The sequence below is a fragment of the Enterococcus mundtii genome (genome assembly GCF_002947535.1).
Lineage (GTDB): Bacteria > Bacillota > Bacilli > Lactobacillales > Enterococcaceae > Enterococcus_B > Enterococcus_B mundtii_B.
Genome location: NZ_PUAP01000028.1, coordinates 1 through 52,578 on the forward strand (window position 1 = coordinate 1; position 52,578 = coordinate 52,578).

The window sequence follows — 52,578 nt, forward strand, 5'->3', positions numbered from 1 at the left end:
TAATTCAATGGGTATTCTTCTATAAATAAAACATCAAGTGTTTAAAAATAGTTTGTATAGTTTGAGGTGGAAGTGGCTGAATTTAAATGGGTGATTCTATCCATTAGAAGCGTCCAGTCCTCTTGTGTAGGGATATTAGGTAAGCGGTGGATCGGACATGGGAAATCTTCTTTTAGATATAAATCATAGTTACAGATGATCAGGCTGGCTTGATGATCATTGATCTCTTTTTTTGTTACTGGTTGCTCGATCAAAAACTTGACTGAGATTTGTCGCAAGAAGAGTAATTCTGCTTCTTGAATGATATAATCGTCCATTGACGGACAACTTTGTAGCGCTACGATGACTCTAAGAGGTTGCTGTGACTTGATTCGCAAAATTGTTGCATGGAATGTGGTCAAACTAGCTGCTAAATGATCAAGATGTGTAAATTCAAACATTGGATTTATTTTTAATCGCTCTAGCTGTTGGAACCAAAGATGATAAAGCTCTGGATATTTTTCTTTCATTAGATCGATCAAAGTAACAGAAGTCATTTCATAAGACGGGCTCATCTTTGAAAGCAATCTAGTATTGATCAAAAAGGCTTCAATTTTATCTAAAGCCCCATTATCTAACATTTGCTTAGGAAAAACTTGTAATAAAATACGTTGGACTGCATCGACCACCACTGCACCTTCTTGACAACGAAAAGCATATGCTCGTTCTTCATCTAATCCTTGCCAATTTGAATAAGAGACACAATGTAAAAAAACAAGATATAGCCATAGCGATTCTGATTCAGGAATCGTTAGCTTGAAGAGTGAAGAGTAATAGGATGCAATCAAATGTTCAATCAGTTGATAGCCTCGATTATTTTTAATTAAAGCGACCGTACTTTCTTTTAAGTGACAAAAGTTTTTAGACTGCCCTCTAACTTTAGCGATCGATAACCAAAGTGAAAAACGAAAATGGCTAAAATGCAGGAAATTTATTCCGCTTTTTCGACCATGATCGATAATGGTTTGCGCATGATGGTCGCTATCGGAATCGATGATCTGACTATCACCAAAGCTTGAATAAAAAGAGAAGAGTAAAAAACGAATATCCTCTTCTTTCCCGATGAAAGTGAGGGGGCCGGTTGCGATGGAAATGCGATATTCTTTTAGCACTTCGTTCATATGACGAATGATATTAAAAATTGAACTACGAGAGATCATCAAGTGTTCAGATAATTGTTCCGTGCTATAGGTTTTATCATGAAGCAATAAGTCCATCATACGATAAATGGTTGTATCTTTAGCTAGTAGAGTGATCACTGAATCGACAGAGATTTCTTGAGGATCAATTTGTAAGAATCCTTGTTCATTGTAAGTGATCTGAAAATCGATCTCAGGTAAGTTATGATTGATAATGTCGATATCTTTTCGTAAAGTTGGTTTTGATGTTCCTAACTTTTGAGATAAATCGCTGAGCGTTAAATTTTTACCTTGGTGCGTACGTATAAACTGTAATAAGTTATACTGTCTTTTGAATTGATTATCTAATTGTAGTGTCATAGGTAAATTATTCATAAGTGAAACCTTTCTTTAATTCAATTATAGGTGTTGAAAAATAAGTACTCTCTAGAAAATAGAAATAAAGTTATTACTAATAGTGTATTAGTTATTTAAAATTTAATCAATCTTTTTATCATTATTTTCACATTTTTATTTAATTTTAGTGGACGATCAATAATTTACTAGGATTTTTTTAGATATTTTCTTTGTGAATTCTTGATTTATAGTGATAAATTCTATTTTCAAACTAAAGTAAATATTATTTTAAATAGAAAAAACGTTATGTTGAATCAGTTGGTATATAAAATAAATAATGAATATTATTAGAGTTATGTAATGTTTTGTCATTATAAAAAGTTATTTATTTGTTTAATCTAATCTTATTTTAAATAAAAACTTATTTTATGTGGTATAAGCGCATATAGATTTATTCAGATGGGAAAGACTGATTTCTAGCAGTAGTAGAAAGTTTCGATTTAATAGTGTTAAGAGAGAGAAATATTTTGTAGTGAAATAAATAAAATTAAATTACTAAATATTTAGTAAAATAAATCGTTTTCTTTTCTTGTGAGTCACGTTATAATAGATAAAAATACTCACTAGGAGGTAGCGAAATGACGAAGTTAACATTAGCGATTTATGATAAAGATGGCGTTCTAAGAAAGAATTTCCAAGGGGAAGAAGAAATTGAAAAAGATTTAATTGTGACAGCGGAAAAGTTTGTGCATTTGTCGATGAGAAAATTTGAGTACCAAGAAGGGGATCAGATCATTGTTGAAACAGATGAGCCTGGGAGCTACTTATGGGTCAAACTTGATGAAACTTTAGAAAGCTCTCTTGTCTATCTACCAGGAAATAAATGGACGTATGAAGTTTCTTTTCGTTCTAATCGTATCAAAGCTAGACCGGAGACTCGTTTTTCTGGTGGACGTCATTATGTTAGTGTTCGTTGTGCGTCGGAAGATGAGGTGAAGATGTATCGTAACTTAGCATTGAATCCTCATGATCAAAAAGAAGAAACGGGTGCTTATCCGCATGCGAGTGCAAATGTGGAAACAAGAAATGATGCCACTTTTTTTGCGTGTAATGCAATAGATGGCGTATACGCAAATCATTCTCATGGTTCATACCCGTTTCAATCTTGGGGCATCAATCAGCAAGCCGATGCAGCTTTGACAATTGATTTCGGACGAATGGTTCAATTGGATAAAGTGGTGTTCACGTGGCGCGCAGACTTTCCTCATGATAGTTACTGGACGAATGTTACGATTCAGTTTGACGATGGAACAAGCGAAACATTTGCGACCGAGAAAACTGCTCGTCCACAACATTTTTCATTTCCAGCAAGAAAGACCAAATCTATTCATTTTTGTGACCTTATCCAAGCAAATGATCCATCGCCGTTTCCTGCATTGACGCAAATTGAACTGTGGGGCATGAATGATCGACCAATGAAAGGATAAGCAATGAAAAAACGTTTTTTGATGCAACTGTTGGAAGCAAAAAAGGAGTATCTTACGAATAAAGTAGTTCCGGAGTTGCCAGTTTCTGGATATAGAGATTACTTGACGACTGGAGAACGATTGAGTTTTGAGAAGGCTTACTTTGCTAGGCGGAAACATGCTACTGTCTTGGCGTTATCCTTATTGCAAAAAAAAGAAGCCGAGGTAGTTGAGGGATTAGAACAAGTTTTGTGGGAGATCTGTAATGAGTATAGTTGGAGTTTACCAGCCCATTTACCAATTGAAGCGAACCACTTTCGTTTGGATGCCCCAACATGGATTGACTTATTTGCAGCTGAGACAGGTCAAATGTTAGCGGAGATAGTAAAGCTATTTAAGAAAGAATTATCTGAAACCTTGACGTTTCGAATCCAGTCGGAAATCGATCGACGACTCTTCGTTCCTTTTGTAACAAAAACATGGCCGTTTGAATCATTTGAAAATAATTGGAGTGCGGTTGTAGGTAGTTCGATCGGTATGGCTGCCTTGGATATACTAGAAAAAGGCGTGGGTTTACAGGTGAAGATATTGATGAAGGTAGATCACTGTATGGCGTCTTATTTACGTAGTTTTGGTGTGGATGGTGCATGTGAAGAGGGTGTCAGTTATTGGGCATACGGGTTTGGTTATTATATTTATTTTGCAGAAAAATACCAACAAGTTTATGATGATGACCGCTATCTGGTGGATGATAAAGTAAAAAAAATCGCGGTTTTCCCTAATTATGTGATGATCGCTGAAACAGAGGCTATACCGTTTTCCGACTACCACCCAGCGGACTTACCAAGTGGATTATTGAGTTTCTGTCAGAAAAGGTTCCATGTCGCAATTCCCGAAGTTAGGATGATCAATGACTTAGATTTTGATCCTTGCTATCGTTTTGCTCCATTATTACGTAATTTACTCTGGTCAAAAAGACATATTGTGAATGATCAAAAAGAAGTCCTTCATTATTTCGAGGATGTAGCATGGGGCGTTCTTCAATCTACAAAGGAAAATCTGGTGTTTGCAGCAAAAGGAGGACGAAATGATGAAAGTCATAATCACTTGGACATCGGTCATTTCGTATTTGGCACGAAAGAAGACTTATTTCTTACCGATCTTGGAGCGGGAGAATATACAAAGGATTATTTTGACGAAGAAAAACGCTATCGTCTATTAGTCAACAGCGCACTTGGACATAGCATTCCTATCATTGCGAACAATTACCAATTACCTGGAGCTGTTTCAGCGGAACATACGAGTTTTCAATCAACGAGAACTGGTGGAGTCTTCAAGACAGAATTGGCTTCCACGTATCCTTCGCAGATAGGACTACTCCAGATGGATCGGACATTAGAAGTGGATCGTTTGAAACGACAAATTTTGTTGAGGGATGCGTTTAAATTCGCAAAAGAAAATCAGTTAGTCATTGAAAATTTTATAACGACGAATCCAGTGGAAGTTAAGGGAAAAACGGTGTGTATAGTAGGGGCAAAAGAAAAGTGTGAGATGTATTTTTCAGAACCTGTCCAATTGATTAAAGAGACTTATTTCGATCACTATGGTCAAAAGAATGAAGCTACGTTGATCCAAGCGACCTACGAGTTGCAAAGAGAAGAAACGATCCAAATCGAGATCGCGATCAAAAGTAAATGAGAAAAAAGGAGAGCGTCTTCAGCAATAAACGTGTGACTTGTTCAAAGTAGAAGAGGTTGTGACTCGCGCATCTGCGAAACCGAATAAATGGTATTTCAGAAGCAAGTCCTTCGTAAATAAGCTAGAAAACCCAAAAGTTTGAAAAATTCGGGTTTTCTAGCTTATTTCTCGGAAGTACATATTTCTACTAAGATTTCTTATTATTTGGCTGGGTAGTTGAACCACGGACGACTAATTCTGTATCTAATAGGATTCGTTTTGCGATGCCAGGGGTGTGGATACGTTCATGTAAGAGATTGATACCCGTTTCGCCCATTTCCTCTGTATAAGCTCTGACCGTTGAAAGTGGTGGCGTGATGTAGCGAGAAATGGATAAATCATTGATGCCCATCACGCTGATTTGTTCAGGTACTTGAATGTGATGAGCGTTCAACGTATGGATAATACCGATAGCAAAGGCATCATTTGCGGCTAAAATGGCAGTTGGTAGATCTTCTTGCCACTGGGTCAATGCTTTTTCAGTTAATGCTTCACTGGTTTTAACGTCAAGAGAACTGTTTTCTTTTACGAAAAAGTAGTCTTCATCAAACAAATGATGATGCTTCATCATGTCAATATACGTATTTGTCGTGGGTGTTTTGTAAGGTCGATACCCATAGAGATTGTCACTTTCTTCGGCACCGATATAGGCAATCTTTTTATGTCCTAAATCTAAGAGATGATTAAGCGCAACTTCAGTGGCTTGACCAAAATCAGTATTGACACAGTCGTAATCATGAAAAGGGAAATTTGATCCAACTACACATAGATTCGGCGCAGTGGTATTTAATTCATCGATTTTTTCTTGCGTGAATTTACCGATCGCTAAGACGCCATCGACTGCTTGTATTTGATGTTGTTCATTTTGTGAAAAGTTAGTGACATGGTAGCCAAGTTCCACCGCACGTTTTTCCGCGGCTAAACGAATGGACATGTAATAAATATCTTCTAGTTCTTCGTCACTCGTGCGCCAGGTGATCAAACCAATGACACCATTTTTTTTCGAAAGTTCATTCGTTGAGTTGGAATTACCACTTTTTCTGGCTTTCTTTTTATATTTAGTATAGTTCAGCTTTTCTGCAATTTCGAAGACTTTACGTTTTGTTTCTTCAGTTGCTGAGAGTGTATCATCATAATTCAAAACGCGTGAAACAGTAGAAATCGATACGCCTGCTTCCTTTGCGATATCGGTGATCGTCGCCATAAGGTACCTCCGGATAATAGACTTTATTAATTATAGTATAGGTAATTTCAGTAAAAAGGCAAGTAAAAATGTTTATTTTTTTACCAAAAAAATGTTGACTTTTTACTAATTTTAGGTAAAATTTAGTAAAAGAAAACGATTTCAGTGGGAGGGTAGAACAATCAAACGATTTCTATTCAAGTTACAAATCATTCTTATCGTGAGTTTCTGTACTGGATGTCAAATAAATAGTCGACAGCAAGAGAAGGCTTTTGAGGATCAAATCAAAGAAGAAATCCAGCAAAAGGCGCATGTTTTTACTGAAAAAGAATATCAGTCAGCAGAGGTCCCTTTGCATCAGTGGGTAAAAATCGAAGGAAAAATTATTCAATCAGATGGACAAAAACAAATAGAAAAGGGCGATCGCTTTATTCTTAGGAGTGGTTCAAGTGATTACCAAGTGTTCAATGAACAAGCAACAACAATCAATGTGGGCGATGAAGTGATCGTTTACGGAGAATATTATGGGTTTATCAAAGGAATACTAATCGAAAGGAAGAACCTACATGCAACAATTTCGTACGAAAAAACAATGGCAAGAAAATTTTCAACAGTTGATGGCGCCTTTACGTCCTTACTACAAAAATGAGCCGGGTAAATTAAAATTAGGAACACATGGGACGGTCTATTCGGAGGCAATAAGGGAAGTCGAAGCATTTTTACGTCCACTATGGGGATTTGGTCCTTATCTAGTCGATGAAGATGACGATGAATTAGTATCGGATTATTTAAATGGGATCATCGCAGGAACTGATCCACAGAGTGATGAGTATTGGGGGACAGTAACAGACTACGACCAGTTGATTGTCGAGATGGCTTCAATAAGTACGACGTTGCTTTTGAATCCTAAAAAAATCTGGGGACGTTTATCTTCGATTGAGCAGACGAACCTTGCAGACTGGTTATTCACAGTGAATACACGTAAAATCCCTAAAAACAATTGGTATTTCTTCCGTATATTAGTGAATATCGCATTGAAAAAATGTGGCAAGCCCTACTCGCAGCAACAAATCGATCAAGATTTTGAAGTGATCGAGCATTTTTATAATGGCAATGGTTGGTATTTTGATGGGGCAGATACGCAATATGATTACTACGTCTCGTTTGCGATCCATTATTACAGCTTAGTATATGCCCATTTTATGGCAGAGGAAGATCCAGTCCGCACAAAACGGATCAAAGAACGCGCCGTTCTTTTTGCCCAAACATTTAAATATTGGTTTGATGCAAATGGCGAAGCATTACCTTTTGGTCGTAGCTTGACTTATCGCTTTGCCCAAGCGAGCTTTTTCAGTGCATTGGTGTTTGCGAATGTGGAAGCACTCCCTTGGGGTGAAATCAAAGGGTTGCTTAGTCGTCATTTAGAAAATTGGATGGATAAAGAGATTTTCTCGACAGATGGCATACTAACGGTTGGATATCATTATCAAAATCTAGTGTTTGGAGAAGGGTATAATGGACCAGGTTCTCCTTATTGGGCAATGAAGAGCTTTCTCTTATTGGCTGTACCTGATGAGCATCCTTACTGGCAAGCAGAAGTACGTCCGCTACAAATCGAAGAAAAGACGCTAGCGTTGCCGGAAAGTAAAAATTTTTATCAGTATAATCAGTCATTAACACATCTACAAGCTTTCCCAGCTGGGCAGTTTGTCAATCAGCAAAGCTTCCCACATGCCAAATATAGTAAATTCGTCTATTCAACACGTTTCGGTTTCAGTGTCCCAAAATCTGATTATTGGTATTACGAAGGTGCCTATGATAGCACGTTGGCTTTGGCAAAAGATGGTCACTATTTCCGTCCAAAAGGGTTAGACCTTGATTTCTCCATTCTACCTGATCGTATCATCCATGAATGGTCTCCTTGGGAAGACGTCAAAATCCGTTCGACGATCATTCCATTGGAAAACTGTCACGTCAGAGTCCATGAAATTGACACAACTGCTCCTATACAAGCACATGATGGAGGTTTTAGTGTCCCTCTCGAACAGACTTTACCAAAAGCAGATGCGTTAAGTATCGAAGCAAAAACAAGTATCGGAATATCGAAGATCGAAGGAATCATCGGATATGAAAAAGCAGATGTCGTGCGAACAGAACCGAATACGAATCTCTTTTACCCTCGTACGATGTTACCTTTTGTCTCAGCTGAGATTGCCTCAGGCAAACACTTGCTTGTGTCCCTTGTTTCAGGGACTTTACCGGATGAAACAGTAATCCAGCCAGTTATTGAGCAAAAAGGACAAAAATTACTGATCCAACAAAAGAATCAAACGATCGAACTGACGATTAGATAATGGAGGTAGGAATGACACAATTGGAATGGTTGACACATGAAATCGACTTTGTAACTGATAAAGTCAAAAAAAATCTGACACTTTTTCAAGATACCGTACCACCTGCTGCGAGCGTAGACCTTGTCTACGTTCCAGAGGAAAACACAGATTGGACAGCTAGTTTTTGGATAGGCATGCTCTTTTTAGTAAAAGAACTGACGAAAGATCCAGCGGTCGATGCAACGATTGAAAAACAACTGGCATCTTTTCGCCAACGCCTTGAAAAAGATATTGCGCTTGAAACACATGATATCGGCTTTTTATACACACTCTCAGCAGTCGCTGATTATCAAGTGAACCGGCGGGAATCTTCAAAGGAGTTAGCGATCCAAGCAGCAGATCGGTTGATGAAGCGTTATGACGTTAAGACACAGATCATCCAAGCTTGGGGAGATTTGAAGGATGAGCACCAACGGGGGCGTATGATCATTGATTGCTTGATGAACTTACCGCTTCTGTATTTTGCTTCTAATATGACGGGAGAGAGCAGTTACAAAGAAGCTGCCTATGCCCATGCCAAACAAACACAACGTTACATCGTTCGTGATAATTTTACGACATACCATACGTATTATTTTGATCCGAAAACTGGCGAAGCAATCGGTGGCAAGACACAACAAGGGTTTGCAGATGATTCTTGCTGGGCACGTGGTCAAGCTTGGGGGATTTATGGGTTTACATTGAGTTACAATCATACGGGCGATTACACGTTTTTAGAAACAGCTAAAAAGTTAGCTGACTATTTCATTGATTGCTTACCGGAAGACAATATCTGTTATTGGGATTTAGTGTTTCATGATGGCAGTGGTGAAGAAAGGGATACTTCGGCTGCTGCAATCGCTGTGTGTGGTTTATTGGAACTGGCGAAGCAACTACCATTAAGCGATCCGAAAAAGGAAGAGTATCAAACTGTTGCTATCGCAATTATGAAAACGTTATCAACTAATTATACAAGTGTGGATTCGCCACAATCGAACGGCTTGTTACTTGAAGGAGTCTATGACAAAAAATCAAACAAAGGAGTGAAGGAGTGCATGATCTGGGGGGATTACTACTATGTGGAAGCCCTGATAAGACTGAAAACAGTTTGGTACAGTTACTGGTAAAACTACGATTAAATGAAATGGAGGGAATTGGAACATGAAATTTTTGAAAAAAAGTTTAGTTGCTGCGTTACTTGTTGGTGGGGGGCTTTGGTTAGGTGCATGCGGGAATGAAAACCAAGCACAAGATCAAACGGACGGAACAGTATTGACAGTCAGTACGTGGAATTATGAAACCACACCAGAATTTGACAAACTTTTCCGAGCATTTGAAAAGGAAAACCCTGGGGTAACCGTGAAACCAGTCGATATTGCTTCAGATGATTATGATACGAAATTGACCACGATGTTAGCCAGTGGAGACACAACGGATGTGTTGACGATGAAAAATCTATTGTCTTATTCAAACTATGCATTAAGAGATCAATTGGTTGATCTGTCTTCCCACATCAAAGACTTAGACACAGCGCCAGCGATAGAAAGTTATGAGATGTATGACATTGATGGGAAAACATATGCGCAACCTTACCGTACGGATTTTTGGGTACTCTATTATAACAAAAAGTTATTCGATGAGGCAGGATTGCCTTACCCAGATAATTTGACTTGGGAAGAATACGAAGACTTGGCGAAAAAACTTTCAAAACCAGAAGAGCAAGTATACGGGGCTTACCAACATACTTGGCGCTCGACTGTTCAAGCGATTGCTGCTGCACAAAATAATAAAAATCTAGTCGAGCCAGATTATGGATTTTTAGATGAGTATTATGATCGTGTATTGCGGATGCAAGAAGAGCAAGCACAGATGGACTTTGGTACAGCTAAATCGACGAATGTGACCTATCAATCTCAATTTGAAAACTCCAAGGCAGCCATGATGTATATGGGTTCTTGGTACATGGGCGCATTATTGACAAATATTGATGCAGGAACAACAGATGTGGAATGGGGGATTTCTCAAATGCCACAAAACGAAAAAGGACAGGAAATCCAAACATTTGGTTCACCAACAGCCTTTGCGGTCAATAAAAACTCGAAACAACAAGAACTAGCACAAAAGTTCCTGGATTTTTGCTCGGGTGAAGCGGGAGCTAAAGTGTTAGCAGAAGTAGGTGTAGTACCGTCTTACCGAACAGATGCCATCAATGAATTGTACTTTAGCCGCAAAGGAATGCCAAATGACGAAGTCTCGCAAACAGCCTTCAAGCCGGAGAAGATCGCCATTGAGTTTCCAGTGGACGAAAATGGACCAGCTATTGATAAGATTTTACAAGAAGAACATGAGTTGATTTTAGTTGGAGACGAAACACCAAAAGAAGCAATTGGTAATATGGAAAAACGAGTAAAACAGGAAAGTGAATAAACAGGTCTGTGACGGTTTGTCGTACGTATGAATGAGCTTTTTCATATTGACACCAACTAATCGAAGGGGATAGATGATTTCCCCAATACCTTGTCAACTATATGCTGAAGGAGGAATCACTGTGCCTTCAGTGTATAGCTAACAGGAATACCTGTCATTGCTTTTAATGAAAGGGGGAGCGTTAAAAGAACCAGTTGGTTTTTTTGACATCAAGCTATGGAAGTAACGAAATCAGCTTCACATAAATTAAAACGTAAAAATACGTTGATTGCCTGGTCATTTATTGCACCGAACTTTATTGGATTTTTGATTTTTACTTTAGTACCAGTTGTTTTTTCATTGGTGTTGGCCTTTATGAAATGGGATTCCTTTAGTACACCCGAATTTGTTGGTATACAAAATTTTAGTCGTATGTTATCAGATGATACATTTTGGATCTCTCTTAAAAATACCTTTTTGTATACGATTGGTGTAGTACCGTTGACCTTGATTTGTTCATTAGGATTGGCGATTTTATTGAATCAGAAAATCAGAGGAGTCAAATTTTTCCGGACAGCTTTTTTCTTTCCATATGTCACATCATTAGTGGCAATCGCAGTGGTGTGGAGCATGTTGTTCCATCCTACCATGGGACCGATCAACCAATTTTTGCGTCTGGTCATCGAAAATCCTCCAGGCTGGTTGTCTAGTTCAGATTGGGCGTTGACAGCGATCATTATTGTTAGTGTCTGGCGAGGAATGGGGTACTACATGATTTTATACTTAGCTGGATTACAAGGTATCTCCAAAGAATTATACGAAGCAGCTGCGATGGATGGCGCAAATAAATGGAAACAATTCATACACATCACCGTACCTGCATTACGACCAACGACCTTTTTTGTAACGATCATGTTAGTCATCAACTGCTTCAAGATTTTTGACCTTGTTCAAGTGATGACCGATGGAGGACCGGGGCGTGCGACCAATGTGTTAGTTTATCAAGTTTATAATGAAGCATTCGTAAAATTCAATTTTGGCTATGCTTCAGCGATCGCTATGGTCTTATTTGTCATCGTCCTTGTGATTACAGTGATCCAATTTAAATGGAATCAGATCCAAGAGAAAGTCTAAGGGAGGAGAACGGATGAATAATCGATCAGAAAAAAAATCATTTCATAAAATTTTAGTATTTACGTTACTTCTAATTTTTTCACTGCTCACCTTGATCCCTTTTATCTGGATGATCTCGGCGTCATTCAAAGCGAACAATGATGTCTTTTCGGTTCCGATCCAGTGGATACCTAAAACCTGGCACCCAGAAAACTACTCGATCATTTGGACACGCATTCCATTATTGACCTTTTTCAAAAACACGGCTATTTTAAGTATCGTGATCACGTTGATCCAGTTATTTACATCAAGCTTTGCTGCTTATGGTTTCTCTAAAATGCACTTTAAAGGAAGGAACCTGCTTTTTCTTGCATATATTGGTACGATCGCTGTTCCATGGCAATCCTATATGATCCCACAATTTATCATGATGCGGCAATTAGGATTATCTGATACGTTACTTTCTTTGATTTTGTTACAAGCATTTAGTGCATTTGGTGTGTTTTTATTGAAACAATACTATAGTAGTATTCCTGATTCTCTTTGTGAAAGTGCAAGAATCGATGGGTTGACCGAATGGGGCATCTATCGCAAGATCATCTTACCATTGACTAAACCAGCTTTAGCGAGTTTGACAATCATCACTTTTGTCAATACATGGAATGACTACATGGGACCATTCATTTATCTGTCATCTACAGAAAACAAAACGATCCAATTAGGATTGAAAATGTTCGTTGGCTTGTACGATACGGAATATGCCTTGATCATGGCAGCGTCTGTGTTGTCTGTTTTACCAGTTGCGATTGTCTTTTTAGCCATGCAAAAATATTTTGTTGAAGGTATTGCTTCTTCTGGGGTCAAAGGATAGAAAGGAAAGACTATGTTTAAAAAGCAAACATTTGAAACGAACGTTTACATGAAGCTGTTTCGTTTAGCATATTGTTTTCTGGCGGGCAATCTATGCTTATTACTTGTGAATCTCCCATTTTTTTTAGTCGTAGTAACCACTGCGATCGATATCAGGAATAGCCTCTTTTTCTTAGGAAGTCTGTTTTTTTTCTTACCTGCCACCATGACAATTTTTGCCTGGTTCGTCGAGGGAATCCAAGAAAACGAAGTTCCAATCAAAACTTTTTTTCAACTGTATCGCTCGTTGTGGAAAAAAAGTATGTACTTAAGTGGTCCAGGCTATCTCGTGATCGTGATTGCTTTTGTCGATATCCTTTTTTTCATGCACCAACCAATCGGAAAATGGCTCAGTCCTTTCTTTTTCTTATTGATCATCTTAGCTATTAGTCTGATCGCGAATAACTTTTATCTCCAAGTAAGAAATCCAGAAATCTCCATACGAAAAATCTACCACGTCTCTTTCTATTATGTATTGAAAAAGTGGTACATTAGTTTATTGAATACTGTTTTGGTGTTTCTTTTGCTGATCGTGATGGTCGTTAAGCCCCAATTTGGTTTCTTACTCACTCCCTGTTTATTTCTAGGCTTGATTTATTTGAACTGTAAGCAGACCTATCGACATTTAAGTCAAAATCAGTAGACGCTAAAGAATAAAAAATTTGAAAAACAACCAGCCCCCAAAAGTGAGACCAAAAATCTAACTTTTGGGGGCTAATCATTTTGAATAATATTCATTGATCAGTGCCACGAAGATATAGGGGAAAGTTCAATAGATACTAGAATCGAAAGCTTTTTCCAACCAATAGCCATAGGACAAGTGGTATCAGGAACAGCCCGCTTGCAGTCATGATCCAATCAATTGAGATGACATCTGCTAATGGACCTAAAATCAACATCGTAGCCGGTGAAGCAATACTGATTGCCATTGTTACTAAACTCATGACACGCCCCATATGTGCATGATCGGTTTTTGCTTGGAAGAATGAAACCATAGCAGTTCGTGAGATGGGCACAACAAAACCAATTGCTACCATCATGGCGAAATACAGCCAGAAATTTGATGTCAGACCTAACAAAATAAAAGGGATGACCAACAATGAATAGCCTAAAGCAATTGTCTTGATTTTGTTCTTGAAGCCTCCCCATGTACTCATCACAGATCCTCCAACTAACATCCCAGAAGCAAAACCAATCTCAATGGCCGATAGCTGCCACAACCCGTCATGAAAATTACGAGTGATTTGTAAAGGCGCTAAATTTGCAGCAGGTGTAGAAAACACACTGCCCATAAAACCAGCAAGGATCAGTGCAATCAGGATTTTATGAATACGTAGGTATTTGATACCTGATTTTATTTCGGCTAACACGTTTATTTTATTTGTGTCTAGAGATTTCAATGGGGGAACTGTTACTCGGAAAAACAGCATAGTCACACCGATAACTGCTGTCACAAAGTCGATCATCAATATCATCTCTAAAGGTAAAACGGTCAGTAATGTCGCTGCTAATGCAGGACTTGCAAGCATCATCACAGCTTGGATCGTTTGATCAATGCCGTTGATTCTTACTAAGTGCTTTTCTTTGGCGATTTGTGGAATGATCGAAGAAACAGCAGGCGTTTGAAATCCTTGGCCTACAGAGCGAATGAATATCAGCACCAATAATAAGAAAAGGTTATGCTCCATTTCTTTGTTTATCATCAATAAAATCGCCATGAACAAAGAAGCAAGCGCAACGCAGCTATCAGATAAAATAGCGATTTTTTTTCGGTCGTAATGATCAGCAAGTGCTCCCGCAAAAGGCATGACTACGATCATTGGCAAGATGCCAAGAGCGCTCATCAAACCAACCATCGTTCCTGATTGTGTTGATAATGTGACATGCCAAATAATAGCATACTGTACTAACATCGTTCCGATCATTGAGATGGCTTGCGAAGTTAGTAAGTATGCTATGTTCGTTTTCCAATTCTTTTCATCATAAATAGTTTTTGACATTTGTATTCTCTCCCTTTTTATATAAATCATGTGCTTAACAATTTATATGCCCAAAAGGGTTTTTCGGAGAATGTGTCCTAATTGCTGACATGAATTTATCATATTTGAAAAAGTTTGTAAAGAATAAATAGGAGGGAAGTATTTATGCAAACGATTATGATACTAAAAAGATCTTTTATTAGGAATGTAATAAATAACAATGTAAAAATGATAGGATGAGTGACATAATCAATCGTTCTAAGATTTAGTGGTGAAATTGAAACTTCTAATATAAAGATGAATCAATCGAATTGAATTTGGATTTGCATAAAAATAAACAGGTATTAAATAACGGTGTTATCTGGTGGGGATAGCTGATAAATTGTTTGTAGGATGTTCTCAAGTTTTTCGTTTTTTGATTGTATTTGACGTATCTATTAAATAGAGAAGCGAAACTTTGTTTTTGAAAGGAAAAGAGGAATAGATGAGAAAACAAATAAACAAACGACTTGTAATAGGTATAGCAGTGCTGATCAGTTTGGTAATGATTGGAATCGGCGGGAAAGTATACATCGATAAGAGAGAAGAAAGAAAAGCACAAGAATTGTTAATCGCAGAAAAAGAATCGGTCCAAGCTTTGAAAAATACATTTGCGGATATTGCAGAAGTGAAAATTGAACAATTTGATAGAAATGAAATGACTGGATTTTATGGAGCAATGGTCACAATGACAAATATTAAAGGAGAGTCAGTCTATTTTGATTATGGCTTTATATCACAAACAAATAAATTAGGCGCTTATGGAATAGAAGATATAGATATGCAAAAAGAAGGAATAACCACAAGAAAAATAAAAGTAACTTATAGTAATGGTCAGGAAGAAGAGGGATGATTCTTGTGAAATAGTCAGTTTGGTATATTGGCGATAGTCTAAGAAGCGAGAGGGATTATGAAAAAACGAATGAATAAACAACTGTTAATAGGTATCACAGTCATGCTCAGTTTGGTAATAATCGTAATTGGAGGGACAGTATATATGGATAAGAGAGAAGAAAGAAAAGCACAAGAATTATTAATCGCAGAAAAAGAATCGGTCCAAGCTTTGAAAAATACATTTGCGGATATTGTAGAAGTGAAAATTGAGGATACAGCTTATAACAATATGACAGGTTCATATAGAATGCTTGTTACTATGAAGAATATCAAAGACCAATCTGTTTATTTTTCGTATGGATTTGGAAAGCATAGCCGAAAAATGGGGGATTACGGAATAGAAGATAGCAGTGTACAGATTGAAGGAGTTACAAAAAATAAAGTCAAAATAATTCATTCAAACGGTAAGGTGGACTATGTATGAAAATTACAGATAAAAATTATAACAAATTAAATGAAGTAGTGTATAGAATAGACCCTAACCACCTTTACTATGATCCTACTTTAAAAGAAGGAGAAATACGGAAATTTAGCGGGACTACATTCAAAATACTAAAACTCAAAGAAAACTCGAAAACAGATGGCATGCAAGCTGTGGCAGTTGCTCCGTTGGATGAAAAAGGGAACGTTGATACTTCCCAAGTAGTGATTTCTTATGCAGGAACAAATACATCAGATATTAAGGATATAGAAAATGAAAAAACGAATGAATAAACAACTGTTAATAGGTATCACAGTAATAATCAGTTTGGTAATAATCGTAATTGGAGGGAAGGCATATATGGATAAGAGAGAAGAAAGAAAGGTACAAGAATTGTTAGCAGTCGAGAAGCAATCCGTCCAAGTGTTAAAAAATACATTTGCGGATATTGCAGAGATAAAATTTGAAGGTTCTGCTAAAAATGACATGACAGGTTCGTATAGATTATTTGTAACAATGAAAAATCTAAAAGGACAATCAGTTTATTTTTCGTATGGATTTTGGAAAGAATCTAATAAGTTAGGAGATTTCGGGGTTGAGGATAGGGCGATACAGATAAAAGGTATTACTAAAAATAAAATAAGAGTAATTTACACTAATGGCAATGAAAAAGAGGTTTGACCTAGGTGAAATAGGAATTGTAGTGTATTGGCGATAGTCTAAGAAGCGAGAGAAATTATGAAAAAACGAATGAATAAACAAATCTTAATAGGTATCACGGTCATAATCAGTTTGGTAATAATCGTAATTGGAGGGAAAGTATATATGGATAAGAGAGAAGAAAGAAAAGCCCAAGAATTGTTAGCAGTAGAGAAACAATCGGTGCAAGCTTTGAAAAATACATTTGCGGATATTGCAGAGGTAGAAATTGAACAATTTGTTAAGAACGACAAAACAGGTACATATGGTGGTTTTATCAGAATGACAAATAAAAATGGAGAATCAGTTAGTTTTGATTATCTTTTTTCAAAAAATTCCATGAAGATTGGGGGATATGGTTTAGAAAACGAAAAAGTCCAAAAAAGTGGGAGAACTACTGAAAAAATAAAAGTAGTCTATTCAAACGGTAAAGGTGAGGAAATATGATTTTAACTGATGAAAATTATAGATATTTAAGTGAGTATATTTATTGGACAGACCCTAAACATCCTAAACATAATAAAAATTTTAGAGAAGGTTCTATAAAATTTATTTGCGGGAAAAAATTCAAAATACTAAAACTTAAAGAAAACTCTAAAACAGATGGCATGCAAGCTATGGCAGTTGCTCCGCTGGATGAAAAAGGGAACGTTGATACTTCCCGAGTAGTGATTTCTTATGCAGGAACAAATACATCAGATATTAAGGATATAGAAACAGATTTACGAACGATTGCTGGTCTTTTCGATAAATCAGATAGTCCAGCGGTTTCTTTAGTAACCAGGCAAGCACGTTTTTCGGGTCAATTGACGTCTGCCACTGAGTTTGCGAAAGAGGTAAAGAATGAGTATAAAGACGCTGAAATTTCTACAACTGGGCACTCATTAGGACAGTATCTAGCCTTGTATGTCGCAGCTGAAAACCAATGGAAAAATGTGGGGTTCAATGGACCAGATCCTTACGAACTATTATCTCCAGAAGCCAAAAAATGGATAAAGGAAAATCCAGGGATGTTGACGAATTATCGTAACCGGGGTGATTTCATTGGTAATCTAATGGGAGATGGTACAGGGGCAGAAATAAAAGTAAGCATGGAAATGGGGTTAATAAATCCGTTAGATTATCATGATTTAGATGATTGGAGATTTGATGAACAAGGAAACCTGATTATTCCAGAGAACGACTACAACATAAAAGCAAGTACACAACAGGAAAAACATAAAGCAATGGGTGATTTCTCAAGTCATTTGGGAACGTTGAAAAAATGGCGTGAGAAGTTTACTGCGAGTGGAGGACATTTATCAGCGAATGAGCGAATTTATTTGAATCATAGTCAAACAAAGGTAGTTGTAGAAACAATGGGACGAAAGACTAAAAGTGCAATGGAAGAAGTCATTCGAATCAATCAGAGTAGTATTGAACGAATCGAAATGAATTGGGCAGAAGAGGTACGAAGAGCGGAACATGCTGCACCTTCTTTGACTGCTTGGGAAGTAAAAGAAACATTGGCATCTGTTGGCGTGACATGGGAAACACACGTAATGACGCCAAAGGAAAAGTGTCAACAAAGAATCCAAAAAGCCAGACGAAAAGGCGAACGCTATGACGAATTGGCGAAAGAAATCAAAAATAAAATCGATGATTTAGTCGCACGAGATCAAGAATTAGCCAATCAACTAAAGGGATGAGGGAAGAAAATGACGATTGAAGAGTTGCAAGCAGACTATCAGAGAAAACGAATCAAACTAGAAGAAGAGGAAGACTTGTTGCGTTATTTCAACCGAAAAGGAGAAGAAGTAGTTGAACAATCTGAACAACTGTTAAGGCGAAGTCTAAATGGGTTAGCCCTTGATGACGAACCATTGATGAGAGCAAGGAAACAATATCAGATTGCAGAAGAGCAATATAAGTCAGCACTAAATTCAGAACGACGCCAGTTACATCAACGATTCGATGATTTAGAACGAGAATATCAAGCGGCTTATCGAATGTTAAATCAGTGATAAAAGAGAAATAATTACATAGAAACATACCAACATGTCATTTTAAACGGATCAATAATGCATATCTTCTGGTTGAGGGGAAATTATATTAAAAGTTAATTCTGCTTTACTCGATGAAAGTGGAGTTTAAAATTCGAATTTGCCATGTTTGGCAATTGTCTCATATAGATTAGTCTATAAAAATGTATCAATCAGAGGAGCAATTTAAGAATGATTGAGGAACGCTTTCGTCGGTTATAGCGTAAAGTCTCTCAAAAATAAGAGATAGATAAGGAGGAAACTAGTTTGTCAAAATATATAACCTCTATAAATTAGATGTTAGATAACTTTATCTTGAGGAACTACTTATAGATTTTTGGCAACGGGAAGTCATGGATGAATTAGAAGATTTGTTAAATGAATTAAGAAAAACTTTAGAGCGATGGAATGTTCAAACTGTGGGAATTGCCATGCAGGGAAAATTAGCGGCAGAAAAGAAAACGACGGATAAAACCCATAAGGATGCGGTAAAGGAAGCGGAAAATTCATTTTCTAGTAGTCGTGATCAGTTAGAAAATTCTTTAAAAGGAGGATTTGCCAAAAAGGTAATAGAAGTATTCGATGAACAAGAAAAAGAATTGAAAGTGTTTGAATAAGTCAGTGTTATCATGAGAATAATAAGTGTTAGTTTGGCGGGCTGTTCACTCTGTGTTTATTTTTATAATTGATTTATCCGAACTGCAAGCTACCTTGTCCAACAAGTGAAGTTAAAATGTAAAAAAGAACTTGAGAAAAACGATTTGTTTTCCCAAGTTCTTTTTCGATGTTGGATGATGGATTTCGTTTCAAAAAACACGCTATGCGTTAGTCTAAAGTATCAAGCCATTGCTTGGCATGGGTCAGCTCATCCAACGTTAATTGATGTCCTTGATTGGTGACTTGTGTTGTTACTTTGGCGCCTCGTAAATCAAATTCGCGAACTAATTGGCTAAATGAAGTATTAGAAACGATTGGATCTCCTTCGCCAAAAGATAACCAGACAGAAGTGTCAGGAAGTTCTGGTTTTTCTTGGTACTCATTTAAGGACATCGGGTGAAAAAATAGTCCTTTTTTTAGTTCTGTCTGTTGATCCAACATGATATGAGCGGCAATATTTGCCCCATTTGAAAATCCAACAACGATCCAATCATTTAATGGAATATCCTGTGAGCGACTGATATCCTTGATTTCATTATACAGATTTGTGGATTCTTCAGCTAAACTTTCATAATCGAATTGGTTCAAGCCATTTCTTTTGAAAAAACGATTCAAACCTTGTTCATTGATATTTCCTCTAAAGGATAAAAGCGTACTCTCAGGTGCAAGAAACTCTGCAATTTCCAAAAGTGAGTGCTCATCGCCGCCAGTTCCATGAAGTAAAATCAATTTTTTTTGTGTTGCTTTTCCTTGTCTATAAAGATACTTCAAATGACTCACTCCTGTCGTCGTTAATCTACCCGTTTTTGGTTCGCATCGCGAGTGTCAAATGGTCGAACATACGCTTCGATTTCTTTTCTTTTTGCTTCCAATAATGGTGGCAAAGCAAGGATCTCTCCAGCTGTTTCAGCGGGTTCATCTCCAAAGAATCCAGGGCCATCAGTGGCTAATTCAAATAAGACATGAGTAGAAGCTAAGAAGTACTCAGATTCAAAGTAAAAGCGATCAACAAATCCAGAGCTAGGTAGGGACGTTTGGTTGATTTTATTGATCCAAAACTGTAGTGCTTCATGATCAGCGACGCGTAAAGCGAGGTGATGGACATTGCCGTACCCTTCGATGGCTTTGGGTAGATCGGCACGATGTTCCACGATGATACTAGCGCCGTTTCCACCAGCACCGACTTCAATTAAATAAAAATCATCCACTTGTTCGATTTCTTTAAAACCGAGTAAGGCCAGCAATACTGTTCGGATCGGCTCAAGATCACTCACACGTACAATGACCGGACCAAGTCCAGTGATTGCCATGTCTGTAGGGATACTACTGTTTTTCCAAGGAACACCCGCAGGAATGCCGCTATTTTTTTCATCCGAAATCAATTGATACGCTTGTTCATCGAAATCTTCGAATTCAAGATATTTCTTACCAAAACGTTCTTTGATCTCAGAATGAGTGATTTGGTATTTTTCAAAGCGAGCCAACCAATAGTCTAATGCTGTATCGGAAGGAACACGAAAAGAGGTGCGAGCGATCGTATCCGTTCCTTTCGTTCCTTTTGGCTGATTAGGAAAATCAAAAAAAGTCATATCTGTACCGGCAGAGCCATGTTCGTCGGTGAAATATAAGTGGTAAGTTTCAATATCATCTTGATTCACTGTCTTTTTGATCAAACGCATGCCTAAAATGTCTGTAAAGAAGCGATAGATTTTTGCTGCGCTAGATGTCATTGCTGTCACATGGTGGACGCCTCTGATTGTTGTATCCATAATTTATCCTCTTTTCTTTTAACTTACAAAAAGTAAGTAAATGTTATTAAGGTTAGTATAGGATGTTACCAGAAATTTTGCAATCAATATGTCTTACTAGTTGAAAGAGAGGTTGTTTCTGTAATAATGTTCATTCGATTTAATGAGTGTGAGAGGAGTAATCAGCTAAAACGATACAAAAAAGCAACGCTCACGATAGTAAGATCGTAGACGTTGCTTTTTTGAAATGACTATAGGAACAGTCAAAAATGCTTACTGATTTCCACGGACATCTAACAGTGAATAGTTGCGGACATCAAACCGATTGCGACTTGATGAATACTCGATCGGTTGTCCGTCTTTTAGATAGACTACTTGTTGGACTTCCAGAACTGGATCTGTTTCGGCGCAATTCAAATATTGTTGATCGAAGGCAGAACTTTTATCTGCTGAGATCGCGCGATAGGCTCCGGCAAAATGGACATTAAGTTCCTTGTGTAAATAGTCGTAGATCGATGATAGGAGATGTTCTTTCTTTAATCCAGGGACAAGTTGCACTGGCATAAAAGTGTGTTCTAGAATATACGGTTCATCATCTAAGATACGTAGGCGATGAATGTTATACACAGGCTGTTCCGCATCGATCATCAAGCGTTCTTGAATAAAAGGATTAGGGAACTCGACATCGAATTGAATGATCTGACTTGTCAGTGAGCGTTGTCGGCGCTTCATTTGTAAACTTAATCCTTCGTATTCATTGGCTGGAGAAGTATCTTTGTTTAAATAAGGATGGCTTAAAATCTTAGTTCCAGACCCTCTTTGGGAATAAACGAGTCCTTCCATGGCTAAGATGTTGATGGCTTTTTTGATCGTCATTCGACTAGCGTTGAATTCTTCGACTAGATCCACCTGATTTGGTAAAAAACTATTTGGTGGATATTTTTTTGAACGAATTCGATCTCTTAGGACATTTGCGATTTCTTCATATTTTGGCACGTTTTTCACCTCACTTTGAGTATAACGAAAGATCATAGCGCCGACAACCAATAAAAGCATGAGAAGCGCGGATAGCTTTATCAGAGAATTTACTTTTTGATTTTGGTAAAGGAAATAGCTGACTGATGATTTATGTAGGACAGTTGCTCATTGCAATCAATAAAATACCAATTTATGTATGTTTCAAAACTTAAAGAAGCACCCATGAAAATGCAACGAGCAAATTTTCGTGGATGCTTCTTTGATTATTGTTCGTGAATATGTTTATTTCAACTTCAAATACTACATTCCTTTAGTATAGGATCAAACAACATCCAAATCAGGTTGCTTATCTAAGATCATCAAGAATGGATACCAGATAACCGCAACGATCACAAAATCGATCACTTGGAGTAAGCCGCCTAACCATGAGTTTGTGGCTAAGACACCACTCGCGATGATCGGCACTGTCCATGGAACGGAGACACCGGTTGGCGCTGGTACGATACCGGCTGCCATTACTAGGTAGTTGAATGTCGTTACGACTAATGGTGCGACAACCCAAGGAATCAAAATAGTTGCGTTCAATACGATCGGTAAACCAAAAATTGCTGGTTCATTCACGTTGAAGATTCCTGGTGCAAGAGCTAAACGACCGACATCACGATATTGTTTTTTCTTCAAAACAAAGGCCATCAATAATACAACTGCTAAAGTCATACCTGATCCACCGATTCCGACAGTGAATGTTTCCATGAATGGTTTTGTGATAATGTGTGGTAATTCTTGACCATTTTGGTATGCCTCTAAGTTATCAAGCATCAATGTATTCCAAATCGGGTCCATCACAGAGTTGACGATGATTTGTCCATGAAGACCAAAGAACCATAAGAATTGTACAAAGAACAAAGCAATTAAAGTGGCTGGCAAACTACTTCCTAAACCAGTCAATGGTTTTTGGATAACTTCGTAAACCACATCATGTAAGTTTGCGTGGAAGACACCAGTCATCACTGCATTGATGATCAAGAAAACGGTCAAAGTAACGACTGCTGGGATCAACGCAGCAAATGATTTCGTCACAGCTGGTGGCACGCTTGCAGGCATTTTGATCTGCCAACCACGTTTAGTGATTCGGCAGTAGATTTCACCTGCGATGAAAGCTGCGATCATACCGATGAACATTCCTTTTGCACCTAAGCGATCAAGAGTCAACACACCTGATACTTCTTCGCCACCGACAGTTGTCATGACGAAAGGTGTTAAGATCAAGAAGCTGGCAAATGAGACAGCACCTCCAAAAATACCTTCTACATCATATGATTTAGATAAATAATAGCCAATACCAAAAGTAACAAAGACAGACATGATACTCATTGTTGCATTTTGTCCATTTCCAAATAAGCTAGACAACGTTCCTTTAGTCGCATCACTAAAGAAAGGTAAGTTATTGAAAACGACAACAATCGATCCGAACATCGTTAAAGGAAACGATAACATAAATGCATCCCGTAACACTGTCAAGTAACGATTTTGCCCTAGTAGGTTCGCTAAAGGCATGATTTTCTGAGCAAGTTTATCCATAAAACCGTTCATTTTATTCACCTCTATTATAATTTGCAATCGATTACAAAATGAGTATAACTTCAATCTGGATAAATGTCTAGTCATTTATTTAAAAAGTATTGATTTATTTTTATGGTTTGGTATGATTACGTTATCAAAAGAAAAATAAGCGAGGGACTTAACATGACGAATTATGTATTTCCAGAAAATTTTTGGTGGGGCTCAGCTGCTAGTGGACCACAAACAGAAGGACGTGTAGCAGGAGATGGAAAAGGAGAAAATATTTGGGATCATTGGTACGACTTGGAGCCTGAGAAGTTTTTTAACCAAGTAGGGCCAAGCAAGACTTCTCAAGTCTACACGAAGTATAAAGAGGATGTCGCATTGATGAAAGCTACTGGTCATAATACGTTCCGAACATCGATCCAGTGGAGTCGTTTGCTTCCTAATGGTACAGGGAAAGTAAATGAGCAAGCAGTCACTTTCTATCGTACGTATTTTGAAGAACTGATTGAAAATGGTATTGAACCCTTCGTCAATCTCTTCCATTTTGATATGCCGATGCCTTTACAAGAAAAAGGTGGCTGGTTAGCGAGAGAGACTGTTGATGCTTATGCTGAGTATGCCAAAACATGTTTTGAGTTATTCGGCGATCTTGTGAAGAAATGGTTTACGCACAATGAGCCGATCGTCCCTGTAGAAGGTGGCTATCTTTATCAGTTCCACTATCCAAATCATGTGAACTTCAAAGAAGCAGTTCAAGTGGGTTTCCACGAAAACTTAGCAAGTGCAAAGGCGATTCAGATCTACCATGAAACAGGACAAGATGGAGAGATCGGTATTATCTTGAACTTGACACCAAGTTACCCACGTGACGAAAATAATGCGGAAGATGTGAAAGCTGCTGCAATCGCGGACGCCTTTTTCAATCGCTCATTCCTTGATCCAGCTGTAAAAGGTGAATTTCCGCAGGAATTGATCGAGATCGTTAAAGAATTGGATATCATGCCTGTAATGGAAGACGGAGATTTAACGATCATCCAAGAAAATAAAGTGGATCTATTAGGAATCAATTATTACCAACCGCGCCGGATCAAAGCGAAAGAAACACCGATTGACAAGGATCGTGCGCCGTTACCTGATGATTATTTCGACAACTACGATATGCCGAATAAAAAAATGAATCCTTATCGTGGTTGGGAAATCTACGAAAAAGGTATCTACGATATCTTGACGAATACGAGAGAAAATTATGGGAATATCAAATGCTTTATCTCTGAAAATGGCATGGGTGTTGAAGGAGAAGAGCGCTATGTGAATGAACAAGGAATGATTGAAGATGACTATCGTATCGAGTTTGTGACGGATCACTTGAAATATGTGCATCAAGCTATTCAAGAAGGAACAAATTGTTTAGGCTATCATATGTGGACATGTATGGATAACTGGTCATGGACAAATGCTTATAAAAACCGTTATGGCTTTATCGCAGTTGATCTAGAACAAGATGGGAAACGGACGATCAAAAAATCAGGACACTGGTTTAAAGAAGTAGCAGCAAATAATGGTTTTGAAGCGTGATCGGTGACTTCGAAAAAAAGAATCAAGTATTTTATAACTAAATGAATGGGATAAATTATTTTGAAATAAGGTGGGAAATCTAACAATCAGATTTTCTGCCTTGTTTTTGTTATTGGAACCATGGGCTTTTGAACCATATCCATAAGAATTGTTCTTCGTTTCTAATCGTGCTACACTAAAAGAAAGAAGGAGGCGGTTTCAATGGTAGATACGTATAAAAATATTTTAGTAGCAATCGACGGTTCAGAAAAATCAGAAAAAGCATTTATTGAAGCAATCGCAACAGCAAAACGAAATCAAGCAAAATTACACATCTTGTATGTAAATGAGGTATCAGGAAATTATTTTGGTGATTTTGCTTTTGTCACAACAAGTTTACAAGAAGAGTTAGATGAAGTGGCAGACAAACAAATGAAGGAACATCAAAATCTAGCGATCGAAAAAGGTTTGACGGATATTAAAACATATGTGTTATACGGTTATCCTAAAACATTGATCGCGAACTTCAACGAGTCAGAAGAGCCAATCGATTTGATCGTCATGGGGTCGACTGGTTTAAACGCCGTTGAACGTGCATTGGTCGGTTCAACGACTTCTTATGTGGTGAATCACGCGAAATGCAATGTGTTAGTAGTAAAATAAAAGATTTTGCTCGAACTATTTACTTTTAACATACGATTTATCCGTTTTTGAGGATGCTGCATGAGTTATTGCGCATCCTTTTTTGTTTTTCAGCAGAAAATGCGGTAGGATAAACAAGACAAACGTATTTCAAATAGGAGATGGATGAAATGGAACAACAATATGTCCAAGTAATGACGATCGCTGGATCAGATAGCGATGGAAGTGCAGGGATGCAAGCAGACTTGCATACGTTTTTTACAAGAAAGGTCTATGGGGTATCTGTTTTGACTGCTTGTGTCGCTGGAAATTCTTATGGAATCGGTGCAAGTGTTCCTTTACCTACAGATTTTATCGATAAAGAATTTGAACTGATTGCAGAGGATTACCAAGTCAAAGCAGCAAAGACGGGGATGTTAGCCGATGCGACATTGATCAATACCGTGGTCAAAAATATTCAACTGTATGATTTTGGTCCCTTAGTCGTTGATCCAGTCATTATGACGAAACATGGGAATCAATTATTGGAAGAAGAAGCGTTGACTACATTGAAAACAGCATTACTGCCATTGGCAGAAGTAGTGACTCCTAATTTTTATGAAGCCGAAAAACTAACTGGTCTCAAATTGAGAACAGAAGAAGACTATGAAAAAGCGGCTCAGATCCTCCAAGAGCTGGGACCCAAAAATGTTCTGATCAAAGGACATCATACAAGTGATTCCAATCAACAAACAGTGAGGGATTATGTTCGTTTAGCTTCAGGAAAAACCTTTTGGTTAGAAGCGCCATTTTATGCAACAGATCGCATCAATGGAACAGGTGATTCTTTGTCTGCGTGTATTGCTGCTGAATTAGCAAAAGGAGAAACGGTGGAAGCAGCTATCCGTATCGCGAAACAATATGTCAATCAAGCAATCAAAGAAGAACTTTTTGTTGGACACAAATATGGCCCAATCAATCATTGGGCGGCAAATACGATCGACTAACTGATAGCAAAAATGATTTTAAACAGCGCTCCCCTGATAGCTACTAGTGCATCCTAATGGATTCTGGTGGTTCTCAGGGGAGTTTGTTGATTAAGTAGAGGAGCAAGTAGCTGTTTTTAAGAAAAAAGTTAAACACTGCCTGGACTCCAACTAACTCACCTCTAACAAAATAGTTTCATAAAATAACCAGTTTTTCATCTTTTTTACATTCCCTATTAATTTTTTGATGTTATTATATGCTACGTGATTAGTATGTCCCACTTTTTAGAAAGCGCAAACAAAAAATATTTTTTAGTAGGAGAAGGTTTATGAGAGCAATTCTATATCGTGTGCTAAGAAGACGTCAATTTATTTATATGTTAGCTTTTATGGTAGTTATAGGTTTATCTTGCTTGTTTACATATGGTATCATTGGGCAATACCCATGGAAGGGAGGGTATGACGAACCGACCAGTCTTTATTCATTACATATGCTTGTTATTCCGGCAGTAACTTTAATAACGTTTAAGTTTTCTTTTTCATTGCTTGCAACGATTCCGATCGGTGATATTTTAGCGGAGGATCGCCAGAGTGGTTATATGAAATCGATGGTGTCTCACATCACGTTAAAAAAGTATTTGATCAATCATTTTTTGTTGGCTTTTCTCATTGGTGGGTGCTTAGTGGTTATTCCTGTCCTTGTTAATTTTATTAGCCTCCTGTTTTTTATTCCTGTGACGCCTTTGCATCGATTTTATAGTATGTTTTTGGTCCCTTCTGATGAATTCATGCCCCATTTGTATTATGACCATCCAGGCATCTATTTGTTAGTGCGAAGTGCCTTTCTCTTTTTGTATGGTGGCTGTCTCTCTTTATTTGCTAGTATTTGCGCTTATTTAACACATAATCGTTACCTTGCTATCTTGATTCCAATGTTTTTTGTGTTAGTCAGCGATATGTTGATCAGTGTGTTGCGTGCTGCAAAATATAGTTTGAGTGATCAATTTATTGGTACAGAAAGGTTTCAGTTGACAGGTGTTTTGTTTGTCGTAACTATACTGCTATTTGCAGTCATGACGGTGATCTATGGGGTGAAGAAGAATGAGATTTAAGCAAACCATTTGCTATTATTTGTCGCTTACTTCACATAAGAAAATCTGGGGCTGTTTTTTTATAGGGATGATCTTCAGTTTGGGTAATTTAGTTTATCAGTATAATCAGATGGGACAACAATATGACGAGTTTGATTTACTACTTTATGGACCATACGGCATTTTAAATGGAGGAATAAATGGATTTATCAGTTCTATTTATTTGATGATATGGCTGTTTTTTATTCATAGCTTAGATAAAAAAACAGAAGAAAATTTTTACTTATTACATGTTAAAACAAAGTTGAAACTATTGGTGAATAAGGATCTAATCATGGTTTTGAGTCTGACCCTCTACATAATTTTCGTTTTCCTGGGATTTATTTTCGCCTACCTAATCATGTACACTCTCGTTAAGGGAGAATTGGTGGAGGCAGAGCTAACTTTATTGAATGTTGGTAAGATCGCAGCCATCAAGTACTTACAATTTCTATTTATGGGACATCTTTCTCTCTTATTAAATAGAGTAATTAGAAATTATTTAGTCGTTGTATTAATGGTTATGACAGTATTTATTATTAACTTAGTTGACTCATTTCCGGCTTTTAATCTCGTGTTTATCGTTAATAGACAACAAATAATGGTTCAAGGTACATTTATCGCTTGGCTTGGTTTATTGATTTCTCTGAACTTTTTGCTTTTTGCAGCAAAATATACAGTTACTCTACTAAGGAGGCCCAACCAATGGAGCTTACCTCTATCATGATAGTCACTAGACGGATGATCACTTTTACCTTTACTTACGGGAAAAAATGGTGGATCTCTACTGGGGTGTTTTTGGTAGGTTACCTTTTAGCGATTAAGTATATGTATCCTAAGATCCTTTTTGATGGAGAAAGTATCCTTACTTTCTTGTTTCAAGGTCCTTATCCTATTCATAACTATACAGACTATTTACTTCCTTATCTTTGGCTTTTGTTTCATCTGTTCTCATTGCTATTTATTTTTTTCCCGATTATTGAATTATTAGAAACACAAAGTATTTTTTTGTTGATCCGGATCAAAAGTAGACGTAAATTGGCAATTTCGATCTTTCTTACGATCATAGTGGATTGTTTTGCCTATCTTTTCATTTTTTTCAGCGCACTTTTTTTGATTTTTTATTCCGCTGATTTTTGGTCATTGGCTGTTATACACTATAGCTTTCTTTTATTTTCGACAGTTATCTTGCTTAATTTTTTAGCCGTATTCATTTATTTTATTTATTCAAACGGCATCTTCTCATTATTGATCTGCATGGGCATGATGGTTGTTGCAAGTCTAGTAAATTTTAAGTTTATGCCTTATAAATATTCATTGATTCTAACTAATGATATTCATTTCTATTTGACCCATCCTACATTATTCGTGGTTTTAGGAATACAGTTGGGATTATTGTTAGGTTATTTGGTTGGTATTTTATTTTTCATTCGTAGGCACATATTTTAGGAGGGTTTCCATGGCATTTTTAGAAATAAAAGAAGTAACCGTTGAAAGAAAAAAACAACGAATCCTTAATGAGGTAACGATTTCAGCTGAGCTTGGTGACGTTGTAGGTTTCATCGGTCAAAATGGTTCGGGTAAAACAATGCTTTTTAAAGCAATTTGTGGCTTTATTCGTCTTTCAAAAGGAAAGATCAAGGTAGGGGAAGAAACAATCGGCAAAGAAGTAGACTTTCCTTCTCATACAGGAATGTTGATTGAAAATCCTGGATTTATTGGTTCGATGACAGGTTTTGATAATTTATATAGCTTGTCGTTATTAACCGATAATGTCAAAAAAGATGAGATTGTTGAACTATTAACACTCGTAGGTTTATTGGATAAACAGAAAGTTAAGGTTGCTAACTATTCTTTAGGGATGAAACAGCGTTTAGGAATTGCGCAAGCGTTGATGGGTGATCCGACGATGATCATTTTAGATGAGCCTTTTAATGGGTTGGATAATCAAGGAATTGAATTGTTGATCGAGATAATTGAAGAATTGAAGTTAAGAAATAAGCTGGTTTTATTGACTAGTCATCGAAACGAAGATTTGCAAAGAGTTTGCACCAAATTTTATCAAGTTGATCGTGGAAGTTTTTCAAGAATTGAGGTATCGAATGATGAGAAAAAAGTAAAATTTTCTTTTTTTGTCTGGGCGGTTCAATAATCATAGCAGTCGCAGTTGCTCGTATTATCGAAATCAATCGTGGTGTTCCTAAATCATTTGCAATTACCACTTACCATTTGAACGACGTAGTTTCTTTAAATGATTTAGAACTCACTGTTTTAAACTATTCTAAAGGAAAGTCCTATCATTATGATGGTGGGAACCCGATGGACCAATATGAGTTTATGCCTGTGACAGTTGCAGTAAACGTCAAAAATATATCGCCGGATGCCCAGGATTTGGCAATTTTGAAAGAAAGTCGGTTATTTAGTGGCTACAACTATTACAATACAGGTGATGTTGACTTTCCGCAACAAGTACTAGATCCTCAACAGCAAACGACGCTTACATATGTCTACACGGTCGATGCAGAAAAAGTAGAAGAATCCTTTCAATTTGTGTTAACAACTCAAGCGTTACTTCGATTTGATCAAGCAAATTATCATGCTAGTTACAATAAAGGAATCTATAAAGGAGTAGCTATTTACCTATGATCGTTCCAATACAATGAAATTTTTTGAATGATATCATTTTTATTGATAGTCGTAAGAGGACTCAAAAAATAAAACTCCCTTAGTAGACTTTGGAAAATCTGCTAAAGGAGTTTCATTTTTGAAATATCCTATCAATGAAATAAGGTTGTTATTAAAACTATTGATTATTGAAGGAAAAATAGTTTATAGAATCGGTGAGAACAGTCTGGAGATTTGTTGTTTGAACAACAACCAATTTGACATTTCTTTGACTGTTTCAGTAGTCATCGGATTGCTTGCTTGTTCATCGAGTACGAATTGATCAGCTAATTGTTGCAAGAAAGCTGCATCATAAATGATTGCACTGCTTTCAAAATTCAAGCGATAGCTTCGGATATCTTGGTTGGCTGAGCCGACCATGCAGATCTCATCGTCCATGATCAATGTTTTCGCATGTAAAAAGCCATTTTCATAAACTAAGATTTGTACATTTTCCTTGATCAATTGGCGAGCGTAGTACTGAGTTGCTCGGTAGATGAAAGGATGATCTGGTTTGTTAGGGATCATGATTTTCACCTCTACACCGGAAGCGGCAGCGATTTTCAACGCAGCGATCACACTTTCATCAGGAACTAAATACGGTGTTTGGATCCAGATACGTTTTTTTGCTGAACTGATCAGCTTGATAAAGGATAACTTTATCTGTTCCCGTTCGTTGTTCGGTCCGCTAGATACAAGTTGGATCGATGTTTGGTATAGTTGATCCTGATCCTTTTTCTCTACTTTGTAAAAATAATCTAAATGATAGCCAACTTTTTTTTGATCCGGCACAGAGACATTCCAATCCATCAAAAAGCGAAGTTGTAGTAAAGAGGCGGCGGCACCGTAAATACGAATATGTGTATCTCGCCAATAGCCAAATTTTTTGGTGTGATTGACGTATTGATCGGCAATGTTGAAACCACCTGTGTACCCGATCTTACCATCAACAACGATGATTTTTCGATGATCATGATAATTTAGACGAAAGCGTAGAAGTGCCCGTTGCGAAGTGATGAATGTATGGACATGACCGCCATTTTCGACTAACTTTTTAAAATCTTTTATTTTTGTGCCATGAGAACCAAAGGCATCATAGAGTAAGCGGACTTCGACACCTTCTGCTGCTTTTTTTTCCAATACTTTTAAGATCTGTTGACCGATGTTGTCGGTAACAAAAGCATAATATTCGATATGGATGGAGTGCTTGGCTGCTTCGATATCTTTCAGCACAGCAGTTAATTTTTCTTGACCGTCTGTCAGGAGTGTGACGGCGTTTTTTCGAGTGAGTGGCATTTGATTCAAGGATGAAAAGAAATCAACGAAGTGCTGATGATCTTCATTCTGGATGATGGGATCATAATGTTCCAAGGTATCTCCCTTAAAATCTTGGAAATTCTCCAGTTCTCTCAAATCACTCTGACGGAGATGGAATTTTTTCTTGTCGGTCAACCCCCGACCAAAGAAAAGGTAGAGAATAAAACCAAAACCAGGTAAAGCAAATAAAACGAGCAACCATGCCCAGATCGCTGCGACGTCACGAGGTTTGATCAAGATAGTTACAAGTGCAATAAGTGCGTTCAGTACATATAAGAAAGTAATAATGCTTCCTACCACGAGTAAATCCTCCTTTATATAATAACACTAGTATAGCATGAGAAAGGTGAGAAGCCTATTCACAAGAAAACAAAGGTGGAAATTTTTTGAAAATATCATGAGCGATAAGCAAAAGTTGTTGCAATTTAAAAATAAATCATGTAGGATAAAAGTACAGTTGAATATCTCCTTAGGGGAGTAACCGACAACATTTGTTGTGATAATATCAACAGTAAGTTAACCAATTGGTTTTCTGGTATTGTATGAAATGGTGAGACCTAAGACAAATCCGTATTTGTCTTAGGTCTCTTTTTTTTCAGGCGATAGCGGAAACAATAACTAAAATGGGGGATGAAATTTGGAAAACAAGGAACACGCACAATCAACGGTCTACAAAGAATCGATCGACACGTTGATGCAACAAACGCAAAGCTCACCTGATGGGTTGAGTAGTACGCAAGCAAAAGAAAAATTGGAAAGAGATGGCTTGAACCAACTGAAAGAAGCGCCGAAGAAGCCAACTTGGAAACTGTTTCTCGAAACTTTTAAAGATGCGATGGTAATTGTGTTATTAGTTGTTGCATTGATTCAAATGGTGATGGGTGACTATATCGAATTTTTCGTTATCTTTGCCGTGTTGATGTTGAACTCAGTGATCAGTGTGATCCAAACGAAAAAAGCAGAAGGTTCACTTGAAGCATTGAAAAACCTTTCTGCACCAGATGCAAAAGTGATTCGTGACGGAAAAGAAATGACGATTCCAGCGAATGAATTAGTGGTTGGGGATATCGTTTTACTTGATGCAGGTGACTATGTACCGGCAGATGGACGTCTATTAGAAGCTGGTTCATTAAAAGTTGACGAAGGGATGTTGACAGGTGAGTCGACATCAGCAGAAAAAGAAGTAGTAGAAATCACTCAGACTGTGCCGATCGGTGATCGCTTGAATATGGTCTTTAGTGGGACGATCATTACTTACGGTCGTGGAAAATTCTTAGTGACTGCTACAGGAAACAATACAGAAATCGGTGAAGTAGCTGGTTTATTAGAATCAACAACGGAACAAGTGACACCACTACAACGTGGGTTGGATAAATTCAGTAAGAAGTTAAGTTTAGCTATTTTAGGCTTATCATTAGTGATTTTAGGTATCCAGTTATTCCGTATCTACATGGGTGGCGGAACAGGAGATATGACGGCGGATATCGTTAGTGCCATCATGTTTGCAGTTGCGGTTGCCGTAGCAGCGATCCCAGAAGCATTGCAATCGATCGTCACGATCGTCTTATCATTAGGAACAAATAAAATGGCGAAACGACATGCCATCATCCGTAAACTTCCAGCCGTAGAAACACTAGGTTCAACGAGTATCATTTGTACAGATAAAACTGGAACATTGACACAAAATAAAATGACTGTTGTTGACTATTATTTAGCCAATGGAGCAACTGGTGATTTTTCAAATGATCCAAAAAACTGGTCTGTCGATGAACGTCGTTTAGTTGAGATCAGTGTCTTGGCAAATGATGCGTCGATCAGTGAAGATGGTTCAAAATTAGGCGATCCTACAGAAGTAGCTTTTATTGACTTCAGTGAAAAAATGAACCAACCTTATCGTGAGATCCGTCAAACGTATCCAAGACAAGCGGAATTACCATTTGACTCGGATCGAAAATTGATGTCGACAGCACATGAAATCGACAATCAACAATTCTTATTTGTAAAAGGTGGACCTGATATCGTCTTTGGTCGTAGTACAAAAGCGTTGGTAAATGGTGAAGTCGTGCCAATGACAGACGAGTTAAGAAAAAAATTCCAAGAACAAAACGAAGCATTCTCAAATCGCGCATTGCGTGTGTTAGCCTTTGCTTACCGTCCAATCAATAGCTTAGAATTATCATTTGATGATGAAGATGATTTGATTTTAGTCGGTATCATGGCAATGATCGATCCGCCAAGAGAAGAAGTTACACAAGCGGTGAAAGAAGCGAAAAGTGCTGGAATCAAAACGATCATGATCACTGGTGACCATAAAACAACTGCGGTAGCTATTGCAAAAGAAATCGGTATTTTTGCTGAGGGTGACCAAGCGTTGACTGGTACAGAATTAGATGAATTATCAGAAGATCAATTGAATGAAGTATTAGAAAAAGTAACCGTTTATGCGCGTGTATCTCCGGAAAATAAAATCCGTATCGTGCGTGCTTGGCAAACAAAAGGTCATATCTCTGCGATGACAGGGGACGGAGTGAATGATGCGCCTGCCTTGAAACAAGCAGACATCGGTATTGCAATGGGTACAGGTACTGACGTAGCCAAAGATGCTGCGGCAATGGTTCTGACAGATGATAATTTCGCATCGATCGTCAGTGCAGTGGAAGTAGGACGTAATGTCTTTGATAATATCAAAAAGGCCATCTCTTACTTGTTCTCAGGAAACTTAGGTGCGATCATCGCAATCATCTTTGCTTTGATTGCGGATTGGTCAAATCCATTTACAGCTTTACAATTATTGTTTATCAACTTAGTCAATGACTCATTACCGGCAATCGCGTTAGGAACTGAAAAAGCAGAGCCAGCGACAATGAAACGTCCGCCAAGAGATCCGAATTCAGGTATCTTTACGGACAAAACATTGATTTCTGTAACGTATCGTGGCGTATTGATCGGTATTGCAGTTATTTTTGCTCAATGGTTAGGAATGCAACATTCTCCTGAATTTGGTGTAGCGATGTCCTTTACAACATTGATTTGGTGTCGTACGTTGCAAACATTCCCTGCTCGTTCAAATACGCAAACAGCGATCCAAGCTGGTTTCTTCTCAAACCGCAGTGTGCTATTAGCAGTTGCTGTATGTAGTGCGCTTTACTGTATTGCGATGATCCCAGGACTAAAAGAAGTCTTCTCGATCCCAGCAGCATTTGGATTGACTGAAGTCTTCACATGTATCGGAATCGCGCTAGTAACAGTTGTATTGATGGAAATCACTAAGATGATCTTGGTGCGTGTACAAGGAAATAAATAATCATCAAAGACAAAATAGTTCATCTATCACTTACGAATGACGATGGAATTTGCTAGTTTTAAGTCTTTCGAATCAAAAAGAAATCCACGAGAATCGTTTCTTCGATTTTCGTGGATTTTGATTTATACTAAGAAACAAGGCTCGTCGTTTCTCTTATAAAAATATTTATTCCGAAAAGTGAAAACGAAAGGAGAATTATCCAAATGAACAAAGAAGAATGGAATACCTTTGCGAAAGACTATTACGAATCACAAAAAGAATCCAGTACGACGATTGTAGAGGATGTCGTTGCTTATCTAAAAAGTGAGGTTTTATTACCAGCTGGATCATTCGCAGATGTTGCCGGTGGTGCAGGGCGTTATCTGCCGTTAGCAAAAGAAATAGAACAATATGAGTTGATTGATTTTTCAGAAGAAATGCTTGTCTATGCTGAACATGAAGCGCATGTACTGGGGCTAAATAACTGCCAATTCATTCTGCAAGATCTTGCTAGTTTTTTGCAAGAAGAGAAAACCTATGAACTTGTTTTTTCGGCAGCAAATCCCGCCTTGGTTTCTTGTGAACAATTGGAAAAACTGCGTAGGAAAGCGACGAGAGCTTGTTTGATCCTAAGAGTAGTCTCCTCGGAAGATAATGTCTTCGTACCCCTTGAAAGGCATTTAGGGATCGAAAAATCTGACCCTAACACCTCGCCAACTATTATGGATCGGTTTGAGACGTATTTAGCAAAGAAACACCTTTCTTATAAGAGAACTGAATTCACTTATGATTCACAGGAAGAAGTCACGGCTTCATTTTTGCGGGCTTACTATGAAGAAATGCAAGATGATCCACGTTTCCAGTCAGCTCTCCAAGAATTATTTAAAAACAGTGAGACAATTCAGAGTACAAATAAACTGACCTATCGATTATTGACTATCTATTAGTCAACGATCGAGGTCAGTTTTTTGCATTGATTATTTTTCTTTGTAAAAACGAATATCATTTTCAACTTTATAGATCGAGTAAGGTAGATCTGAATGATATTCAGCTGTTTCACCATGTCCCGGTAATGTTTCATTGAAGATTTCTTCATATTGATCAACAGTCAATGCTTCACGGTTATCTAACATCGCTTGATTCTCTTCTTTGAATAAGAACTTTTGATAGTCTTCTTCTAAATACCCAGTGAAAAACTCACTCACAGCACCAGAACCATAGCTGAATAGTCCAATACGGTCACCAGATTTCAATGCTTGAGTGTTTTCTAACAGAGAAATCAAACCTAAATAAAGTGAACCAGTGTATAGATTTCCAATTCGTCGACTATAGGTGATGCCTTCTTCATAACGTGCCATCAAACGTTCTTGCGTTGCTTCATCTGTTTCTTCGAGCACACTTTGTAATGCTTTTTTCCCCATTTTTGTGTAAGGGATATGGAAGGTAAGTGCGTCATAATCTGCAAGTGTTCGACCTGTTGTTTCTTTATATCTATTCCAGACTTTTTGGAAAGACTCAATATAGGTAGAGTTGGACAACGGTCCATCTACTACAGGATATTGGCTATAGCTTGGACGCCAAAAGTCATAAATATCTTCTGTTAAAAAGACACTGTGGTCTTCAAGTGAAAGAATCCGAGGGTTTTGTGTGATCATCATAGCGACCGCACCTACACCTTGCGTCACTTCACCACCACTTGCTAAACCGTAGCGAGCGATATCGCTAGCAATCACTAAAACTTTACGATCTGGATGGTTTTTAACATATTCTTTTGCCATATGCAAAGCTGCTGTTCCCCCGTAACAAGCTTCTTTTACTTCGAATGAACGAGCAAAAGGTTGAACTTTTAACAAATGATGGATGATCACAGCACTTGCCTTTGATTGGTCGATGCCTGATTCGGTACCTACAATGACCATATCGATTTTCTCACGATCTTCTTCTGTGACGATTTTACTCGCTGCATTTGCTCCTAGCGTGACGATGTCTTCATAAACTTGATTGACAGCCATTTGATCTTGACCGATCCCAATATGGTATTTGGCAGGATCATCTCCACGTCTGTTTGCTAATTCAGTCATATCTAAAAATAAATTAGGAATAAAAAAGGAAAGACGATCAATCCCTATTTTCATTTCAACACCTCTTTACTCATGATAAAAAACTTACTTTATTAAAGTATCACAAAATTGCTAAAAGAAATACAAAAAAGCTAATTTTTAAGGATTTGTAAAAAAATATAGCGCTTTTTTTAAAAGGTGTATGTTATATTTGTATTTCCGGTAAAGAATGGTATATTTTTGTAGGAGATACTTGACAGTTAGAAAGTAATCAACTGTCCATCTTTCATGCAATTTAATAAGAAGTGTATTTTAATTTTTACGAAACCATTCAGATTGTTCTATCCAATAGATATAGACAAACGTTTTTTGAGGAATGTCTCGTCGGTTACAGCGTGACGTTTTTCGCAAATATGAGAGAAATAAGGAGGGAATCCGTTTGCGCAAAAGATTGTAACACCTATAAATCTATCGCGTTTTTTATAATACGTGGATAAGTGAATTTATAGACTTTGGCAACGGGTGGCTTAACTTGAAGGAAGTCGTTATTATAGATGCTGCACGAACACCGATTGGAAAGTATCGTGGTAGCTTAAGCAGTTATTCTGCTGTTGAGTTAGGAACATTCATCACAACAGAGATCCTTGAACGAACAGGGATCGATAAAGAAGCAATCAATCAAGTCATTTTTGGGAATGTGCTTCAAGCAGGGAATGGGCAAAATGTTGCACGACAAATTGCGATCAATAGTGGAATTCCTGTAAGTGTTCCTGCAATGACGATCAATGAAGTGTGTGGATCTGGGATGAAATCTGTGATCCTTGCGCGTCAACAGATCCAACTAGGCGAAGCGGATCTGATAGTAGCCGGTGGTGTGGAAAGTATGACTAAGGCACCAATGCTCCAAGTAAGTGATCCAGAAAACGAGAAGGTCGAAGAAATCTCAAGTATGCTGAATGATGGGCTGACCGATGCATTTTCCAACACACATATGGGGCTTACAGCAGAAAATGTAGCAAAACAATTTTCTGTGACAAGAGCAGAGCAAGATCAATATGCACTGGATTCACAACTAAAAGCGGCGAAAGCCAGCGAGTTAGGGGTCTTCAAGGAAGAAATCATTCCGATTTCCCATAATGAAGAAGCTTTTGCAATGGATGAAGCAGTGCGAGGAAATAGTACGTTAGAAAAATTAAGCACGTTACGGACGGTTTTTGCAGAGGACGGCACAGTTACTGCTGGGAATGCTTCTCCTTTGAACGATGGCGGTTCTGTACTGATCTTAGCGTCGAAAGAGTATGCGATTGCTCATGGTTTACCGTATTTAGCCACGATCAAAGGAGTTTCTGAAGTCGGTATCGATCCTAGTATCATGGGGGTAGCTCCAATCAAAGCAATCAATACTTTGATGGAGAAAACAGAGCTTTCCTTGGACGACATCGATCTATTTGAAATCAACGAAGCGTTTGCTGCGTCATCGATCGTTGTGAATCGTGAGTTGAATCTTCCATCAGAGAAAGTCAATATTTATGGTGGTGCGATTGCCTTAGGTCATCCAATCGGAGCGAGTGGCGCTCGTATCTTGACAACATTAGGTTACGCACTAAGAAGAACGCAACAACGATACGGAGTTGCTTCATTATGTATTGGTGGTGGTCTTGGCTTAGCTGTTCTTTTGGAAGCAAATTTGCAAGAAACTGGTGAAGACGAAAAAAAAAAGTTTTATGAACTAACGCCAGAACAACGTAGACAGCGATTAGTTCAAGAAAAAGTGGTTTCTGCAGCAGAAGCAGCACGTTTTAAAGAATCTGTATTAACTGAGGATATCGCCAACCACTTGATTGAAAATCAAATCAGTCAAGTAGAGATCCCATTAGGTGTCGCGTTGAATTTCCAAGTGAACGACCAAAAAAAATGGGTCCCAATGGCAACGGAAGAACCTTCTGTAATTGCTGCAGCGAGCAATGGCGCAAAGATATGTGGCAATATCAGCGTTCAGATACCGCAACGATTGATGCGTGGGCAAATCGTTTTGACCGGTCGTTGTGATTATCGAAAAATCAAAGAAGTCATTGAAGCAAGGAAACCAGAATTGGTCACTTGTGCAAACGAAAGCTATCCTTCGATCGTGAAGCGTGGTGGAGGTGTCCGAGAAATTTCTACTCGAGAATTTATGGGAAGTGAGCACGCCTATCTTTCACTTGATTTTTTAGTGGATGTCAAAGATGCGATGGGTGCGAATATCATCAACTCGATTTTGGAGGGAGTTGCGGTTCGTATCAAAGAATGGTTCCCTGAAGAAGAAATCTTGTTCAGTATCTTGAGTAACCTAGCGACGGAATCTTTAGCGATCGCGACTTGTATGATTCCTTTTGAGCGATTGGCAAAGGACAAAGAAACGGGTCAGCTGATTGCTGAAAAGATTCGTCAAGCGAGTGAATATGCAAAGTTAGATCCTTATCGGGCAACGACCCACAACAAAGGAATCATGAATGGTATCGAAGCAGTCATCTTAGCAACAGGAAATGATACACGAGCAGCCGCTGCGGCAATCCATGCGTATGCTGCTCGAAATGGTAGTTACCAAGGGTTGACTGACTGGCAAATCAAGGAAGATCATTTGGTAGGAAAATTGACGGTTCCTTTAGCAGTTGCGGCAGTAGGGGGCGCTTCCCGAGTCTTACCGAAAGCGAAAGCTTCTTTAGATATGTTAGCAATCGATTCTGCACAAGAATTGGCACAAGTGATTGCAGCTGTCGGTTTAGCACAAAACCTTGCGGCACTGCGAGCTCTTGTTAGTGACGGCATCCAAAAAGGGCATATGTCATTACAAGCGAGAGCATTAGCGATCACAGTTGGTGCCAAAGGAGACGAAATCGAGAGAGTTGCTGCAAAACTAAGAGAATCAGGAACGATCAACCAACAAAGCGCACTAGCTGCATTAGGAGCTATCCAAGCTGGCAAAAAGTAAGGTTAGTTTTCCAAATGCTTTTAGTAACTGAGGGAAAATGACAAATAATTATCATTATTATAACGGTTCTCGTCAGACGGATAAAAAATCAACGAATGTTTAGCATAAAAGAACTCTAATCTAAATTTATGTTTTTCCATAAAAGAGCATCACGTCTTTTTTGCTATTTTCAACTTCTGTAGAGTTTCTTAATATTAAACAAAACGTAACAGACCTTGTCGGTACAAGGTTTTCTGTTGCGTTTTTTGTATTATTCGAACCTGGAATTATAAAACATATCTTATTGAATTTTAAAAATAATTTATATAACATTAAAAAAAGCTAAAGTTTTTTACGCTTATTTGAGGTTCTCTTGTGAATAAATAATCTAACAGGTATACTTTTCCTCAAATAGAATAACTTGTTAGGCGAGACTCCTAAACAAACATAGGCTATTGCGCAGAAACGTCGAAAGACGCCAATGTGTAAAACAGGAATTGTCGGATTAAGGCTCTTCATAAGATAGCTAAGAGAAATCTTTACGTTGTTTAGTGTCAAAACTCACACGATGAGACTGAAAAGCCAATCGTTTTTTTCGTTTGGCTTTTTTTATTCAAGATGGGTAAGTGACGTATCTCCGCTGTAACACAAAGGAGAAATATAGGATGGGTGTAAAAGACTTAAGAAAAATAGATTTGTATTTGCTCGTACCATATTTGTTGATCAGTGTAATAGGATTATTGATGATTTATAGTGCGAGTACGTTTCGTTTGATGTCATTCGATCAAAGTACGAATCAACTTTTAGTTCGACAAATGATATTTGTAGTGCTTAGTTGGGCAATGATTTTTTTCATTTACCGAGTGAAACCTGCATTTATCCTCAATCATCGAATCGTAAAAATAATGATGGGAATCGGTATCGTGGGGCTGATCTTGACAAAGGTACCTGGGATTGGTGTCAATATCAGTGGGGCGCAACGATGGATCTCCATTGCAGGTTTTCAATTCCAACCTGCGGAAATTGTCAATGTCGGTATGATTTTTTATTTAGCTTATTATTTTAGAAAACCCAAGCAATCATTGAATGAACTAAAAAAACCTTTTTTTATCATCGCTTTATGTTCCCTACTGATTTTATTCCAACCAAAAGTAGCTGGTGCGATCTTGTTGATCATCTTAGCTGCAATCATGATCACGACGGTTCAATTACCAGTTCGCTATATTTTATTATTTTTTGCAGGACTGTTCAGTTTCCTTTTGCTCCTTGGAGGCATTATTTATTTACTAGGGCAAAATGATCTATTACCAAGTATTTTTGCCCATACTTATGATCGCTTGAGTATTGCCTTTAATCCTTTTTTAGATCCTTATGGAAAAGGATTTCAGATGAGTCAATCTTATTATGCAATGTACAACGGTGGGCTTTTTGGATTAGGTCTGGGAAACAGTATTACCAAAAAGGGGTATTTACCAGTAGCTGAGACTGATTTTATTTTTTCGATTATTTTAGAAGAGTTAGGGCTGATTGTGGGCTTACTGATTCTAGCAATGTTATTTTCGATTATTTTGCGTTTGTTTGTCTTGAGTGCGAATGAGACAAACCAACAAATCGGGTTGATTTATTTGGGAACTGGGATGCTATTATTACTGCAGACAAGCATCAATATTGCGAGTATCAGCGGCATGATCCCAATGACAGGTATTCCGCTTCCTTTTATTAGTTATGGAGGATCAAGCTATTTGATTTTATCCATGCTTTTAGGTATTTGCCTGAAACTGTCCTCGCGAGGTAAGCAAAATGAAATTTAAATTTAAATTTAACGAATTCAACTACGCATTGTTTTTACCGATTTTTCTATTTTATCTATTAAGTGTCGCTGTGCAATATGGGGCAGCGGTATATGACCAAATCCCAGTCAGAGGTGTCGTTTTCAAACAAATCGTCTTTTGTCTGATGTCCTTAGGGCTGTTGTTCGTCATCCAACGTGTGAAAACAGTTGTTTTTTTGAAATACTCCCCTTATTTTTATGGGTTTTCTCTAGTAGTGATGGCATTACTACATCGTTTTTACGATCCTGTGATGTTTCAAATCACAGGAACAAAACGTTGGCTTAGGATCGGTGGTTTTTCTTTCCAACCATCTGAACTAGTAAAATTGACCTTTATTTTAGTCATCGTTTATCTGACATTGATCTATGAACAAAATGTCAAGCAACGGACTGTCAAATCGGATTTACTTTATGTCGGTAAGATTCTACTCGCTAGCGTGCCGACCTTTTTATTGATGTACATGCAAAAAGATTTTGGAACAAGTTTGGTTTTTGTCATATGCTTGGGGGCATTATTCATGATTGCTGGGGTCCATTGGAAGATCATGACGACAATGACTGCGATTCTAGTAATTCTCGGGGCCATTTTGATTGCATTAGTTTTTACTGAATACGGACATCAGATTTTATATCGTCTGAATTTTAAGACTTATCAGTTAGATCGAGTACGGGCATGGGTTGATCCATTTGCTTATAGCCAATCGATTGGGTATCAACAATCACAAAGTTTGCTTTCCATCGGGGCAGGTGGGTTTAGTGGCAGGTCTGAAGCAATCAATCCAATTTACGTTCCTGTTCGCGAATCGGATATGGTATTTACGGTGATTGCTGAAACATTTGGCTTTTTAGGAAGTGTTTCTGTGCTCTTTTTATATTTTTATCTTTTTTACCAAATCATTTATAGTGCAATCGAAACAAATAATAAAGGGAATGTATATTTTGCGATTGTCTTCGTATTTGGTTTGTTATTCCAAGTGTTTGAAAATATTGGAGCTACGATCGGTCTACTCCCATTAACAGGGATCCCTTTACCATTTTTAAGTCAAGGAGGAACCTCTCTCTTAGTTATTGGCTGTGGTTTAGGCATTATTTTAGGATTTAAAAAGTATGAATGAGAAGTAGAAGGGAAGTTATTATGAAACAGATACCAAAAGGAACATTGGTGGTAGCACTCGTATCATTCGTCTTGTTGACGACTTTAACCACACTAGTTATGACAGAAAATACCTTATTCAACCAACTCGATTTAGCCATTTATCGACAGGAGCGTTTGATCGAACTCCCAGTATTAACAACATTTTTCAGTTATTTTGCAAAGCTAGCAACGATTATTCCTACTTTATTTTTCACAGGATTGCTTGCAATTTTTAGTTGGCGGAAACAGTACCATAAATTAGCCATTTGGCAAGTCTTAATGGTTTTGACAGTTAGTTTGATCGGCTACGTGATGAAACAAGCTATCCAGCGGACACGACCTGACGTGGAGCAATTGCTTCCTAGAGCTTCTTACTCCTTTCCAAGTGGTCATTCGATTTTGTCCATGACATTATTCTTAGTTTTTTTGATCACCATGTATATTATTTATCGTGAGAAAAAGGTAAATAAACTAGTTTGGGTGGGAGCTCTTTATCCATTATTGATTGCTGGTTCTAGAATTTATTTGAGAGTACATTATCCTAGTGATATCTTAGCAGGTTTTTTACTGAGTTTTTCAGTCGTGTTCTTATGCTATAGTCTATTTTTCTCTTTTATAACTGAAAAAACAGTAAGAAAAAAGCACCAACAAAAACGAATATTCACTAGAAAACAAAAGGTTTTATTGTCTATTATGGCATTTCTTTTCTTATTAGTGGGTTCTGCAGTCGCTTATGGTGTTCGCTTTTACTACGATGCAAGACAGACAGTGACGTCGATGCAACAACCGCTGCAAAGAGAAACCGTTCAGCGGGAAAAAGATACACCAGTCAGTATTTTAGTTTTAGGTATCGCCAATAATTCAATTAGAAAAACAGACTATCGTGCAAATACGATCATGTTGGTTACATTGAATAATCAAAAGAAAACAACGACGATCACGAGTATCCCTCGAGATTCATTCGTCGAAATTGCCAATATGGATGGACTGGTCGATAAAATCAATCATGCCCATTCTTATGGTGGTATCGACATGATGGTGGATACGGTTGAACAATACCTGGATATACCGATTCATCACTATGTATCATTGAATATGGATGGATTAGAAGCGTTGATCGATGCTGTGGGGGGCATCACTGTAAACAATGCGTTTGAATTTACAGCAGAAGACATCCATTATCCAGAAGGAACGCTAGAATTAAATGGTTGGGAAGGATTACAGTATGCGCGTATGCGAGCAGAAGATCCTGAAGCTGACTATGGGCGACAGAAAAGGCAAAGGGAAGTCGTCAATATTTTAGTCAATGAGTTCTTATCTGTGAAAAGTTTGTTCAATTATCGTCAACTTTTAGAGGTAGTCGGTGAAAATGGGACAACGGACATGTCCTTAGACGAAATGCTCGGAATGATGAATGAATACCATACGGCATTGTCCAATATCACGAACCATCAGTTGAAAGGTGAACAATATATTGGTGATGGCATCTTGGGAGAAGCAGGGATCTACTATGAGAAGATACCAGAAGAGGAACGGATGAGAGTGATGCAGTTAGTGCAAGAACAATTAGAAACAACAGGGCAGACCGCAGCTCAACAGTAAGAACAATCTTTATCATATAAAAAAAGCAGCTGGAATGGACGATGATCGTCATTTCAGCTGCTTTTTTAGGTAAAAGTCATCACGCAGTCTATTTGCTTGCGTTTATCTTTCGTTGATCGGTGTAGCGGCAAATTGTTCGATCAATGGCACTAATGTCAATTTCACTTTGTATTTACGTTCTAAAGCTTTTTCGATCGTAAATTCATTGACGGCGGACATAGAGATCTCCGCTAATTTTCGTGTGTCGTCTTTGACTGTTTCATTGATCACTACAGCATCTGTTGTTTTTTCAGCAGTGAACTTCGGATATTCTGCTACTTGTTTTGCAAAGTCATCGAAAGTCAAAGAATCTGTCGCTACTTTTTCTTCACTTGTATTTTTGTCAGGTGTTGCTTCTTCACTGACTGGTTGAGAAGCTGTTTCAACTTTTTCTACTTCTTTTGTTGGTGTTTCTTTTACAGTCGCTTCGTTAGTGACTGGTGTTGCCACAGGTTGAGCTGTTGGTTGATCTTTTTTCATACGTTGATCATTCCAGTAAGAAACGATCTCGATCAATAGATTGTCACGGAAACGTTCAAAAATCGTTGCTTCACCAGAACGAATACGTTTCAAGACAGCAGTAAAGTTATCGTCGATCGGTACATTGATGCGTGTATCTTCATTCGCTTGTCCTGCTAAACCAATAATCAAGACTTGACGGTTTTTAGGATCAAGCATGACTTGCAATGGTAGCCCATAACGGCGTAAACTTTCTTCTTCCAATGAACGGAATAATTGTGTGCGAATTCCATCTAAAGAAGGACGGAATTGTTTTAATAATTTTTGTTTTTGTTTTTTCTTCATAAATACTCTCCTTCATTCATACCCTTTCGATTATAAGAAAAAAACGAGCAAATGAAAAGGTTTATCAAGAAAAAACTTTTATTACTCAGATAGAAAAGGAAAAAAACTGGGATCTAATGGAAAAAATCCCAGTTTAAAAGAGTGGTGGGATGTGAGTCCTTTCCCACCTTCTAAAACCGCATAAACGGCGGGAACAGAAGTAACCTCTTCGGAAAATAAGGAACCAGTCACAAAAAATTGAAGTACAATTTTCATGGCTAGCGCCTTATTTCTCGAGGTTGAATACTTCTGTCCCGACGTCTCAAAAAGGGGAGCAAAAGTCCATAGACTAATGCTCCCTAATCTAGTTATTTTTTTGGCAACAAGGCAAAGGTGACTAGTTCAGGTGAATAGATGACCTCATGTCCTTGCCATTGCATCGTCATCAATGAATGATCCAAACGTTTTTTTATTTCCGCAAGTTTTTCATCCCTTGACCAGTTTCGAGCAGGAAAATGCTGGATTTTTTCTGGACGGATCAAAAAGATAAAATCTGGATCAAATGTCTGCGTCACTTTTTCAGATAAACGATCTAAGCGGTCCACGGGGTTCATAGAATATCACTATCCTTTACCTTTAAAATTGTGTAGTATCTGGATCTTTTGCTTTGCCAACGACACCATCTAATTGGTCGATCGTCTTCATTTCTTCTTCTGATAGCTCAAAATCAAATAATTCAGTATTCTCTTTGATCCTGCTTGGTGTAACAGATTTTGGTAATGGTAAGAAACCGTGTTGTAATGACCAACGCAGCGCTACTTGGGCAATGCTCTTGTTGTGTGTTTCGGCGATCTCTTGCATTTCTGTGACGTCGAAGATTTTACCAGTTCCCAGAGGACTGTATGCTTCAAGAACCATATCATGCTTTTTCGCGTACTCAACAACAGGTGGTTGCAATTCGCCAGGAGCAAGAAATACTTGATTGACCATTGGCATGATTTTGGCTGTTTTTGCAAGTTCATCTAAGTGATGCGGTAAGAAGTTGCTGACACCGATTGCTTTGATTTTGCCAGCTTCGTATAACTCTTCAAACGCACGCCATGTTTCGGCATTTGCTTCTTGCCAATTTTCGCGGAAAGAAACTGGATTAGGCCAATGGATCAAGAAAAGATCCACATAGTCTGTTTGTAATTTTTTTAAGGACTCTTCGAAAGAGGACATTGCTAGGTCGTAGCTATGATTTTCGTTCCAAAGTTTAGTCGTTAAGAAAATCTCTTCTCTTGGAACACCACTTTCTTTGATTGCTTGTCCGACACTTTCTTCGTTTTTGTACCCTTGAGCGGTATCAATATGACGATAACCGGCAGCTAATGCTTCTTTAACTGAAGAAACAGCAACGTCTCCGTCAGGAGTTTGCCAAGTACCGAAACCGACAACAGGGATTTCATAGCCATTTGATAAACGATAAGTAGATGTTAGTGAATTCATACTTTCAGCTCCTTTTATTTTAGTACACTTTAAGTGTAGCTTATTTTCTAAAAAAAGAAATGTATTTTGTTTGTTATAAAATATTTTTTCGTTCGTTCCATTTTGTCTCTGGTATTTTTGTTTGATTTTCCGTAAACTAGAGCAGAAAGGAATGAAACGATGGATATCTATTTAAAAAAAGCAATTTTGCATATTATTGATCGAGAAACAGGATCTCCTGTATTTTCACAACAAGAACTAGATCTTACGAAAGATTTTGTCAGGGATTTTCTACAAAAGAAGATCCAAAAAATCTCTTCTGCGCAGACCAAAACTGGGCAACTCACTGAAGAAAGCCTATTTTCACAAAACTTGAAACAGTGTCAGGAAAATTTTGTCGAAGAAAGTGAGCGTTTGGTCCAACGGTGGTTTGACATCTATGCAGAAAGTGAAGAAGCACCTAGTGCAGATGTCTTCGTTGTCTTGTATGAAGTAGACACTGTGATGTATTTAGCTTTATTGAAAGTGAATTATCGTGATGCTTATACTCACTATGTGGAAGCAGATGAAGCCGGTATTGACAACCGTTTGATTTTGAACCGAGCGATCCTTGGCTCAAAATCTCAAAAAGCAGATGAAGCATTAGCAGTCAATCTGACGGATCTGACTTATGAATTGATCGAAAAACGTTATGAGTTCTCTGGTAAAAAAGAATGGTACTTTTCGGGAAAAGTGATTGAGAGCGTCCCGGCACCTTCTTTGGAAGACAACGTCAAAGTGATAAAAAAAGTGGCGAAGCAGCTAGGCAAGAAGTTTGAAGCAGAAGAGTTCGATATCATGGCGGACTTAAAAGAAGCTGTGTATGATACGATCGAAGAAAAAGGCAGACTGGATCATGAAATGATCGCGGAGAAAGTATTCAAAGAAAATATCACTGCCAAGTTAGCATTCCAAGAAGAAGTCAAAGAACAAGGCTTTATTCCAGAAGCACCACCAGTTAAAGAAGTACAAGAAATCTCTGAGAAAAAATTTGGAAAACAAAAATTCCGTTTATCAAATGGCATCGAATTGATCGTACCAGTAGATGTTTACCGTAACCCGGATCTGATTGAATTTGTCAATAATCCTGATGGCACGATTTCTGTCATGATCAAAAATGTTGATGAAGTATTGAATCGTTTATAGTTTCTTTTAGATGAATCAACGAAACGAAATAAAAGTGAACAGTAAAAAAGCAGTCAATATCCACGAAGTTCGTTCTTCAAGTCTTGTGGATGTTGACTGCTTTTTGTGTATTGTTTTTTTGTAAACTGGTTCATTGATTCTGAGAATTGTCCAAATCAATTATCTAGTTGATCTAACGCTTTGTCCGGTACTTGAGAAGCTGTTACTTCTTCCCAACTGATGACGCCTTTACGTGAATTGACTTTTAGTTTTAAATAGGCATCCATTTTTAATGGACGCTCTCTCGCTTCCCGTAAAGTGACTTTTTTTTCTTCTCCTTGTGCGTTGTAAGCATTTTGGTCGTATACATAAACAGAAATATCCATGTCATTGTCTGCTGAATCAACTTCTTTTTCTCCGTTAGTGGTGATTTTTGTATAATAAGTTTCACCGCCATAGAAATAATCATAAGCGATAAAGCTTCCTCCTAGGAAAATCCCCAATACGATCAATAATGCTATCACTTTTTTTATCATTTTTTTCACCTCGGATACTATTATTCAACAAAATCTATTATTCGTCTATCGAAAGTCTAAAATTTATCGTATTTATATATATTAATGGCATATTCGGCGTTTTATGTATAAAATATTTAAGTTTTCTTTGAGAACATTTTTAAAGTTGATCTTACGATAATCGAATTTTAGGAGAGCTAGTTGCTTTGCTTAAAAAAACACAACTTATATAATAATGTTATGAAAGGTGGTATTAAAATGGAACTGTATTATTTAGTTGGTTTGTTTGGTATAATTTTTGGGCTTTATGTTCTAGCAAAAAGAAACAATAAGATAAAACCATTGTTTTCAAAATTAACTTTAGCATTTTTGGTTGTATACTTGATCTGGCGTCTTTTCTACACGATCCCAAATGATGGTGTGATATCATTAACTTTCGGTCTTATTTTATATGTGGCAGAATTTATTGGCTTATTTGTGTATGGTTTTTTTATTTACTTGTTTTCTAATAAGTTATCGAAAGAGTCCATGAAAGTTCATTACGATGAGGAGCCATTTCAACCAAGTGTAGCAGCGTTTATTTGTACGTATAATGAGGATAATAAATTAGTGATTGCGACTGCTTTGGCTGTCAAAGCGTTACGTTATCCAAATAAGAAAATATATATCTGTGATGATGGACATCGTGAGGAATTGAAAGAACTTGCAGAAAAATACCATATTGGTTATCTGACAAGAGAAGGTAACGAGAACGCAAAGGCAGGAAATATCAACTATGCACTTTCACAAACAAGTAGCGACTTGATTTTGCTTTTAGATGCTGATTTCATCGTTAAGAAAAATATCATTTACGAGGCTATCGATTATTTTAGAAATCCAAAGGTTGCGTTAATTCAATATCCTCAAACTTTTTATAATAAAGATCCTTTTCAATTATTGAGAAAATCATTTTACAATGAACAGGAATTATTTATGCGTTTTTTAGAACCAGCCCTTTCACGTGAAAATGCGTTGATCCATATCGGGACCAATGCTATCATTCGACGCAGTGCTTTAGAGGAGATAGGTGGTGTCCCAACAAAAAGCATCACTGAAGATATGGCAACAGGGATGTTATTGCAAAACGCTGGTTATGAAACGATTTTCATCAATAAAGCTTATGCTTTGGGAATCACGCCTTATACAGCTCGAGAGTTGTCCTCTCAACGGACACGTTGGGCGCAAGGAACAAAACAAATATTTGACCATTTTAAACCACGTAAATTTAAAGGGTTATCTCGTATGCAAAAGTTGTGTTACTACAATTCTTATTTGTACTGGTTTACTTCATTTCAAAAAATCATTTTTTTATTAGCACCAACTCTTTTTATGGTCTTTGATATATTTATTGTTCGAAGTAATAACAATCAGTTATTATTGTTCTTTTTACCACCGTTTGTCATGATTTCTCTTTCGTTTCGGTTGTATGTTCCTAAAATCAGGAATCTTACTACTTCGCATATCTATGATTGTTTTGTCGCGCCGATCCATACTAGAGCATTGATCAAAGAGTTCTTTCATTCGGAAAAAAAATTCAAAGTGACAAAAAAGGAACTTGTTGACAGTCAATCTTTTGATTGGCGAACAGTTTTTCCCCACATGTTACTATTTGGTTGGATCGCTTTCGCCTCTATCGTTGCATTGTACCGACTTTATCGAGGAGAAGGATATGAAACAGGCTATATTGTGACACTTCTCTGGTCAGTTTATAACCTTTATGGGTTATTCTATGCGATTTTGATTGGTAAAAATCGAAAAATTGAAAGCGACAGTGAAGCATTGAGCATTGTAACAAAGAAACAACTAAGTTATCTATCCCAATCATTTGAGATGTATCAAATGAGTTATAACGGATTTAGACTTCGTTCCAAAAAATTAGTTACTCCTACTTTTACACCTGGGAAAGCTTATTTATTTATGGATGAGAAAACTGGACTCCGAATCAATTCGATATGTAAAGAAAATCATGGGAGATATGCGACTTTCTCATTTAATAATTTGACACAAGCTTCTGCAGAAGAACTTGCAAGTTACTACAGTGATCAGTTGAATGCAGCAAAACAATTAGAATTCGATATGGAAACCGATACTTTACAAAGTTGAGAGTATGACCATTACTAATAGAAAACGAACACTGACAATAATAACAATAGCGATATGACAGAGGTCGGAACAGAAGTATTTAGCCTCGATAAATAAGACGGCAGCCACGTAAAATGTTCTTCAAATTTTTGTGGCTGCCGTCTTATTTCCGAAGAGGTTGCTTCTGTTCCCACTGTATATTCGCTTTTTGAGTATTCGTGAAGACTAATATCCTACACACTTTTTTATTGAAATAGTATATCGAAACACTTTAATTGACTTTGACCAATTTTGACGTATAATAGGTTTTGTTCATGACTTACAAAAAGTAAGCTCGATTGATTTTTCGAGTTTATACTGAAAAAAACGGTATGGACGATGAGCTGAAATCATTCAGTGCATAAGACTATTTAGGAGGTTTGTTAATTATGGCAAAAGAACATTTTGATAGAAGTAAACCACACGTAAACATCGGGACCATTGGACACGTGGACCATGGGAAGACCACATTGACTGCTGCAATCACGACAGTATTAGGGAAAAAAGGCTTAGCAAATCCTCAAGATTATGCAAGCATTGATGCAGCTCCTGAAGAACGTGAACGTGGGATCACCATCAACACAGCACACGTAGAATATGAAACAGATAAACGTCACTATGCACATATCGATGCACCAGGACATGCGGATTATGTGAAGAACATGATCACAGGTGCCGCTCAAATGGATGGTGCGATCTTAGTTGTTTCTGCGACAGACGGACCAATGCCTCAAACTCGCGAGCATATCCTTTTATCACGTCAAGTCGGTGTAAAATATTTGATTGTATTTTTGAATAAAGTTGATTTAGTCGATGATGAAGAATTGATCGACCTTGTAGAAATGGAAGTTCGCGAATTATTGAGTGAATATGGTTTCCCAGGTGATGATACACCTGTTATAAAAGGCTCTGCCTTGAAAGCATTACAAGGTGATCCTGAAGCAGAAGCTGCGATCAATGAATTGATGGAAACAGTGGATGAATATATCCCAACACCAGAGCGTGATACGGATAAACCATTGCTTTTACCAGTGGAAGATGTTTTTTCGATCACTGGTCGAGGAACTGTAGCATCTGGTCGAATCGACCGTGGAGCTGTTCGTGTCGGTGATGAAATCGAGATCATCGGAATCAAACCTGAAACGAAAAAAGCAGTTGTGACAGGGGTAGAGATGTTCCGTAAAACGTTAGATTATGGTGAAGCTGGAGATAACGTAGGAATCTTGTTACGTGGTATCCAAAGAGAAGATATTGAACGTGGCCAAGTAATTGCGAAACCTGGTTCAATCACACCACATACAAAATTCAAAGCGGAAGTCTATGTATTGACGAAAGAAGAAGGCGGACGTCATACACCGTTCTTCAATAACTACCGCCCACAATTTTATTTCCGCACAACAGATGTGACAGGTACGATCGTGTTGCCAGAAGGAACAGAAATGGTCATGCCTGGAGACAATGTAACAATCGAGGTAGAGTTGATCCATCCAGTGGCAATCGAACAAGGAACGACTTTCTCCATTCGTGAAGGTGGTCGGACTGTCGGTTCAGGAATGGTAACAGAAATCGAAGCGTAAGTATTTTTATAAAAAAACGCCGTTTGTATAATTAA

The 52,578-nt window shown here is 37.7% G+C and carries 47 protein-coding genes and 1 riboswitch; of the genes, 34 read left to right on the forward strand and 13 right to left on the reverse strand.

The window, feature by feature from the left end:
- Nucleotides 1-41: 41 nt before the first annotated feature.
- Nucleotides 42-1,553 (reverse strand): helix-turn-helix domain-containing protein, encoded by a 1,512-nt coding sequence (locus tag CUS89_RS09725; RefSeq protein WP_104871969.1) that lies wholly within the window; start codon nucleotides 1,551-1,553, stop codon nucleotides 42-44.
- Nucleotides 1,554-2,152: 599 nt separating this feature from the next.
- On the opposite strand from CUS89_RS09725, the gene CUS89_RS09730 reads away from it, so the two are divergent.
- Entirely contained in the window at nucleotides 2,153-3,001 is an 849-nt protein-coding gene (locus tag CUS89_RS09730) for a hypothetical protein (RefSeq protein ID WP_104871970.1), read from the forward strand.
- Nucleotides 3,002-3,004: 3 nt separating this feature from the next.
- The gene (locus CUS89_RS09735; RefSeq protein WP_104871971.1) at nucleotides 3,005-4,678 is read left to right on the forward strand and encodes a heparinase II/III family protein; all 1,674 of its coding nucleotides are present in this window, start codon (nucleotides 3,005-3,007) and stop codon (nucleotides 4,676-4,678) included.
- Between the two features lie 187 nt (nucleotides 4,679-4,865).
- Here CUS89_RS09735 and CUS89_RS09740 read toward each other — a convergent pair whose 3' ends face one another.
- Nucleotides 4,866-5,921, reverse strand: coding sequence for a LacI family DNA-binding transcriptional regulator (locus CUS89_RS09740; RefSeq protein WP_104871972.1), 1,056 nt, complete (start codon nucleotides 5,919-5,921; stop codon nucleotides 4,866-4,868).
- 199 nt (nucleotides 5,922-6,120) lie between these two features.
- On the opposite strand from CUS89_RS09740, the gene CUS89_RS09745 reads away from it, so the two are divergent.
- The 7 genes from CUS89_RS09745 to CUS89_RS09775 all read left to right on the forward strand — a co-directional run bounded on the left by CUS89_RS09745 (nucleotide 6,121) and on the right by CUS89_RS09775 (nucleotide 13,343).
- Nucleotides 6,121-6,549 (forward strand): hypothetical protein, encoded by a 429-nt coding sequence (locus tag CUS89_RS09745; protein WP_181055348.1) that lies wholly within the window; start codon nucleotides 6,121-6,123, stop codon nucleotides 6,547-6,549.
- On the forward strand, nucleotides 6,467-8,254 hold the full coding sequence (locus CUS89_RS09750) for a DUF2264 domain-containing protein (protein ID WP_104871973.1): 1,788 nt from the start codon (nucleotides 6,467-6,469) through the stop codon (nucleotides 8,252-8,254). Before CUS89_RS09745 ends, CUS89_RS09750 begins: the two co-directional genes overlap by 83 nt.
- Before the next feature lie 11 nt (nucleotides 8,255-8,265).
- On the forward strand, nucleotides 8,266-9,399 hold the full coding sequence (locus tag CUS89_RS09755; protein ID WP_104871974.1) for a glycoside hydrolase family 88 protein: 1,134 nt from the start codon (nucleotides 8,266-8,268) through the stop codon (nucleotides 9,397-9,399).
- A gap of 34 nt (nucleotides 9,400-9,433) precedes the next feature.
- Nucleotides 9,434-10,699 carry an ABC transporter substrate-binding protein gene (locus CUS89_RS09760; RefSeq protein WP_104871975.1) on the forward strand — a complete coding sequence of 422 codons (1,266 nt, stop codon included), beginning with the start codon at nucleotides 9,434-9,436 and terminating at the stop codon, nucleotides 10,697-10,699.
- 216 nt (nucleotides 10,700-10,915) lie between these two features.
- Nucleotides 10,916-11,812, forward strand: coding sequence for a carbohydrate ABC transporter permease (locus tag CUS89_RS09765; RefSeq protein ID WP_104871976.1), 897 nt, complete (start codon nucleotides 10,916-10,918; stop codon nucleotides 11,810-11,812).
- Nucleotides 11,813-11,825: 13 nt separating this feature from the next.
- A complete protein-coding gene (locus CUS89_RS09770) occupies nucleotides 11,826-12,662 on the forward strand; it encodes a carbohydrate ABC transporter permease (protein WP_104871977.1) in 837 nt (278 codons plus the stop codon).
- A gap of 12 nt (nucleotides 12,663-12,674) precedes the next feature.
- Complete coding sequence (locus CUS89_RS09775) at nucleotides 12,675-13,343, forward strand: DUF624 domain-containing protein (RefSeq protein WP_104871978.1); 669 nt, start codon at nucleotides 12,675-12,677, stop codon at nucleotides 13,341-13,343.
- Between the two features lie 136 nt (nucleotides 13,344-13,479).
- On the opposite strand, the gene CUS89_RS09780 is transcribed toward CUS89_RS09775, so the two are convergent.
- Nucleotides 13,480-14,700 (reverse strand): MFS transporter, encoded by a 1,221-nt coding sequence (locus tag CUS89_RS09780; RefSeq protein ID WP_104871979.1) that lies wholly within the window; start codon nucleotides 14,698-14,700, stop codon nucleotides 13,480-13,482.
- A gap of 463 nt (nucleotides 14,701-15,163) precedes the next feature.
- Here CUS89_RS09780 and CUS89_RS09785 point away from each other — a divergent pair, with 463 nt between their 5' ends.
- From CUS89_RS09785 to CUS89_RS09820, 8 genes are all read left to right on the forward strand, one after another.
- On the forward strand, nucleotides 15,164-15,571 hold the full coding sequence (locus CUS89_RS09785) for a hypothetical protein (RefSeq protein WP_104871980.1): 408 nt from the start codon (nucleotides 15,164-15,166) through the stop codon (nucleotides 15,569-15,571).
- A gap of 144 nt (nucleotides 15,572-15,715) precedes the next feature.
- Nucleotides 15,716-16,036, forward strand: coding sequence for a hypothetical protein (locus tag CUS89_RS09790; protein ID WP_308726890.1), 321 nt, complete (start codon nucleotides 15,716-15,718; stop codon nucleotides 16,034-16,036).
- Nucleotides 16,033-16,326: a hypothetical protein gene (locus CUS89_RS09795; RefSeq protein ID WP_104775695.1), complete on the forward strand. Its 294-nt coding sequence runs from the start codon at nucleotides 16,033-16,035 to the stop codon at nucleotides 16,324-16,326. The genes CUS89_RS09790 and CUS89_RS09795 overlap by 4 nt, the downstream gene beginning before the upstream one ends.
- Nucleotides 16,319-16,714 (forward strand): hypothetical protein, encoded by a 396-nt coding sequence (locus tag CUS89_RS09800; RefSeq protein WP_374955054.1) that lies wholly within the window; start codon nucleotides 16,319-16,321, stop codon nucleotides 16,712-16,714. Before CUS89_RS09795 ends, CUS89_RS09800 begins: the two co-directional genes overlap by 8 nt.
- Nucleotides 16,715-16,783: 69 nt before the next feature.
- On the forward strand, nucleotides 16,784-17,179 hold the full coding sequence (locus CUS89_RS09805; protein ID WP_374955055.1) for a hypothetical protein: 396 nt from the start codon (nucleotides 16,784-16,786) through the stop codon (nucleotides 17,177-17,179).
- Entirely contained in the window at nucleotides 17,176-18,420 is a 1,245-nt protein-coding gene (locus CUS89_RS09810; RefSeq protein ID WP_104871984.1) for a lipase, read from the forward strand. The genes CUS89_RS09805 and CUS89_RS09810 overlap by 4 nt, the downstream gene beginning before the upstream one ends.
- Nucleotides 18,421-18,429: 9 nt before the next feature.
- Nucleotides 18,430-18,735 (forward strand): hypothetical protein, encoded by a 306-nt coding sequence (locus tag CUS89_RS09815; RefSeq protein ID WP_104871985.1) that lies wholly within the window; start codon nucleotides 18,430-18,432, stop codon nucleotides 18,733-18,735.
- A gap of 371 nt (nucleotides 18,736-19,106) precedes the next feature.
- Nucleotides 19,107-19,370 (forward strand): hypothetical protein, encoded by a 264-nt coding sequence (locus tag CUS89_RS09820; protein WP_071866319.1) that lies wholly within the window; start codon nucleotides 19,107-19,109, stop codon nucleotides 19,368-19,370.
- Between the two features lie 208 nt (nucleotides 19,371-19,578).
- Here CUS89_RS09820 and CUS89_RS09825 read toward each other — a convergent pair whose 3' ends face one another.
- The 4 genes from CUS89_RS09825 to celB form a co-directional block, all read right to left on the reverse strand.
- A complete protein-coding gene (locus CUS89_RS09825) occupies nucleotides 19,579-20,181 on the reverse strand; it encodes an alpha/beta hydrolase (RefSeq protein ID WP_065096603.1) in 603 nt (200 codons plus the stop codon).
- A 20-nt stretch (nucleotides 20,182-20,201) separates the two neighbouring features.
- A complete protein-coding gene (locus CUS89_RS09830; protein WP_104871986.1) occupies nucleotides 20,202-21,179 on the reverse strand; it encodes a ring-cleaving dioxygenase in 978 nt (325 codons plus the stop codon).
- A 252-nt stretch (nucleotides 21,180-21,431) separates the two neighbouring features.
- The gene (locus CUS89_RS09835; protein ID WP_181055349.1) at nucleotides 21,432-22,154 is read right to left on the reverse strand and encodes a GntR family transcriptional regulator; all 723 of its coding nucleotides are present in this window, start codon (nucleotides 22,152-22,154) and stop codon (nucleotides 21,432-21,434) included.
- 303 nt (nucleotides 22,155-22,457) lie between these two features.
- Nucleotides 22,458-23,729, reverse strand: coding sequence for a PTS cellobiose transporter subunit IIC (gene celB, locus CUS89_RS09840; protein ID WP_010735815.1), 1,272 nt, complete (start codon nucleotides 23,727-23,729; stop codon nucleotides 22,458-22,460).
- Nucleotides 23,730-23,882: 153 nt separating this feature from the next.
- Between celB and CUS89_RS09845 the strand changes: the two genes are divergently transcribed.
- The 8 genes from CUS89_RS09845 (at nucleotide 23,883) to CUS89_RS09880 (ending at nucleotide 30,642) form a co-directional block, all read left to right on the forward strand.
- On the forward strand, nucleotides 23,883-25,280 hold the full coding sequence (locus CUS89_RS09845) for a glycoside hydrolase family 1 protein (protein ID WP_104871987.1): 1,398 nt from the start codon (nucleotides 23,883-23,885) through the stop codon (nucleotides 25,278-25,280).
- A 201-nt stretch (nucleotides 25,281-25,481) separates the two neighbouring features.
- Complete coding sequence (locus tag CUS89_RS09850; RefSeq protein ID WP_071866323.1) at nucleotides 25,482-25,922, forward strand: universal stress protein; 441 nt, start codon at nucleotides 25,482-25,484, stop codon at nucleotides 25,920-25,922.
- Between the two features lie 149 nt (nucleotides 25,923-26,071).
- On the forward strand, nucleotides 26,072-26,887 hold the full coding sequence (gene thiD / locus CUS89_RS09855; RefSeq protein ID WP_104775688.1) for a bifunctional hydroxymethylpyrimidine kinase/phosphomethylpyrimidine kinase: 816 nt from the start codon (nucleotides 26,072-26,074) through the stop codon (nucleotides 26,885-26,887).
- A gap of 308 nt (nucleotides 26,888-27,195) precedes the next feature.
- Nucleotides 27,196-27,978 carry a hypothetical protein gene (locus CUS89_RS09860; protein ID WP_104871988.1) on the forward strand — a complete coding sequence of 261 codons (783 nt, stop codon included), beginning with the start codon at nucleotides 27,196-27,198 and terminating at the stop codon, nucleotides 27,976-27,978.
- Nucleotides 27,968-28,723 carry a hypothetical protein gene (locus CUS89_RS09865; RefSeq protein WP_104871989.1) on the forward strand — a complete coding sequence of 252 codons (756 nt, stop codon included), beginning with the start codon at nucleotides 27,968-27,970 and terminating at the stop codon, nucleotides 28,721-28,723. Before CUS89_RS09860 ends, CUS89_RS09865 begins: the two co-directional genes overlap by 11 nt.
- Nucleotides 28,702-29,445 (forward strand): hypothetical protein, encoded by a 744-nt coding sequence (locus CUS89_RS09870; RefSeq protein WP_104871990.1) that lies wholly within the window; start codon nucleotides 28,702-28,704, stop codon nucleotides 29,443-29,445. The genes CUS89_RS09865 and CUS89_RS09870 overlap by 22 nt, the downstream gene beginning before the upstream one ends.
- A gap of 10 nt (nucleotides 29,446-29,455) precedes the next feature.
- On the forward strand, nucleotides 29,456-30,148 hold the full coding sequence (locus CUS89_RS09875; RefSeq protein WP_104871991.1) for an ATP-binding cassette domain-containing protein: 693 nt from the start codon (nucleotides 29,456-29,458) through the stop codon (nucleotides 30,146-30,148).
- Nucleotides 30,149-30,315: 167 nt separating this feature from the next.
- Nucleotides 30,316-30,642 carry a hypothetical protein gene (locus CUS89_RS09880; RefSeq protein ID WP_104871992.1) on the forward strand — a complete coding sequence of 109 codons (327 nt, stop codon included), beginning with the start codon at nucleotides 30,316-30,318 and terminating at the stop codon, nucleotides 30,640-30,642.
- Nucleotides 30,643-30,825: 183 nt separating this feature from the next.
- Here CUS89_RS09880 and cls read toward each other — a convergent pair whose 3' ends face one another.
- Complete coding sequence (gene cls, locus CUS89_RS09885) at nucleotides 30,826-32,277, reverse strand: cardiolipin synthase (protein WP_104871993.1); 1,452 nt, start codon at nucleotides 32,275-32,277, stop codon at nucleotides 30,826-30,828.
- Between the two features lie 337 nt (nucleotides 32,278-32,614).
- On the opposite strand from cls, the gene CUS89_RS09890 reads away from it, so the two are divergent.
- Nucleotides 32,615-35,281, forward strand: coding sequence for a cation-translocating P-type ATPase (locus tag CUS89_RS09890; RefSeq protein WP_104871994.1), 2,667 nt, complete (start codon nucleotides 32,615-32,617; stop codon nucleotides 35,279-35,281).
- Nucleotides 35,282-35,484: 203 nt separating this feature from the next.
- Nucleotides 35,485-36,207 (forward strand): class I SAM-dependent methyltransferase, encoded by a 723-nt coding sequence (locus CUS89_RS09895; protein WP_104871995.1) that lies wholly within the window; start codon nucleotides 35,485-35,487, stop codon nucleotides 36,205-36,207.
- A gap of 30 nt (nucleotides 36,208-36,237) precedes the next feature.
- On the opposite strand, the gene CUS89_RS09900 is transcribed toward CUS89_RS09895, so the two are convergent.
- The gene (locus tag CUS89_RS09900) at nucleotides 36,238-37,395 is read right to left on the reverse strand and encodes a hydroxymethylglutaryl-CoA synthase (protein ID WP_104871996.1); all 1,158 of its coding nucleotides are present in this window, start codon (nucleotides 37,393-37,395) and stop codon (nucleotides 36,238-36,240) included.
- 457 nt (nucleotides 37,396-37,852) lie between these two features.
- Between CUS89_RS09900 and CUS89_RS09905 the strand changes: the two genes are divergently transcribed.
- From CUS89_RS09905 to CUS89_RS09920, 4 genes are all read left to right on the forward strand, one after another.
- The gene (locus tag CUS89_RS09905) at nucleotides 37,853-40,291 is read left to right on the forward strand and encodes a hydroxymethylglutaryl-CoA reductase, degradative (protein ID WP_104871997.1); all 2,439 of its coding nucleotides are present in this window, start codon (nucleotides 37,853-37,855) and stop codon (nucleotides 40,289-40,291) included.
- Between the two features lie 392 nt (nucleotides 40,292-40,683).
- Nucleotides 40,684-40,851, forward strand: a riboswitch (M-box (ykoK) riboswitch).
- 84 nt (nucleotides 40,852-40,935) lie between these two features.
- Nucleotides 40,936-42,081, forward strand: a complete 1,146-nt coding sequence (locus CUS89_RS09910) for an FtsW/RodA/SpoVE family cell cycle protein (protein ID WP_104871998.1) — start codon at nucleotides 40,936-40,938, stop codon at nucleotides 42,079-42,081.
- Nucleotides 42,071-43,216 (forward strand): FtsW/RodA/SpoVE family cell cycle protein, encoded by a 1,146-nt coding sequence (locus CUS89_RS09915; RefSeq protein WP_104871999.1) that lies wholly within the window; start codon nucleotides 42,071-42,073, stop codon nucleotides 43,214-43,216. Before CUS89_RS09910 ends, CUS89_RS09915 begins: the two co-directional genes overlap by 11 nt.
- A 20-nt stretch (nucleotides 43,217-43,236) precedes the next feature.
- Complete coding sequence (locus CUS89_RS09920; protein WP_104872000.1) at nucleotides 43,237-44,838, forward strand: phosphatase PAP2/LCP family protein; 1,602 nt, start codon at nucleotides 43,237-43,239, stop codon at nucleotides 44,836-44,838.
- A 102-nt stretch (nucleotides 44,839-44,940) separates the two neighbouring features.
- Here CUS89_RS09920 and CUS89_RS09925 read toward each other — a convergent pair whose 3' ends face one another.
- The 3 genes from CUS89_RS09925 to CUS89_RS09935 all read right to left on the reverse strand — a co-directional run bounded on the left by CUS89_RS09925 (nucleotide 44,941) and on the right by CUS89_RS09935 (nucleotide 47,148).
- Entirely contained in the window at nucleotides 44,941-45,681 is a 741-nt protein-coding gene (locus tag CUS89_RS09925) for a hypothetical protein (protein ID WP_104872001.1), read from the reverse strand.
- Nucleotides 45,682-46,028: 347 nt separating this feature from the next.
- Entirely contained in the window at nucleotides 46,029-46,274 is a 246-nt protein-coding gene (locus CUS89_RS09930) for a hypothetical protein (protein ID WP_010735801.1), read from the reverse strand.
- 22 nt (nucleotides 46,275-46,296) lie between these two features.
- Entirely contained in the window at nucleotides 46,297-47,148 is an 852-nt protein-coding gene (locus tag CUS89_RS09935) for an aldo/keto reductase (RefSeq protein ID WP_104872002.1), read from the reverse strand.
- Nucleotides 47,149-47,307: 159 nt separating this feature from the next.
- On the opposite strand from CUS89_RS09935, the gene CUS89_RS09940 reads away from it, so the two are divergent.
- Nucleotides 47,308-48,312, forward strand: coding sequence for a nucleoid-associated protein (locus CUS89_RS09940; RefSeq protein ID WP_019723512.1), 1,005 nt, complete (start codon nucleotides 47,308-47,310; stop codon nucleotides 48,310-48,312).
- A 155-nt stretch (nucleotides 48,313-48,467) separates the two neighbouring features.
- On the opposite strand, the gene CUS89_RS09945 is transcribed toward CUS89_RS09940, so the two are convergent.
- Nucleotides 48,468-48,824: a YxeA family protein gene (locus CUS89_RS09945; protein ID WP_181055350.1), complete on the reverse strand. Its 357-nt coding sequence runs from the start codon at nucleotides 48,822-48,824 to the stop codon at nucleotides 48,468-48,470.
- Between the two features lie 240 nt (nucleotides 48,825-49,064).
- Here CUS89_RS09945 and CUS89_RS09950 point away from each other — a divergent pair, with 240 nt between their 5' ends.
- Together CUS89_RS09950 and tuf are read left to right on the forward strand one after the other, a co-directional pair.
- Nucleotides 49,065-50,948, forward strand: coding sequence for a glycosyltransferase family 2 protein (locus tag CUS89_RS09950; RefSeq protein WP_104872004.1), 1,884 nt, complete (start codon nucleotides 49,065-49,067; stop codon nucleotides 50,946-50,948).
- A 407-nt stretch (nucleotides 50,949-51,355) separates the two neighbouring features.
- Complete coding sequence (gene tuf, locus CUS89_RS09955) at nucleotides 51,356-52,543, forward strand: elongation factor Tu (protein ID WP_104872005.1); 1,188 nt, start codon at nucleotides 51,356-51,358, stop codon at nucleotides 52,541-52,543.
- The last annotated feature ends 35 nt before the right edge of the window (nucleotides 52,544-52,578 follow it).

What these genes read in the sequence shown, in the direction of transcription:
- CUS89_RS09725 (WP_104871969.1), bottom strand. Translation starts at nt 1,553, where the DNA reads ATGAATAATTTACCTATGACACTACAATTAGATAATCAATTCAAAAGA.
- CUS89_RS09730 (WP_104871970.1), top strand. Translation starts at nt 2,153, where the DNA reads ATGACGAAGTTAACATTAGCGATTTATGATAAAGATGGCGTTCTAAGA.
- CUS89_RS09735 (WP_104871971.1), top strand. Translation starts at nt 3,005, where the DNA reads ATGAAAAAACGTTTTTTGATGCAACTGTTGGAAGCAAAAAAGGAGTAT.
- CUS89_RS09740 (WP_104871972.1), bottom strand. Translation starts at nt 5,921, where the DNA reads ATGGCGACGATCACCGATATCGCAAAGGAAGCAGGCGTATCGATTTCT.
- CUS89_RS09750 (WP_104871973.1), top strand. Translation starts at nt 6,467, where the DNA reads ATGCAACAATTTCGTACGAAAAAACAATGGCAAGAAAATTTTCAACAG.
- CUS89_RS09755 (WP_104871974.1), top strand. Translation starts at nt 8,266, where the DNA reads ATGACACAATTGGAATGGTTGACACATGAAATCGACTTTGTAACTGAT.
- CUS89_RS09760 (WP_104871975.1), top strand. Translation starts at nt 9,434, where the DNA reads ATGAAATTTTTGAAAAAAAGTTTAGTTGCTGCGTTACTTGTTGGTGGG.
- CUS89_RS09765 (WP_104871976.1), top strand. Translation starts at nt 10,916, where the DNA reads ATGGAAGTAACGAAATCAGCTTCACATAAATTAAAACGTAAAAATACG.
- CUS89_RS09770 (WP_104871977.1), top strand. Translation starts at nt 11,826, where the DNA reads ATGAATAATCGATCAGAAAAAAAATCATTTCATAAAATTTTAGTATTT.
- CUS89_RS09775 (WP_104871978.1), top strand. Translation starts at nt 12,675, where the DNA reads ATGTTTAAAAAGCAAACATTTGAAACGAACGTTTACATGAAGCTGTTT.
- CUS89_RS09780 (WP_104871979.1), bottom strand. Translation starts at nt 14,700, where the DNA reads ATGTCAAAAACTATTTATGATGAAAAGAATTGGAAAACGAACATAGCA.
- CUS89_RS09785 (WP_104871980.1), top strand. Translation starts at nt 15,164, where the DNA reads ATGAGAAAACAAATAAACAAACGACTTGTAATAGGTATAGCAGTGCTG.
- CUS89_RS09790 (WP_308726890.1), top strand. Translation starts at nt 15,716, where the DNA reads ATGGATAAGAGAGAAGAAAGAAAAGCACAAGAATTATTAATCGCAGAA.
- CUS89_RS09795 (WP_104775695.1), top strand. Translation starts at nt 16,033, where the DNA reads ATGAAAATTACAGATAAAAATTATAACAAATTAAATGAAGTAGTGTAT.
- CUS89_RS09800 (WP_374955054.1), top strand. Translation starts at nt 16,319, where the DNA reads ATGAATAAACAACTGTTAATAGGTATCACAGTAATAATCAGTTTGGTA.
- CUS89_RS09805 (WP_374955055.1), top strand. Translation starts at nt 16,784, where the DNA reads ATGAATAAACAAATCTTAATAGGTATCACGGTCATAATCAGTTTGGTA.
- CUS89_RS09810 (WP_104871984.1), top strand. Translation starts at nt 17,176, where the DNA reads ATGATTTTAACTGATGAAAATTATAGATATTTAAGTGAGTATATTTAT.
- CUS89_RS09815 (WP_104871985.1), top strand. Translation starts at nt 18,430, where the DNA reads ATGACGATTGAAGAGTTGCAAGCAGACTATCAGAGAAAACGAATCAAA.
- CUS89_RS09820 (WP_071866319.1), top strand. Translation starts at nt 19,107, where the DNA reads ATGGATGAATTAGAAGATTTGTTAAATGAATTAAGAAAAACTTTAGAG.
- CUS89_RS09830 (WP_104871986.1), bottom strand. Translation starts at nt 21,179, where the DNA reads ATGGATACAACAATCAGAGGCGTCCACCATGTGACAGCAATGACATCT.
- celB (WP_010735815.1), bottom strand. Translation starts at nt 23,729, where the DNA reads ATGAACGGTTTTATGGATAAACTTGCTCAGAAAATCATGCCTTTAGCG.
- CUS89_RS09845 (WP_104871987.1), top strand. Translation starts at nt 23,883, where the DNA reads ATGACGAATTATGTATTTCCAGAAAATTTTTGGTGGGGCTCAGCTGCT.
- CUS89_RS09850 (WP_071866323.1), top strand. Translation starts at nt 25,482, where the DNA reads ATGGTAGATACGTATAAAAATATTTTAGTAGCAATCGACGGTTCAGAA.
- thiD (WP_104775688.1), top strand. Translation starts at nt 26,072, where the DNA reads ATGGAACAACAATATGTCCAAGTAATGACGATCGCTGGATCAGATAGC.
- CUS89_RS09860 (WP_104871988.1), top strand. Translation starts at nt 27,196, where the DNA reads ATGAGAGCAATTCTATATCGTGTGCTAAGAAGACGTCAATTTATTTAT.
- CUS89_RS09865 (WP_104871989.1), top strand. Translation starts at nt 27,968, where the DNA reads ATGAGATTTAAGCAAACCATTTGCTATTATTTGTCGCTTACTTCACAT.
- CUS89_RS09870 (WP_104871990.1), top strand. Translation starts at nt 28,702, where the DNA reads ATGGAGCTTACCTCTATCATGATAGTCACTAGACGGATGATCACTTTT.
- CUS89_RS09875 (WP_104871991.1), top strand. Translation starts at nt 29,456, where the DNA reads ATGGCATTTTTAGAAATAAAAGAAGTAACCGTTGAAAGAAAAAAACAA.
- CUS89_RS09880 (WP_104871992.1), top strand. Translation starts at nt 30,316, where the DNA reads ATGGACCAATATGAGTTTATGCCTGTGACAGTTGCAGTAAACGTCAAA.
- CUS89_RS09895 (WP_104871995.1), top strand. Translation starts at nt 35,485, where the DNA reads ATGAACAAAGAAGAATGGAATACCTTTGCGAAAGACTATTACGAATCA.
- CUS89_RS09900 (WP_104871996.1), bottom strand. Translation starts at nt 37,395, where the DNA reads ATGAAAATAGGGATTGATCGTCTTTCCTTTTTTATTCCTAATTTATTT.
- CUS89_RS09910 (WP_104871998.1), top strand. Translation starts at nt 40,936, where the DNA reads ATGGGTGTAAAAGACTTAAGAAAAATAGATTTGTATTTGCTCGTACCA.
- CUS89_RS09915 (WP_104871999.1), top strand. Translation starts at nt 42,071, where the DNA reads ATGAAATTTAAATTTAAATTTAACGAATTCAACTACGCATTGTTTTTA.
- CUS89_RS09920 (WP_104872000.1), top strand. Translation starts at nt 43,237, where the DNA reads ATGAAACAGATACCAAAAGGAACATTGGTGGTAGCACTCGTATCATTC.
- CUS89_RS09925 (WP_104872001.1), bottom strand. Translation starts at nt 45,681, where the DNA reads ATGAAGAAAAAACAAAAACAAAAATTATTAAAACAATTCCGTCCTTCT.
- CUS89_RS09930 (WP_010735801.1), bottom strand. Translation starts at nt 46,274, where the DNA reads ATGAACCCCGTGGACCGCTTAGATCGTTTATCTGAAAAAGTGACGCAG.
- CUS89_RS09935 (WP_104872002.1), bottom strand. Translation starts at nt 47,148, where the DNA reads ATGAATTCACTAACATCTACTTATCGTTTATCAAATGGCTATGAAATC.
- CUS89_RS09940 (WP_019723512.1), top strand. Translation starts at nt 47,308, where the DNA reads ATGGATATCTATTTAAAAAAAGCAATTTTGCATATTATTGATCGAGAA.
- CUS89_RS09950 (WP_104872004.1), top strand. Translation starts at nt 49,065, where the DNA reads ATGGAACTGTATTATTTAGTTGGTTTGTTTGGTATAATTTTTGGGCTT.
- tuf (WP_104872005.1), top strand. Translation starts at nt 51,356, where the DNA reads ATGGCAAAAGAACATTTTGATAGAAGTAAACCACACGTAAACATCGGG.